This window comes from Pseudomonas sp. 14P5.3.2 (assembly GCF_057799175.1).
Genome location: NZ_JBYOKU010000023.1, coordinates 1 through 56,560, shown reverse-complemented (window position 1 = coordinate 56,560; position 56,560 = coordinate 1). Strand labels below are relative to the sequence as shown.

Annotated in this window: 53 protein-coding genes and 1 pseudogene (1 of these 54 cut by a window edge); 24 read left to right on the top strand and 30 right to left on the bottom strand. The window is 61.6% G+C overall.

The genetic code is table 11. The annotated features are described in order from the left end of the window. On the bottom strand, nt 1–2,146 hold the 5' portion of the coding sequence (ppk1, locus tag AC27VU_RS18785; protein ID WP_003229347.1) for a polyphosphate kinase 1. It extends 80 nt beyond the left edge of the window; 2,146 of the gene's 2,226 nt are visible here — the first part of the coding sequence; its start codon is at nt 2,144–2,146; the stop codon falls past the left edge of the window. 18 nt (nt 2,147–2,164) lie between these two features. Continuing rightward, entirely contained in the window at nt 2,165–3,178 is a 1,014-nt protein-coding gene (gene hemB / locus AC27VU_RS18780; protein ID WP_003229349.1) for a porphobilinogen synthase, read from the bottom strand. A gap of 207 nt (nt 3,179–3,385) precedes the next feature. Between hemB and AC27VU_RS18775 the strand changes: the two genes are divergently transcribed. Continuing rightward, nucleotides 3,386–4,036, top strand: a complete 651-nt coding sequence (locus AC27VU_RS18775) for a DedA family protein (RefSeq protein ID WP_003229351.1) — start codon at nt 3,386–3,388, stop codon at nt 4,034–4,036. On the opposite strand, the gene AC27VU_RS18770 is transcribed toward AC27VU_RS18775, so the two are convergent. After that, the gene (locus tag AC27VU_RS18770; RefSeq protein WP_488724638.1) at nt 4,017–5,252 is read right to left on the bottom strand and encodes a sterol desaturase family protein; all 1,236 of its coding nucleotides are present in this window, start codon (nt 5,250–5,252) and stop codon (nt 4,017–4,019) included. The two genes, AC27VU_RS18775 and AC27VU_RS18770, sit on opposite strands and share 20 nt — an antisense overlap. 114 nt (nt 5,253–5,366) lie before the next feature. Between AC27VU_RS18770 and elbB the strand changes: the two genes are divergently transcribed. Then, nucleotides 5,367–6,035, top strand: a complete 669-nt coding sequence (gene elbB / locus AC27VU_RS18765) for an isoprenoid biosynthesis glyoxalase ElbB (protein ID WP_201136275.1) — start codon at nt 5,367–5,369, stop codon at nt 6,033–6,035. Nucleotides 6,036–6,165: 130 nt separating this feature from the next. Here elbB and AC27VU_RS18760 read toward each other — a convergent pair whose 3' ends face one another. From AC27VU_RS18760 to AC27VU_RS18750, 3 genes are all read right to left on the bottom strand, one after another. Beyond that, a complete protein-coding gene (locus AC27VU_RS18760) occupies nt 6,166–6,621 on the bottom strand; it encodes a YaiI/YqxD family protein (protein WP_103483661.1) in 456 nt (151 codons plus the stop codon). 110 nt (nt 6,622–6,731) lie between these two features. After that, nucleotides 6,732–8,630 carry an FTR1 family protein gene (locus tag AC27VU_RS18755; protein WP_488724637.1) on the bottom strand — a complete coding sequence of 633 codons (1,899 nt, stop codon included), beginning with the start codon at nt 8,628–8,630 and terminating at the stop codon, nt 6,732–6,734. Nucleotides 8,631–8,716: 86 nt separating this feature from the next. Then, the gene (locus tag AC27VU_RS18750; RefSeq protein ID WP_488724636.1) at nt 8,717–9,616 is read right to left on the bottom strand and encodes a LysR family transcriptional regulator; all 900 of its coding nucleotides are present in this window, start codon (nt 9,614–9,616) and stop codon (nt 8,717–8,719) included. Nucleotides 9,617–9,808: 192 nt separating this feature from the next. Between AC27VU_RS18750 and AC27VU_RS18745 the strand changes: the two genes are divergently transcribed. The 5 genes from AC27VU_RS18745 to AC27VU_RS18725 all read left to right on the top strand — a co-directional run bounded on the left by AC27VU_RS18745 (nt 9,809) and on the right by AC27VU_RS18725 (nt 14,573). Further along, on the top strand, nt 9,809–11,203 hold the full coding sequence (locus tag AC27VU_RS18745; RefSeq protein WP_488724635.1) for a COG3014 family protein: 1,395 nt from the start codon (nt 9,809–9,811) through the stop codon (nt 11,201–11,203). Nucleotides 11,204–11,417: 214 nt separating this feature from the next. Beyond that, a complete protein-coding gene (locus AC27VU_RS18740; RefSeq protein ID WP_201136271.1) occupies nt 11,418–12,812 on the top strand; it encodes a COG3014 family protein in 1,395 nt (464 codons plus the stop codon). A gap of 15 nt (nt 12,813–12,827) precedes the next feature. Further along, nucleotides 12,828–13,202, top strand: coding sequence for a YcfL family putative periplasmic lipoprotein (locus AC27VU_RS18735; protein ID WP_488724634.1), 375 nt, complete (start codon nt 12,828–12,830; stop codon nt 13,200–13,202). A 36-nt stretch (nt 13,203–13,238) separates the two neighbouring features. Further along, nucleotides 13,239–13,826: a penicillin-binding protein activator LpoB gene (gene lpoB / locus AC27VU_RS18730; protein WP_003229365.1), complete on the top strand. Its 588-nt coding sequence runs from the start codon at nt 13,239–13,241 to the stop codon at nt 13,824–13,826. Nucleotides 13,827–13,829: 3 nt separating this feature from the next. Beyond that, entirely contained in the window at nt 13,830–14,573 is a 744-nt protein-coding gene (locus AC27VU_RS18725) for a hypothetical protein (protein WP_003229366.1), read from the top strand. A gap of 189 nt (nt 14,574–14,762) precedes the next feature. Here AC27VU_RS18725 and rhtB read toward each other — a convergent pair whose 3' ends face one another. From rhtB to AC27VU_RS18710, 3 genes are all read right to left on the bottom strand, one after another. Further along, nucleotides 14,763–15,395, bottom strand: coding sequence for a homoserine/homoserine lactone efflux protein (gene rhtB / locus AC27VU_RS18720; RefSeq protein WP_003229368.1), 633 nt, complete (start codon nt 15,393–15,395; stop codon nt 14,763–14,765). Nucleotides 15,396–15,597: 202 nt separating this feature from the next. Next, nucleotides 15,598–16,179 carry a mechanosensitive ion channel family protein gene (locus tag AC27VU_RS18715; protein WP_003229371.1) on the bottom strand — a complete coding sequence of 194 codons (582 nt, stop codon included), beginning with the start codon at nt 16,177–16,179 and terminating at the stop codon, nt 15,598–15,600. Then, complete coding sequence (locus AC27VU_RS18710) at nt 16,179–18,089, bottom strand: ATP-binding cassette domain-containing protein (protein ID WP_003229372.1); 1,911 nt, start codon at nt 18,087–18,089, stop codon at nt 16,179–16,181. The genes AC27VU_RS18715 and AC27VU_RS18710 overlap by 1 nt, the downstream gene beginning before the upstream one ends. Before the next feature lie 50 nt (nt 18,090–18,139). On the opposite strand from AC27VU_RS18710, the gene AC27VU_RS18705 reads away from it, so the two are divergent. Beyond that, nucleotides 18,140–18,604 (top strand): TIGR02444 family protein, encoded by a 465-nt coding sequence (locus tag AC27VU_RS18705; protein ID WP_488724633.1) that lies wholly within the window; start codon nt 18,140–18,142, stop codon nt 18,602–18,604. On the opposite strand, the gene AC27VU_RS18700 is transcribed toward AC27VU_RS18705, so the two are convergent. Continuing rightward, nucleotides 18,601–19,746, bottom strand: a complete 1,146-nt coding sequence (locus AC27VU_RS18700; RefSeq protein ID WP_488724632.1) for an AlgP family protein — start codon at nt 19,744–19,746, stop codon at nt 18,601–18,603. The two genes, AC27VU_RS18705 and AC27VU_RS18700, sit on opposite strands and share 4 nt — an antisense overlap. 192 nt (nt 19,747–19,938) lie before the next feature. Here AC27VU_RS18700 and AC27VU_RS18695 point away from each other — a divergent pair, with 192 nt between their 5' ends. Continuing rightward, nucleotides 19,939–20,604 (top strand): FKBP-type peptidyl-prolyl cis-trans isomerase, encoded by a 666-nt coding sequence (locus AC27VU_RS18695; protein ID WP_003229378.1) that lies wholly within the window; start codon nt 19,939–19,941, stop codon nt 20,602–20,604. Between the two features lie 77 nt (nt 20,605–20,681). On the opposite strand, the gene AC27VU_RS18690 is transcribed toward AC27VU_RS18695, so the two are convergent. The 8 genes and pseudogenes from AC27VU_RS18690 to AC27VU_RS18655 all read right to left on the bottom strand — a co-directional run. Continuing rightward, on the bottom strand, nt 20,682–21,140 hold the full coding sequence (locus tag AC27VU_RS18690; RefSeq protein WP_003229379.1) for an Rsd/AlgQ family anti-sigma factor: 459 nt from the start codon (nt 21,138–21,140) through the stop codon (nt 20,682–20,684). A gap of 186 nt (nt 21,141–21,326) precedes the next feature. After that, nucleotides 21,327–21,878 carry a disulfide bond formation protein B gene (locus AC27VU_RS18685; RefSeq protein WP_488724631.1) on the bottom strand — a complete coding sequence of 184 codons (552 nt, stop codon included), beginning with the start codon at nt 21,876–21,878 and terminating at the stop codon, nt 21,327–21,329. A 218-nt stretch (nt 21,879–22,096) separates the two neighbouring features. Then, nucleotides 22,097–23,335, bottom strand: coding sequence for a heme biosynthesis protein HemY (locus tag AC27VU_RS18680; protein ID WP_201136265.1), 1,239 nt, complete (start codon nt 23,333–23,335; stop codon nt 22,097–22,099). After that, nucleotides 23,332–24,474 carry a uroporphyrinogen-III C-methyltransferase gene (locus tag AC27VU_RS18675; RefSeq protein WP_473018420.1) on the bottom strand — a complete coding sequence of 381 codons (1,143 nt, stop codon included), beginning with the start codon at nt 24,472–24,474 and terminating at the stop codon, nt 23,332–23,334. The genes AC27VU_RS18680 and AC27VU_RS18675 overlap by 4 nt, the downstream gene beginning before the upstream one ends. A 16-nt stretch (nt 24,475–24,490) precedes the next feature. After that, nucleotides 24,491–25,258 carry a uroporphyrinogen-III synthase gene (locus AC27VU_RS18670; RefSeq protein WP_262142424.1) on the bottom strand — a complete coding sequence of 256 codons (768 nt, stop codon included), beginning with the start codon at nt 25,256–25,258 and terminating at the stop codon, nt 24,491–24,493. Beyond that, on the bottom strand, nt 25,255–26,196 hold the full coding sequence (gene hemC / locus AC27VU_RS18665; protein ID WP_003229384.1) for a hydroxymethylbilane synthase: 942 nt from the start codon (nt 26,194–26,196) through the stop codon (nt 25,255–25,257). The genes AC27VU_RS18670 and hemC overlap by 4 nt, the downstream gene beginning before the upstream one ends. 137 nt (nt 26,197–26,333) lie before the next feature. Next, nucleotides 26,334–27,080: a LytR/AlgR family response regulator transcription factor gene (locus tag AC27VU_RS18660; RefSeq protein ID WP_003229385.1), complete on the bottom strand. Its 747-nt coding sequence runs from the start codon at nt 27,078–27,080 to the stop codon at nt 26,334–26,336. Continuing rightward, nucleotides 27,077–27,217 (bottom strand): annotated as a pseudogene (locus AC27VU_RS18655) (sensor histidine kinase); the annotation flags it as partial. The pseudogene AC27VU_RS18655 and the gene AC27VU_RS18660, both read right to left, overlap by 4 nt. A gap of 327 nt (nt 27,218–27,544) precedes the next feature. Here AC27VU_RS18655 and argH point away from each other — a divergent pair. Then, the gene (gene argH, locus AC27VU_RS18650; protein WP_103368168.1) at nt 27,545–28,939 is read left to right on the top strand and encodes an argininosuccinate lyase; all 1,395 of its coding nucleotides are present in this window, start codon (nt 27,545–27,547) and stop codon (nt 28,937–28,939) included. Between the two features lie 110 nt (nt 28,940–29,049). Here argH and AC27VU_RS18645 read toward each other — a convergent pair whose 3' ends face one another. Next, nucleotides 29,050–29,709 (bottom strand): glutathione S-transferase family protein, encoded by a 660-nt coding sequence (locus tag AC27VU_RS18645; protein WP_400497871.1) that lies wholly within the window; start codon nt 29,707–29,709, stop codon nt 29,050–29,052. 123 nt (nt 29,710–29,832) lie between these two features. Between AC27VU_RS18645 and AC27VU_RS18640 the strand changes: the two genes are divergently transcribed. From AC27VU_RS18640 to AC27VU_RS18630, 3 genes are all read left to right on the top strand, one after another. Then, on the top strand, nt 29,833–30,117 hold the full coding sequence (locus tag AC27VU_RS18640) for a hypothetical protein (RefSeq protein ID WP_488724630.1): 285 nt from the start codon (nt 29,833–29,835) through the stop codon (nt 30,115–30,117). Nucleotides 30,118–30,372: 255 nt separating this feature from the next. Next, a complete protein-coding gene (locus tag AC27VU_RS18635; RefSeq protein ID WP_003229392.1) occupies nt 30,373–30,618 on the top strand; it encodes a TIGR02647 family protein in 246 nt (81 codons plus the stop codon). A 183-nt stretch (nt 30,619–30,801) separates the two neighbouring features. Next, nucleotides 30,802–33,642: a class I adenylate cyclase gene (locus AC27VU_RS18630; protein WP_488724629.1), complete on the top strand. Its 2,841-nt coding sequence runs from the start codon at nt 30,802–30,804 to the stop codon at nt 33,640–33,642. A 7-nt stretch (nt 33,643–33,649) separates the two neighbouring features. Here AC27VU_RS18630 and rnk read toward each other — a convergent pair whose 3' ends face one another. The 3 genes from rnk to cyaY form a co-directional block, all read right to left on the bottom strand. Continuing rightward, on the bottom strand, nt 33,650–34,060 hold the full coding sequence (gene rnk / locus AC27VU_RS18625; protein ID WP_226500820.1) for a nucleoside diphosphate kinase regulator: 411 nt from the start codon (nt 34,058–34,060) through the stop codon (nt 33,650–33,652). A gap of 256 nt (nt 34,061–34,316) precedes the next feature. After that, nucleotides 34,317–34,535: a DUF1289 domain-containing protein gene (locus AC27VU_RS18620; RefSeq protein ID WP_080593277.1), complete on the bottom strand. Its 219-nt coding sequence runs from the start codon at nt 34,533–34,535 to the stop codon at nt 34,317–34,319. A gap of 4 nt (nt 34,536–34,539) precedes the next feature. Beyond that, on the bottom strand, nt 34,540–34,872 hold the full coding sequence (gene cyaY / locus AC27VU_RS18615) for an iron donor protein CyaY (protein WP_003229398.1): 333 nt from the start codon (nt 34,870–34,872) through the stop codon (nt 34,540–34,542). Between the two features lie 315 nt (nt 34,873–35,187). On the opposite strand from cyaY, the gene lptM reads away from it, so the two are divergent. The 6 genes from lptM to AC27VU_RS18585 are packed head-to-tail and all read left to right on the top strand — an operon-like array spanning nt 35,188 to nt 39,800. Then, a complete protein-coding gene (gene lptM / locus AC27VU_RS18610) occupies nt 35,188–35,364 on the top strand; it encodes an LPS translocon maturation chaperone LptM (RefSeq protein ID WP_003229400.1) in 177 nt (58 codons plus the stop codon). A 9-nt stretch (nt 35,365–35,373) separates the two neighbouring features. Beyond that, complete coding sequence (gene lysA / locus AC27VU_RS18605; RefSeq protein WP_003229402.1) at nt 35,374–36,621, top strand: diaminopimelate decarboxylase; 1,248 nt, start codon at nt 35,374–35,376, stop codon at nt 36,619–36,621. 3 nt (nt 36,622–36,624) lie between these two features. After that, nucleotides 36,625–37,455 carry a diaminopimelate epimerase gene (dapF, locus tag AC27VU_RS18600; RefSeq protein WP_488724628.1) on the top strand — a complete coding sequence of 277 codons (831 nt, stop codon included), beginning with the start codon at nt 36,625–36,627 and terminating at the stop codon, nt 37,453–37,455. Nucleotides 37,456–37,468: 13 nt separating this feature from the next. Next, a complete protein-coding gene (locus AC27VU_RS18595; protein WP_003229406.1) occupies nt 37,469–38,194 on the top strand; it encodes a DUF484 family protein in 726 nt (241 codons plus the stop codon). Nucleotides 38,195–38,196: 2 nt separating this feature from the next. Continuing rightward, nucleotides 38,197–39,096 (top strand): tyrosine recombinase XerC, encoded by a 900-nt coding sequence (xerC, locus tag AC27VU_RS18590; RefSeq protein WP_003229409.1) that lies wholly within the window; start codon nt 38,197–38,199, stop codon nt 39,094–39,096. After that, complete coding sequence (locus tag AC27VU_RS18585; RefSeq protein ID WP_488724627.1) at nt 39,093–39,800, top strand: HAD family hydrolase; 708 nt, start codon at nt 39,093–39,095, stop codon at nt 39,798–39,800. The genes xerC and AC27VU_RS18585 overlap by 4 nt, the downstream gene beginning before the upstream one ends. 188 nt (nt 39,801–39,988) lie before the next feature. Here AC27VU_RS18585 and sutA read toward each other — a convergent pair whose 3' ends face one another. From sutA to glnK, 4 genes are all read right to left on the bottom strand, one after another. After that, complete coding sequence (sutA, locus tag AC27VU_RS18580; protein WP_003229413.1) at nt 39,989–40,315, bottom strand: transcriptional regulator SutA; 327 nt, start codon at nt 40,313–40,315, stop codon at nt 39,989–39,991. 102 nt (nt 40,316–40,417) lie between these two features. Beyond that, a complete protein-coding gene (locus tag AC27VU_RS18575) occupies nt 40,418–40,843 on the bottom strand; it encodes a secondary thiamine-phosphate synthase enzyme YjbQ (RefSeq protein WP_003229414.1) in 426 nt (141 codons plus the stop codon). 216 nt (nt 40,844–41,059) lie between these two features. Next, nucleotides 41,060–42,397: an ammonium transporter gene (locus tag AC27VU_RS18570; protein WP_103483682.1), complete on the bottom strand. Its 1,338-nt coding sequence runs from the start codon at nt 42,395–42,397 to the stop codon at nt 41,060–41,062. 37 nt (nt 42,398–42,434) lie between these two features. After that, a complete protein-coding gene (glnK, locus tag AC27VU_RS18565; RefSeq protein ID WP_002555808.1) occupies nt 42,435–42,773 on the bottom strand; it encodes a P-II family nitrogen regulator in 339 nt (112 codons plus the stop codon). A gap of 413 nt (nt 42,774–43,186) precedes the next feature. Between glnK and AC27VU_RS18560 the strand changes: the two genes are divergently transcribed. After that, nucleotides 43,187–43,447, top strand: a complete 261-nt coding sequence (locus AC27VU_RS18560; protein ID WP_007920416.1) for an accessory factor UbiK family protein — start codon at nt 43,187–43,189, stop codon at nt 43,445–43,447. A gap of 758 nt (nt 43,448–44,205) precedes the next feature. After that, entirely contained in the window at nt 44,206–45,699 is a 1,494-nt protein-coding gene (locus AC27VU_RS18555) for a YifB family Mg chelatase-like AAA ATPase (RefSeq protein WP_262141661.1), read from the top strand. On the opposite strand, the gene AC27VU_RS18550 is transcribed toward AC27VU_RS18555, so the two are convergent. The 3 genes from AC27VU_RS18550 to AC27VU_RS18540 form a co-directional block, all read right to left on the bottom strand. Then, the gene (locus AC27VU_RS18550) at nt 45,696–46,910 is read right to left on the bottom strand and encodes an aldose 1-epimerase family protein (RefSeq protein WP_262141660.1); all 1,215 of its coding nucleotides are present in this window, start codon (nt 46,908–46,910) and stop codon (nt 45,696–45,698) included. The genes AC27VU_RS18555 and AC27VU_RS18550 overlap by 4 nt on opposite strands. Before the next feature lie 219 nt (nt 46,911–47,129). Further along, on the bottom strand, nt 47,130–49,106 hold the full coding sequence (locus AC27VU_RS18545; protein ID WP_488724626.1) for a methyl-accepting chemotaxis protein: 1,977 nt from the start codon (nt 49,104–49,106) through the stop codon (nt 47,130–47,132). Between the two features lie 189 nt (nt 49,107–49,295). Further along, nucleotides 49,296–50,216: a LysR substrate-binding domain-containing protein gene (locus AC27VU_RS18540; RefSeq protein WP_338800320.1), complete on the bottom strand. Its 921-nt coding sequence runs from the start codon at nt 50,214–50,216 to the stop codon at nt 49,296–49,298. Between the two features lie 158 nt (nt 50,217–50,374). On the opposite strand from AC27VU_RS18540, the gene AC27VU_RS18535 reads away from it, so the two are divergent. Next, on the top strand, nt 50,375–51,772 hold the full coding sequence (locus tag AC27VU_RS18535) for a NorM family multidrug efflux MATE transporter (protein ID WP_488724653.1): 1,398 nt from the start codon (nt 50,375–50,377) through the stop codon (nt 51,770–51,772). Between the two features lie 127 nt (nt 51,773–51,899). On the opposite strand, the gene AC27VU_RS18530 is transcribed toward AC27VU_RS18535, so the two are convergent. Further along, nucleotides 51,900–53,573: a putative bifunctional diguanylate cyclase/phosphodiesterase gene (locus AC27VU_RS18530; protein ID WP_003229436.1), complete on the bottom strand. Its 1,674-nt coding sequence runs from the start codon at nt 53,571–53,573 to the stop codon at nt 51,900–51,902. 262 nt (nt 53,574–53,835) lie between these two features. On the opposite strand from AC27VU_RS18530, the gene rep reads away from it, so the two are divergent. Beyond that, complete coding sequence (gene rep / locus AC27VU_RS18525; protein WP_027610430.1) at nt 53,836–55,845, top strand: DNA helicase Rep; 2,010 nt, start codon at nt 53,836–53,838, stop codon at nt 55,843–55,845. 55 nt (nt 55,846–55,900) lie between these two features. Further along, nucleotides 55,901–56,473 (top strand): xanthine phosphoribosyltransferase, encoded by a 573-nt coding sequence (locus AC27VU_RS18520; RefSeq protein WP_003229440.1) that lies wholly within the window; start codon nt 55,901–55,903, stop codon nt 56,471–56,473. The last annotated feature ends 87 nt before the right edge of the window (nt 56,474–56,560 follow it).

Below are 56,560 nucleotides of genomic sequence, written 5' to 3'. Positions count from 1 at the left end.
TTGGCGTGTTGCGGATGTAACGGCCATCCGACTGCAGGCTCCAGCTGTGGGTGTTGTCGGTCAGGTACAGCTCCAGCTCTTTCTTGACGCGGGTCAGCAGCTTCTTGCCTTCCACCGGGAAGCAAGTCTCGACGCGCTTGTCGAGGTTGCGCTCCATCCAGTCGGCGCTGGAGAGGAACATCTGCTCCTCGCCGCCGTTGAGGAAGTAGAACACCCGGGTGTGCTCGAGGAAGCGACCGATGATCGAGCGCACATGGATGTTGTGCGAAACCCCGGCAATGCCCGGACGCAGGCAGCACATGCCACGCACCACCAGATCGATGCGCACGCCGGACTGGCTGGCCTTGTACAGCGCGCGGATGATCTTCGGATCGGTCAGCGAGTTGAACTTGGCAATGATGTGCGCCGGTTTGCCATCGAGGGCGAACTGGGTCTCCCGGGCAATCATGTCGAGCATGCCCTTCTTCAGGGTGAACGGCGCATGCAGCAGCTTCTTCATGCGCAGGGTTTTACCCATGCCGATCAACTGGCTGAACAGTTTGCCGACGTCTTCGCAAAGCGCGTCATCGGAGGTCAACAGGCTGTAGTCGGTGTACAGACGGGCGTTGCCGGCGTGGTAGTTACCGGTGCCGAGGTGCGCGTAACGCACGATCTCGCCGGCCTCGCGACGCAGGATCAGCATCATCTTGGCGTGGGTCTTGAAGCCGACCACGCCGTAAATCACCACCGCACCGGCCGCTTGCAGACGGCTGGCCAGCTGCAGGTTGGACTCTTCGTCGAAGCGTGCGCGCAGTTCGATCACCGCGGTCACTTCCTTGCCGTTACGCGCGGCGTCCACTAGCGCATCGACGATTTCCGAGTTGGCGCCGGAACGGTACAGGGTCTGGCGCACGGCCAATACATGCGGATCTTTGGCGGCTTGGCGCAACAGGTCGACCACCGGGGTGAACGACTCGAACGGGTGCAGCAACAGAATGTCCTGTTTGCTCACCACGCTGAAAATGTTCTCGCTGTTCTGCAGCAGTTTCGGGATCTGCGGGGTGAACGGCGTGTATTGCAGCTCCGGATGGCTGTCCAGACCGGTGATGCTGAACAGACGGGTCAGGTTGACCGGGCCGTTGACCTGATACAGCTCGGTCTCGCTCAGGTTGAACTGCTTGAGCAGATAGTCCGACAGGTGTTTCGGGCAGGTGTCGGCGACTTCCAGACGCACCGCATCACCGTAGCGCCGCGAGAACAGCTCGCCACGCAGGGCGCGCGCCAGGTCTTCGACGTCTTCGGAGTCGAGCGCCAGGTCGGCGTTTCGGGTCAGGCGGAACTGATAGCAGCCCTTGACCTTCATGCCCTGGAACAGGTCATCGGCGTGGGCGTGGATCATCGACGACAGGAACACATAGTTGTCGCCCGGGCCGCCGACTTCCTCCGGAACCTTGATGATCCGTGGCAGCAGACGCGGTGCCGGGATGATCGCCAGACCGGAATCGCGACCGAAGGCGTCGATGCCTTCCAGTTCGACGATGAAGTTCAGGCTCTTGTTCACCAGCAACGGGAACGGGTGCGTCGGGTCGAGGCCGATCGGGGTGATGATCGGTGCGATCTCGTCGCGGAAATAACGGCGCACCCAGGTCTTGATCTTGGTCGTCCAGTGACGGCGACGGATGAAGCGCACCTGATGCTTTTCCAGCTCCGGCAGCAGGATATCGTTGAGAATCGCGTACTGGCGGTCAACGTGACCGTGCACCAGCTCGCTGATCCGCGCCAGCGCCTGATGCGGTTGCAGACCGTCGGCACCGGCCTGTTCGCGGGCGAAGGTGATCTGTTTCTTCAGGCCGGCGACGCGGATCTCGAAGAATTCGTCGAGGTTGCTGGAGAAGATCAGCAGGAACTTCAGCCGCTCCAGCAACGGATAGGACTCGTCCAGCGCCTGTTCCAGCACGCGGATGTTGAACTGCAGTTGCGAGAGCTCGCGGTGGATGTACAGGCTGCTGTCATCCAGCCCCGGGATCGCAATCACTGGCGCCGCCGCGACGGGTTCGGTGACCGGCGCGGGTGGCGCAGGCTCCAGTTCCGGCGGGGTTTCGGTGATTTGCTCCACCACCGGTTGAGCTTCTTTTACTGCAGTTTCAGTGAGTCCTTCGGTATTCATCGAATGTTCCTGGGAGGGCTATTTCTGCTCTCGTAACAATTGAGCGGCACGGACAGCAAAGTAAGTCAGGATGCCATCAGCGCCGGCACGTTTAAAGGCGGTCAGTGATTCGACAATCACCGCCTCGCTCAACCAGCCATTCTGGATCGCCGCCATGTGCATGGCGTATTCGCCGCTAACCTGATAGACGAAGGTCGGCACCTTGAAGGCATCTTTTACCCGGAAAAGAATGTCCAGGTACGGCATGCCGGGTTTGACCATGACCATGTCCGCGCCTTCAGACAAGTCCGCACCGACTTCGTGCAGCGCTTCGTCGCTGTTGGCCGGGTCCATCTGATAGGAGGCCTTGTTGGCCTTGCCCAGATTCGCTGCCGATCCCACCGCATCACGGAACGGCCCGTAATAGGCGCTGGCGTACTTGGCCGAGTAGGCCATGATCCGCACGTTGACGTGACCGGCCAGCTCCAGCGCCTCGCGGATCGCCTGGATGCGACCGTCCATCATGTCCGATGGGGCCACGACCTGAGCGCCGGCTTCGGCGTGGGACAAAGCCTGTTTGACCAGTGCGTCGACGGTGATGTCGTTCTGCACGTAGCCGTCTTCGTCGAGAATGCCGTCCTGACCGTGGGTGGTGAACGGATCGAGCGCGACGTCGGTGATCACTCCCAATTCCGGGAAACGCTCACGCAAGGCGCGGGTGGCGCGCTGGGCAATGCCCTGCGGATTCCAGGCTTCGGCAGCGTCGAGGGATTTCAATTCGGTTGGCGTGACCGGGAACAGCGCCAGCGCCGGGATCCCCAGTTCGACCCATTGCGCCGCCTCTTCAAGCAGCAGATCGATGGTCAGACGTTCGACACCGGGCATCGAGGCCACGGCTTCGCGACGGTTTTCACCCTCAAGCACGAACACCGGCAGGATCAGGTCATCGACCGTCAGCACGTTTTCCCGTACCAGCCGGCGTGAAAAATCATCACGACGGTTGCGGCGCAAACGCGTGGCTGGGAACAAACGGTTGGCAGGGGTAAAGCTCACGGCAGACTCCTGAGCCCGCGCAAACGGGCGAGCGTGACAGTTATAAGCGGCCATTATGACCAACAGATTACAGTTGTGCGCACCCCGTGACATGTAGCCGCATTCCATTGTCAGCGTAGGAATTGTTCACGTCGAGACACATTTCGACACTTTCCTGAATGTGTCCGAAGGGTTAGGCTGCGCGTTCATTTCGCCAGCACCCAGACAATGCTCCAACAATTTCTGCATGACTTCGGCTACTTTGCCTTGTTCCTCGGCACGTTCTTCGAAGGCGAAACCATCCTGGTGCTCGCAGGCTTCCTCGCGTTCCGTGGATACATGGACATCAACCTGGTGGTGGTCGTGGCGTTCTTCGGCAGCTATGCCGGCGATCAGCTGTGGTACTTCCTGGGGCGCAAGCACGGGCGCAAATTGCTGGCGCGCAAACCGCGCTGGCAGATGATGGGCGACCGAGCGCTGGAACACATCCGCAAGCACCCGGACATCTGGGTCCTGAGCTTCCGCTTCGTTTATGGCCTGCGCACGGTGATGCCGGTGGCGATTGGTCTGTCGGGGTATCCGCCGGGACGTTATCTGCTGCTCAACGGCATCGGTGCGGCAATCTGGGCCACCGCCCTCGCGGCCGCTGCCTACCACTTCGGCGCGGTGCTCGAAGGCATGCTCGGCAGCATCAAGAAGTACGAACTGTGGGTGCTCGGCGCGCTGTTGGTACTGGGTGTCGGCCTGTGGCTGCGTCGCCGCTTCAAGAATGCGCGTCTGGCCAAGCAGGTTTACGCCGACGAGCAAGCCGCAAAAGCGGCGCACCTGCTCCAAGCGGAGCAAACCAAACCCGCCGAACCTAAGACGCCAGCCGAGTAACGCGCTGGCGACAGCCATACAGCCCGATGCCGCTGAGCAGGCTGTAACCGAGCAGACCAGCCCAGGCCAACGGGCTGGCCGGCCATAGCCCGAGCAGCGGCGCCAGCCACACCAGCGGCAAGTTCGAGCCCAGCCGCAGCAGCTCGACCTTCAACGCCCACGGGCGATTCTCCAGGGCCACCCCCAGCGCAAACAAACCCCACGCGACCGCGCCCCAACCGAGCAGCAGCGCAGGGGTCGGCAGTTGCTGCGCCTGACCCATCAGGTAACTGCCCAGCGCGATATAGACGCAGAACTGCAACGCCACGTAGCTTTTTCGACGACTGTCGAGCGGCACTTCGAATTTGCGGAAACGGCTCAGGTCCGGTTTGTTCAGCGGGTACTTCGCCGCGACGTCCGCCGGACGCCAGCCAGTGCGCATGAACCAGATTCGCAGCTTGTCCCACGGGCTTGCGGCGCGACGTGCGTCGTCCCACAACTGCGCATAAAACTGCACATTGGCCCACAGCGGATTCCAGCTCGCCAGCGGCGTGGTCACACCGAATATCACTGGCTCGTTGTCGTCCTCTTCCTGGAACGTGCCGAACAGCCGATCCCAAAGAATGAACACCCCGCCGTAGTTGCGATCCATGTAGAGAGCGTTCTGTGCATGGTGGGCCCGATGATTGGATGGCGTAACGAAGAACCACTCGAACCAGCCGAGCTTGGGAATGTGCCGGGTGTGCACCCAGAACTGATACAGCAGATTCATCGCCGCGACGCTGACAAATACCAGCAGCGGCACGCCGAGCACGGCCATCGGCAAATAGAAGAACCAGCCCAGCAGAAACCCGGTACTGGTCTGGCGCAACGCCGTGGAGAGGTTGTACTCCTCGCTCTGGTGATGCACCGAGTGCGCGGCCCAGAGAATGTTGCGCTCATGGCCCAACCGGTGCAGCCAGTAATAGCAGAAGTCATAGAAGACGAAGGCAAACATCCAGACCCAGAGGCTGTCGGCCGACAACCTGATCAGCGCCAGATGATCCAGGGCAAACGCATACGTCAGCAGCCCAACCCCCTTGGTCAGCAGGCCGGTGGTGGTCGACAACACCCCGGCGCTGAGGCTGTTGACCGAGTCCGCGAGGCGATAGTGGCTGGTCCCGCGCCAGCGATCGGCAAGCAGCTCGGCGGCCATCAGCACGAAGAAAAACGGCACTGCATACAGAATGAAGTCCATGGCGCGCCCCGGTCGGATTCTATGGACAGATCCTAGGTGTAGCCGCCCTTTCCCCCTATGGCAACGCGCGACAATTTAGTGGACATTTAGCGCCATGAATCTGGAGAGAAACCCATGAGCAAAAAAGTTGCAGTGATCCTGTCCGGCAGCGGCGTGTACGACGGCGCCGAGATCCACGAGAGCGTCATCACCCTGCTACGCCTGGATCAACGTGGCGCGCAGGTGCAATGCTTCGCCCCGAACATCGCGCAATTGCATGTAATCAATCACCTGACCGGTGAAGAAATGCCCGAGACGCGCAATGTGCTGGTGGAGTCGGCGCGCATTGCCCGCGGCAACATCAAGGACATCCGCGAGGCCAACGTCGATGACTTCGACGCGCTGATCGTGCCTGGCGGTTTTGGTGCGGCGAAGAACCTCTCGAATTTCGCCGTCGAAGGCGCCGGCTGCAGCGTGCAGCCGCAAGTGCTGGAACTGGCCGAAGCGTTTGCCGAAGCGGGTAAACCGGTAGGCCTGATGTGCATCTCGCCGGCACTGGCGGCAAAGATCTACGGCCCGGGCGTGACCTGCACCATCGGCAACGATACCGACACCGCCACCGCGATGAACAAGATGGGCGCCACCCACGAAGACTGCGCGGTGACCGACATCATCGAAGACAAGGCACGCAAACTGGTGACGACCCCGGCTTACATGCTGGCGCAGAACATCAGTGAAGCGGCTTCGGGGATCAACAAACTGGTCGATCGGGTGCTCGAACTAACCCACGAGAACGATGTTTGATCTCTGACTGCATGCAGAGCGAAATGTGGGAGCGGGCTTGCTCGCGAAAGCGGTGTGTCATTCCAATCAATGTTGTCTGATACGACGCCTTCGCGAGCAAGCCCGCTCCCACATGGGGTTTGTGTTTGGCTCAGGGTTTGCGGATCAGCCGGGTGAGGATGCGGTCCAGCGCATTGGCAAACGCCTGCTTCTCGCGCTCGCCGAACGGTGCCGGGCCGCCGCTGATCTGGCCCTGTTCGCGCAGGTCGGTGAACAGGTTGCGCACCGCCAGGCGCTCGCCCATGTTCTGTGCGTCGAACTCCTTGCCGCGCGGATCCAGCGCCGCCACGCCTTTCTTGACCAGACGATCGGCCAGCGGAATATCGCTGCAGATCACCAGCTCTCCGGGCACGGCGTGCTCGACCAGATAATCGTCCGCCGCATCCGGGCCGCTGGGCACCACGATCAGTTTGACGATGGCCAGCCCCGGTTTGGTCTGCGGCTGCCCGGCCACCAGCACCACTTCGAACTGGCGCTTCAGGGCGAACTTCACCACCAGATCCTTGGCGGCCCGGGGGCAGGCGTCGGCATCGATCCATACACGCATCTTGATAACCTCTTAAAAGCAAAAGATCGCAGCCTGCGGCAGCTCCTACAGGTATACACCGAACCCCTGTAGGAGCTGCCGAAGGCTGCGATCTTTTAACGATAACTCGATCAGGCAGTCGTGACCCGCTTCTTCTCGGCGATCCGGCTGCGCCCATACAACACAACAATCGCCAGAATCGCCACGGCCTGCGCTGTCAGTGAATAGGCATCGGCGTGAATCCCCAGCCAGTCGAATTCAAAGAACGCCACTGGCCGCGTGCCAAAGATCCCGGCTTCCTGCAGCGCTTTCACACCATGCCCGGCAAACACCACCGACAACGCACAGAGCAGACCGGCGTTGATGCTGAAGAACAGCGTCAGCGGCAGTTTCGCCGAGCCACGCAGGATCACCCAGGCCAGACCGATCAGCAGCACCAGCGCCGTCGCACCACCGACCAGCACCGCGTCGTGCCCGGCGGGGCCGGCCTGTAGCCACAGGGTTTCGTAGAACAGGATCACTTCGAACAACTCGCGGTACACCGAGAAGAACGCGAGGATCGCGAAGCCGAAACGCCCGCCGCCGCCCACCAGACTCTGCTTGATGTAATCCTGCCAGGCCGCCGCGTGCCGCCGGTCGTGCATCCATACGCCGAGCCACAGCACCATGACGCTGGCGAACAGCGCCGTAGCGCCCTCAAGCAGTTCACGCTGCGAGCCGCTGACGTCGATCACATACGCCGCCAGCGCCCAGGTACCAAGCCCGGCGAGCAGCGCCAGGCCCCAACCGATGTTGACGCTGCGCACCGCCGACTGCTGGCCGGTATTGCGCAGGAACGCGAGGATCGCCGCCAGCACCAGAATCGCTTCGAGGCCTTCACGCAGCAGAATCAGCAGGCCGGAAATGAAGCTCAGCGACCAGCTCAGGCCATCGCTGCCGAGCAGTTCGGCGGACTCTTTCAATTTGCCCTTGGCCGCGTCCAGACGCTGTTCGGCCTGCGCCACCGGCAAGCCGTCCTGCAACGATTGACGGTAGGCCATCAGCGATTTTTCGGTGTCCTTGCGCACGTTGGCGTCGACGTTATCCAGCGAGCTTTCGACCAGTTCGAAACCTTCCAGATACGCCGCCACCGACAGGTCGTAAGCCTGATCGTGATCACCGGCGCGATACGCCGTCAGGCTCTTGTCCAGCGTGGCGGCGGTGTAATCGAGCAACTGCGCCGGGCCGCGTTTGACCTGTGGTGGCTGGGCGCGCTGAGCACGGAAGGTCGCCGCCGCTTGCGGGCCTTCGGCGGCCTGCACCTCGGCCGGGGTCTGGCGCGCCAGATCGGCGATGTTGAAGGTCTTGTCGGACTTGGCTGCGGCCGGGTCGGCACTGAAACCGGCAATGTAGGTCGCCAGATCCCAACGCTGACGGTCGTCCAGTTGATCGGCGAACGCCGGCATGTCCGTGCCTTCGACGCCTTGGCCGAGGGTGCTGTAGATCGCGTACAGGCTCAGGTGATCGATGCGTGCGGCATCGCGCAGATTGGCCGGCGGCGGCGTCATGCCGAGGCCCGCCGGGCCGTCGCCGGCACCGCTGGCGCCGTGGCACACCGAGCAGTTCTGGGCGTACAGCGGCGCGCCGCGGGTCGGATCGGGAGTGATGATCGGCGCCTGGCTGACTTCATACGCCACCGCCAGTTGCGCCCCCAGTTGCCGGGCCTGACGCGCGACTTCAGCGCCGTCCTGCTTCGCGGTGATAGCCGCATGCAAAGCCTCGACGCCCTGCTCCAGCGCCGCTTTCTCCGGTTTGGCCGGCAGGCCGCCGATCAACCCCTGCAACACCTGGGTGAATTCCAGTTGCTCACGGTACTCGCCGTCGTCGACGACCTTGCCCGCCTCGACCGTCGGCGGGTAGTCGGCGCTGATGTAATCGAGCAGGTGCAGCGCCTGCGGGGCGCCTTCCACGGTGTCGGCCAGCAGGCTGGAACTGCTCAGGGCCAACAGCGGGAACACCAGCCAGGCCAGAAATCGGGACGCGGCAGTCATGAATGAGTCTCAAATGGAAATGCGAAGTTACATATTGTTCACTTCGAACGCTTTTCACTCAAGCTCTGTCGATGTCTCGTGGCGTTTTAACGCAGCGCGACGGGTGTGTTGCGGTAATGCTCCAGCATGAATTCGACGAACACCTGCACCTTCAGCGCGACATGCCGGGCATGCGGATAGAGCGCGTAATAGTGGCGCTGCCCCAGGTTGTAGTTGGGCAGGATCTGCACCAGCCGACCACTGAGCAGATCCTCCTGCACCGTGGCCCGGGTGAACGCGGCGATACCGACCCCGGCCAGCGCGGCAGCATGCAACGCACTGATCGAATCGGCCTTGAAGCGGCCCTGTGCGCGCGCGCTGCTGGTGAGCCCGCGCGCATCGGTCAGCGTCCAGTCGCTGCCACCGGCAAACGCCAGCAACTGATGCTCGGCGAGTTCGCGCACCAGACGCACCAGACCATTGCGTGCCACGTAAGCCGGCGAAGCCACCAGCAACATGTCCGAGACGGTCAGCAACCGCGCCACCATGGATGAATCGGCCAGGGGCCCGCAGATGCGCAGGGCTACATCGAAGCCCTCGGCGATCAGATCGACGAAACGGTCATCGCAGGACAGGTCCACCTCAATCTCGGGATAGCGCTGCTGGAATGCCGGCAGCCAGCTCGCCAGTTCCAGCGTACCGATCACCATCGGTGCACTGATGCGCAGCACACCGCTGGGGCTTTCATGGGCCTGACCGACCGCCAGCGCGGCTTGATCGAGGCGTTCGAGAATGTCCACGCACGCCGCGTAATACTGCTGCCCCGCCGTGGTCAGGTTGAACCCACGAGTGTTGCGATTGATCAGCCGCGTGCCGAGTTCGCTTTCCAGCTGCTGCAACTGTCGGGAGATCGTCGAGTGAGTGGTGTCGAGGCGCTCGGCAGCGGCGCTGAACCCGCGACACTCGACGATGCAACGAAACGCGCGCATGGCTTGCAGTTGATTCATTGAAGTCCCGCAATGGTTAAGCATCAGGCCAGCAAGGCTAGCCCAAACCCCGCATCCATCCCACCGGTAAATCCGCCGCGTGATCCGAATGATCTGTGCAATCAGCAAACAAAAACCACGCATCACTTGGCCACTATTGCCGCCTATAATGCGCCACCTCGTCGCATTTCCCGCTCAAGGATGAACCCCCTCATGCGCCACCGCTTGCTGCTGCCCCTGTTGATCACCGCTGTTGTGCAACTGAGCGGATGCGCCGCATATCGCAACTACGACCTGGAACTGCAACAGACCACCGACCAGTTCAAGGCCGGCAATATCGACGGCGCCCTGGCGCTGATCGAAGCGCACAACCCGGATCCGGAAAAAGACCTGCTCTACTACTTCGAAAAGGGCGCCGTCCTCAGCGCCGGCGGCGCGCTGCCGCAGAGCCAGACAACCTGGCGCAGCGCCGAGCAGATGATCATCGAGCGCCAGGACACGATCGAGACCACCGGTGACAAGTTGCTCGCGGCGATGGGCGATCACTGGGGCGGCATCATCAATGACAAGCTGCGGCGCTACGATGGCTACGACTATGAAAAAGTCATGCTGACCACGCAAATGGCCCTCAACCAATTGGCGCTGAATGACTTCGACGGGGCCCGTGCCGACATCAAGAAAACCCACGAACGCGAAGCGCTGATCGCCCGGCAGCGGGAGCTGGAATACGAACGTATCGAAGATGCGGCCAAGGCCCAGGGCGCGCGCGTGCACTACAAGGACCTGCAGGGTTATCCGGTGGTGATGCTCGAATCCCCGGCAGTGATTGCCCTGAAAAACGGTTACCAGAGCGCGTTCAGTCACTACCTCGCCGGCTTCACCTATGAGGCGCTCGGCGAAAAAGACCTGGCGGCGCCCGGTTATCGTCAGGCCATCGAGCTGCGCCCGGACATGCCGTTTTTCCAACAGGCACTGCGCGACCTCGACAGCCCCGGACTCAAGGCCGACGAAAGCGATGTGCTGATCATCGTGCAAAGTGGTCTGGCACCGGCCCGCAGCTCGGTGCGCGTACCGTATCCGGTGCAGCTCAAGGACGGTCAGGTGATCGTCGCCAACATTTCCTTCCCGGTAATGGTGCCGGATAACTCCACCGCGCCGTTCAATCAGGTCCGCATCGACGGTCGCGAGAAAAAGCTGATCGCGGTCAACAGCATCACCGATATGTCTTTGCGCACACTGCGTGACGACATGCCCGGGATTATCCAGCGCACCACCTACCGGGCGTTCCTCGCGGCGGACGTTCAAGGTACCGACAATCGCCGCAATCCGGCCAAGGCCTCCTACGTCACCCAGTGGGATGGTTTCGAGCAGGCCGACACCCGCACCTGGCGCACCCTGCCCAACCTGACACAGGTCGTGCGCCTGCGTCTGAAAAAGGGCGAGCACCAGATCAGCCTGCCGAACACTTCAGGCGCTCCACTGAACATCCGCATCGACCAGAATCGCCAGATGATCGGCCTGCGCGTGCTGGGTGAGCGGATTTACGCAAACGGCAGCGCTTTTCAACCTGCAACGTCGGTGGGAAATCGCGTATCCGCCGTGAAATAAGTAATGGCACCAAACTAACAAGTGCGATTAAAAAGCTATTACATGGCCAGCATCGCCCGCTTATAATGCCGCGCCCGCGCTATAGCGACGCGGCATAAAAGCTCCTCTGGTTATGAGGAATTGGCAGGAGGCCAGCGCCACTGTCGATGGGTCACACCAGCCCGACCAGCACCGGCGGCTGATGCAGTTTCTAGCTCAGGGAAGAAGTACCCCCATGGCATTGCGCACTCCCACCTTGATCGCGCTCAGCGCTGTCACCCTGCTGTCCGGCTGTTCGGCGTTTCGCAACTACGATTCGGAACTGGCCCAGACCAACCAGCAACTGGCCACCGGCAACGTCGATGCCGCGCTGACCCTGCTGGAAAAAAACAACACCGGCCCCGACAAAGACCTGCTCTATTACTTCGAGAAAGGTGAGTTGCTGCGCGCCAAGGGCGACCTGTCCGGCAGTCAGAACGCCTGGACCAGTGCCGATCAGGTGGTCGGGCAGTGGGAAGATGCGGTCAAGCTCGACTCCGGCAAATACCTGGCGCAGTTCGGCAGCTTCATCGTTAACGACAAGGTCCGCCGCTACGAAGGCTACGACTACGAAAAAGTCATGCTGACCACGCAGATGGCCCTCAACCTGCTGGCGGTCAACGACTTCGACGGCGCCCGCACCGCGATCAAGAAGACTCACGAACGTGAAGCGGTGATCGCCGACCTGCGTGACAAGGAATACCTCAAGAGCGAGGAAGAGGCCGAAAAAGAAGGCATCAAGACTCAGTACAAGGATCTGCAGGGTTACCCGGTCGCCAGCCTCGATGCGCCAGAAGTGGTCAGCCTGAAAAACAGCTACCAGAGTGCGTTCAGCCATTACCTGGCCGGTTTCGTCTACGAAGCCCTGGGCGAGAAAGACCTGGCCGCGCCGGGCTACCGCAAAGCCGCCGAACTGCGTCCGAACACGCCGCTGCTGGAGCAGGCGCTGGTCAATCTGGACAAGCCGACCAAGAGCGAAGACAGCGACATCCTGATCGTGGTGCAAAGCGGTCTGGCGCCGGCGCGTGACTCGATCCGCGTGCCGCTGCCGTTGCCGATCTCCAACAACGTGGTGATCACCCCGCTGTCGTTCCCGATCATCAAGCCTGACACCTCTACCGCACCGTTCGCGCAGATTGGCGTCGATGGCCAGCAAGTCAACCTGACCGCCCTCAACAGCACCACCGCCATGTCCCGTCGCGCCCTGCGCGATGACATGCCGGGGATCATCGTCCGCACCACCGTGCGCGCGATCACCAAAGGTGTGGCGCAGAAGAAAATCAACGAAACCAACCCGCTGGCCGGTCTCGCCGTGGGTATTTCTTCAGCGGTGCTGGAAGGTGCCGATACCCGTACGTGGCGCACCCTGCCGGACAACACCCAAGTGGTGCGTCTGCGCTTGAAGAAAGGCGAACACCAAGTCAGTCTGCCGAGCGCCGTCGGTGGCTCGGTGGTCAAGGTCACCGTCGATCAGCGCTACCAGGTGATCAGCCTGCGCGCCGTGGGCAATCAGGTGTTCGCTGCGGGCCTCGCCGCCCACGTCATCCCGAGCGCCGGCGCGACCAACGTCGCCAGCCTCAAACAACCTTAAGAACGGAGTCTTTGCATGCGCTTCAAACTCATCGCCGTTGCCGCTCTCGCCGTCCTGGCCAGCGGCTGCGCCACCCCGCCACCACCGGAGCCGGGCAGCGCCGCGAGCAAGGTCGTGGCCATGGGTCCACAGAAGCACATCGCGGTCGGCGCCATGCGCGTCGCCCGTGAGAACGGCTTCATGACCGTCAATGTGCAGTTGACCAACACCCTCAACAGCAACAAGACGTTCTATTACCGTTTCGCCTGGCTGGGCCCGGAAGGTTTCCCGGTCGCCGAGGAAGAAGTCTGGAAAAGCCAGATGATGTACGGCGCGCAGACCAGCTTCATCCAGGGCATCGCCCCGACCCCGAAAGCCGTGGATTTCCGCCTGGAACTCAAGACGCCTTAAGTCCGCCACCCTATTCCTGTTTTAGAGAGCATTCCCATGTTTGCACGCTTTTCCTTGATCGCCGTCCTCGCCCTGCTGGCTTCCGGTTGCGCCAACACCTCGCCGACCCTGGGCAGCAAGAACATCAGCTACGGCGACACCAAAGCGGTTGAAACCGTGACCAACGAATTCGGCTCGACCGACCTGCAAATGATCGCCGAATCGATGACCCGCTCGCTGGCCCAGTCCGGCATCCTGCAGGGCCGCCCGGTGGTGCAGGTCTACGACGTGAAGAACAAGACCAGCGAGTACATCGATACCCGCGAAATCACCACCAGCATCAAGACTCAGCTGATGAAGTCCGGCACCGCCCGCTTCGCCAGCGACAACACCGCAATGCAGAGCCAGGTCGATCAGCTCAAGCTGCAAAACCAGAGCGGCCTGTACAAGAAGAGCACCGTGGCCAAGACCGGCAACATGATCGCTGCCAAATATCGCCTGGAAGGCTCGATCAGCTCGATCGTCAAGCGCAGCAGCGACTACAAGGACGTCTTCTACAAATTCAGCCTGCAACTGATCGACGTTGAAAGCGGTCTGGCCGAGTGGATGGACGAAAAAGAGATCCGCAAAACCACGGAGCGTTAATTGATGCGCACATGGATTGGCATGATGGCCCTGGCTTGCGCGTTCAGCGTGCAAGCGGCCCCGAAAGTCGCGGTAACGGATCTGGCGTATCAGGAACGGGTGGAGCAGTACATCCACATCGTTTCGGCGCAGAACAATTATCGCGAGGGTTATTACAGCTCCAGTGGTTCCTCGAACTACAACGAGCTGGAAGCGACCACCAGCTACATCGAACAAGGTGAGCTGCGTAAATTCACCGGCGACATCAAGGGTGAAATCCTCCGCACCGGGATGTTCCAGCTGGTGCAGGGCACGCCGTACACCGCGTCGTCCAAGGGTGACGTGTACGACGTGATCAAGCGGATCAAGGCCGGCAACTTCAAGGGCGCCGACTATGTGCTGTTCGGCACCGTGTCGGATATCGACTTCACCCAGGACATGAACGAGCTGGCGCACACCGACAGCTATTCGGCGGTTTTGGGCCTGACGCTGGTGGCCGATTTCAGCCTGATCAACACCAAGACCTACGAGATCACTTCGGCCTTCACGGCGATGGGCGAAGCACAGGACACCAAACTGGTGAACGGCCGCGACATCAAGATCTCGCTGAATCGCCCTCGGGTGGTGCGTGAGGTGTCCAAGGCTTTGGGTGAGGACGTTGCCGGGCAGCTGAGCCAGCAGCTCGGTGGCGGCGGGTACGAGCAGCCGCGCGAAGCGCCGCAGCGCAACAACTTGCCGCGTGATACCGCGCCGGTGATCTTGCGCTGACTCTTGGCTGAACGCGTTCTGTGGCGAGGGAGCTTGCTCCCGCTGGGCTGCGAAGCAGACCCAAAAGCTTGTGAGCGCTGCGCACTCAAGCGGGAGCAAGCTCCCTCGCCACAATTGAGCGTCACTCCAAAGTCTTGGCGGATAAAAAAAGGCGACCTCAAGAGGTCGCCTTTTTTGTGGCCGCGGGTTTTACACCACCGCTTTACGCAACGTCGCCATGAACGCCGCCGCGCCAATGAACAGCCCGGCAAACGTGCGGTTCATGCGTTTCTGCTGCTTCGGCGTGCGCAACAGGCGCAGCACCTTGGACGCCAGACCGGTGTAGCCGGCCATGACGATCAGATCGACGCAGATCATGGTCACGCCGATCACTAGGTACTGCATCAGCAGCGGTGCGTGCGGATTGATGAACTGCGGCAGCACCGCGAGCATGAACACCAGTGCCTTGGGGTTGCTGATGTTCACCAGAAAGCCGCGGAACACCAGCGCCAGCGGCTTGCCGATCGGGCGCACGGCGGAGTCATCGCTCATGTCCATGGGCAGCGCGCGCCATTGCTTGATCGCCAGATAGACCAGATAGGCCACGCCAAACCATTTGATCGCATAGAACGCGGTGGCCGAAGCGGTGAGGATCGCGCCGACCCCGGCGCCGACAATTGCAATCTGTACCGCCAGGCCGACTTGCAGGCCCAACGCGTTCCAGTAACCGCGCCAGAAACCGTATTGCAGACCGCTGGACATCGACGCAATGGCGCCCGCGCCCGGGGACAGACTGATCACCCAGCAGGCGGCAAAGAATGCCAGCCATGTTTGAAGCTCCATCGCACACCTCGACTGTGAATCGTGACAGACGTCAAAGCTAATGCGGTTTGGCGCGGATGACTACCGATTTTTGCTGGATGGTCCGGGCACGGCTGATGGCCTCTTCGCGAGCAAGCCCGCTCCCACATTGGATTTGTGTCGATCACAGATCCAATGTGGGAGCGGGCTTGCTCGCGAAGGCGTCTGATCAGACGCCCGAAGACTACTTCTCGAAACCGCTCGAAGGAAACACATCACTCCCGCGCCAGCGCCGCACCGAACGCTGGAAGAACAGGCTGTTCGGCACTTGCACCATGGCACTGCCAGTTCCCAGTTCCTCGGCTTCGATCAATGTGGTGTACAGCAGATTGATCGCCACCACCCGGCCCTTGACGCCGGGCTTGTCGGTGGTGTCCACCAGCTCGACCACATCGCCGAGGCGGAACGGGCCGACGGTGAAGATCAGAATTGCGCACAGCAGGTTCGACAGCACACTCCACATCGCGAAGAACGCCACCGCCGCCACCGCGACGAAACCCGACAGCGCCGTCCACAACACCGTGGCCGATACCCCGAGGCGTTCCAGCACAAAGATCAGCGCGCTGCCCATGATCAGCCAGCGCAGACCGCCACGCAGCGGCATCAGCAGCTGCGGCGGAAACGGGTAGCGCTCACCCAGACGGGTCAGGCCTTTGGCAACGAAGCGCTGAGCGAGATAACCCGCCAGCAGGATCAGCAGAATCTGCACGCCGAGCCAGATCGGCTCGACCCACACCGCCGGCAATGGCCACTTGAACGCGTCCATCAGGACAACGCCTCCAGCTCCGCCTGCATGCTTTCCAGGGTTTCCAGCGCTTCCATCCACGCTTCTTCGAGCTCGGCTTCGCGCACCTTCAATTTGGCCTGTTCGGCCAGCAGATCACGCAACTCGTTCTTGCGTGCCGGCTCGTAGATGTCGCTGTCGCCGAGGCTGGCATCGACCTTCGCCAGCTTCTCGTGGAGCTTGCCCAGTTCGGCTTCAAGCTTGTCGGCCTCGCGCTTGTGCGGTGCCAGTTGCTGACGCAATGCAGCAGCGGCCTGGCGCTGAGCCTTCTTGTCGGTCTTGTCCGGATTGACCGGAGTGTTGCTGACCGGCGCATTGCGCTGACGGTATTCCACCAGCCAGCGCGCGTAGTCTTCGAGGTCGCCATCGAACTCTTCGACCTTGCCATCGGCGACCAGGTAGAAGTTGTCGGTGGTGCTCTTGAGCAAGTGCCGATCGTGAGACACCACCAATACCGCGCCGCTGAATTCCTGCAGCGCCATGGTCAGCGCCAGGCGCATTTCCAGGTCGAGGTGGTTGGTCGGTTCGTCGAGCAGCAACAGGTTCGGTCGTTCCCAGGCGATCAATGCCAGCGCCAGACGCGCTTTCTCGCCACCGGAGAAATTCAGCACCGGCTCGTCGATGCGCGCGCCACGGAAGTCGAAACCACCGAGGAAGTCGCGCAGAGTCTGTTCACGCTCGGTCGGCGCCAGACGCTGCAAATGCAGCAGCGGGCTGGCCTTGGCATCCAGCGAGTCGAGCTGATGCTGGGCGAAGTAGCCGACGACGGTGTTCTCGCCACGGGTCAGACGCCCGGCCAGCGGTTCGAGCTCGCCGGCGAGGTTCTTGATGAGGGTCGATTTACCGGCGCCGTTCGGCCCGAGCAGACCGATCCGCGCACCCGGGGTCAGTTGCAGCTTGACCTTCTCCAGGATGGTTTTATCGCCGTAACCCAGACGCGCATCGGACAGGTCGATCAGCGGACTGGAGATCTTGGTCGATTCGCGGAACACGAAATCGAACGGCGAATCGACGTGGGCCGCCGACAGCTCTTCCATGCGCTCCAGGGCCTTGATCCGGCTCTGCGCCTGACGGGCCTTGGTGGCCTGGGCCTTGAAGCGGGCGATGTAGCTTTCCATGTGCGCACGTTGCGCCTGCTGCTTCTCGTAGGCCTGTTGCTGCTGGGCCAGGCGTTCGGCACGGGCGCGTTCGAACGCGGTGTAGCCACCACGGTAGAGGGTCAGTTTGCGCTGATCGACATGGGCCACGTGATCGACCACTTCATCGAGGAAGTCGCGGTCGTGGGAAATCAGCAGCAGGGTGCCCGGGTAGCTTTTCAGCCACTCTTCGAGCCAGATGATCGCGTCGAGATCCAGGTGGTTGGTCGGTTCGTCGAGCAACAACAAGTCCGACGGACACATCAAGGCCTGCGCCAGGTTCAGACGCATCCGCCAGCCACCGGAGAAATCTCCTACCTGACGATCCATCTGTTCATTGGTGAAACCGAGACCGGCCAGCAACTTGCGCGCCCGCGCATCGGCGGTATAGCCGTCGGCGCTGTCGAGTTCGGCGTGCAGACGGGCCAGAGCCGTGCCATCGTGGGCCGCTTCGGCGGCGGCGAGGTCACGTTGCACTTCGCGTAGACGCAGGTCGCCATCGAGCACATAGTCGACCGCCAGGCGTTCGAGCGTGTCGACCTCCTGGCGCATGTGCGCGATCCGCCAGTCGGCCGGCAGCAGGCAATCGCCCGAGTCCGGGTGCAACTCGCCGCGCAGCAAGGCAAACAGGCTGGATTTGCCGGCGCCGTTGGCGCCGATGAGGCCGGCTTTGTGGCCGGCGTGCAGGGTCAGCTCGGCGTCTTCTAGCAGACGTTGCGGGCCACGCTGTAAAGTCAGGTTCTGAAGTCGGATCATAATGGCGGCGGAGTCTACCAGCTTCGCTCACAACTGGCGCGAGTAGCACGATGTCCTCTGACCTGTGGAGCTTTTCCCTTGCCATCTACGCCCGACCGGGCGTGGAACCTGCTTGCCTGCAACTGCAAACGGCGGGGGCCAATGTCTGCCTGCTGCTGTGTGGTTTATGGCTGGAACAGCGCGGCGCGGCCTGCGACGAACAGCGCGTGCAGCAGCTGAAAATGCTGGTGGGGCCGTGGGATGTGGAGGTGGTGCAGCCACTGCGTGCGTTGCGTACTCAGTGGAAAACCCTGGCCGAGGAAGATCCGGTGCTCAAGGGGCTGCGAGAACAAATGAAAGCGCTGGAGCTGGAAGCCGAACGGCATCTGCTGTGGCAACTGGAACAGGTTGCGCAGGATTGGCCGCGCGATGACGCATCAGCGTCGGGGGAGTGGCTGGAAAGTCTGACGGGATCGGCCGCCAGCCCGAACCGCGACGCGCTGCACGTGCTGCGCGTCGCGGCAACCGGCGCTTAGGAAGCGCTGGTCGGGTTGCTGCTGACGCTCGACGCAGCGGCTGGCGTTGGCGCCGTCGTGGTGGTCGAGGTGGAAGCGGCTGGAGCAGGTGCGGCGGCCGGCGCTGGAGCGGCTGGCTTGGCGGCCGGTGCAGTCGCCGGTTTGGCGGCAGCGGGTTTGGCAGCGGCCGGTTTTTTCGCGGCAGGTTTGGCAGCTGGCTTGGCGGCTGGTTTAGCGGCTGGCTTTGCGGCTACTGGTTTGGCGGCAGGCTTGGCTGCAGCGGTCGCAGGTTTTGCTGCTGCAGGTTTGGCAGCGGTTTTAGCGGCAGGCTTGGCCGCTGGTTTGGCAGCAACCTTGGCAGCAGGTTTTGCCGCGACCGGTTTGGCCGCAGTCTTGGCTGCCGGTTTTGCAGCGGCGGTTTTCGCGGCAGGTTTGGCAGCCGGTTTTACCGCTACTTTGGCAGCTGGTTTAGCAGCAGCGGTTTTTGCCGGAGCGACTTTACGCGCAGCAGGTTTTGCTGCTGGCTTGGTAGCCGGTTTTGCCGCTGCAGGTTTGGCAGCGGCAGTACGTGCGGCCGGTTTCGCAGCGCTCGCCGCAGCCGGTTTTTTCACTGCGGTTTTTGCAGCAGGTTTGGCGGCGGTTTTAGCCGGTGCCTTGGCTGCTGGTTTGGCTGCCGGTTTTGCCGCAGCGGTTTTCGCCGGGGCTTTCGCCGCAGCAGGTTTGGCTGCCGCTTTTTTCGCAGGCGCTGCTGCTGGTTTGGCGGCGCGGGAGGACAGCGCTTTGCCGGCAGCCTCTTGCACACGGCCGACACCCTGGGCCAGTTTCAGGCTTTCCTGGGCATCACGCTTGAGTTGCAGAATGTAGCCGCGAGTGTCGGACTGACGCCCCTTCAGCGCGTCGAGCAAGTCTTCGAGTTCTTTGACGGCAGCCTTGGCCTTGTTCTGCGCCTTGGCTTTACCGGCAGTGGCCGCGTCCTGCAATTTGGTACGGGACTTGTGCAGTTTTTCTTGCGCCTTGCCGCGTTGCTTTTCCAGTTTGGCGAGCAGTTTTTCAGCATCAGCCAAGGCTTGGGAGCAAGCGTTTTCCAAATGCTCGAGCAGGCTGCCCGAGAGTTGTTGGAGTAGGTGCAACGGAGTGTTTACAGGCTTCTTGGTGGCCGACATGGTTTACCTCCTGGCTGACGTGAGTGCGGCTCATACTAGACCTCTGCAGTTACCGCCGCTAGGTCATCTTGACAGTATCGAAACCGTTGCGTTGCAACGAAGTGAAAATGTTCTGCACAAAGACAAAAGCAGTTCACCGTTGCAGACCTTCGCGCTGGCATAATCGCCCGCATCTCAGGACGGAGAGTGCCCATGTCGCGCTACCTTTTTTTATCCCTCTGGATGATTTTTTCCGCCGCCCACGCCGACGAAAAAACCACCGCGAACGATGCTCACGATCTGGCCTACAGCCTCGGTGCCAGCCTCGGTGAACGCTTGCGCCAAGAGGTGCCGCAATTGCAGATTCAGGCATTGGTCGAAGGTTTGCAGCAGGCCTATCAAGGCAAGCCGCTGGCCCTGAGCGAAGCGCGGATCGAGCAGATCCTGGCCGATCACGAATCGCAAAACGCCGAACACTCGTCGCTGCCTTCCAGTGATGCCGCGATGGAAAACGAGCAGCGTTTTCTCACCGCCGAAAAAGCCAAACCGGGTGTGAAGGAATTGGCCGACGGCATCCTGCTGACCGAGCTGAGCCCGGGCACTGGCCCCAAGGCCGGGCCGGATGGAAAAGTGCAGGTGCTGTATGTCGGTCGCCTGCCGGATGGCACCGTGTTCGATCAGAACACTCAGCCACAATGGTTCAGCCTCGACAGCGTGATTGCCGGGTGGCGTACGGCGTTGCAGAACATGCCGGTTGGCGCGAAGTGGCGACTGGTGATTCCATCGGATCAAGCCTACGGCGCCGACGGTGCGGGCGATCTGATCGCGCCGTTCACACCGCTGGTGTTTGAGGTCGAATTGCGCGGTGCAACGAGCTGACCGACGCCGACTCGCCTGCATAAAAAAACGCGGTGCGCTTTCGGCGCACCGCGTTTTTCATGTCGGCGAGAAACGAATCAGGCCTGAACCGGATCTTCCTGCTTGTGTGCGGTGTGCAGCACTTCAATCAGGCAATCTTCCAGTTCGAAGCGTTCGTGCAGCAGGCCACCCAGTTCCTTGAACTTCTCGGCAACGCATTTGCCTTCATCGCAAAGGTCGTTGAAGGCGAGGAGTTTTTCGGTGATGACGTCGATGCGCGGGTAGAGGGTTTCGGCGAGTTCGAGGCCGCGCGTGTCACCGAACGCCTTGGCTTCGCCGGTCAGCTGTTCGTAGATTTCGAAGTGCCCGGCCGAGACGTAATCGACCAGCACGCCGCAGAATTCAAGCAAGGGTTTACGGTTCTCGGACAGAGCCTGGGGTTTGTCACCCAACTTGTCGTAGGCACCGATCAGATCTTCACGCTCCTGCAACCAGCGGTCGATCAGCAGATGAACTCCACCCCAGCGTTCCTGAGCATTCTGACAACTTTCGAGCATGGCGATCTCTCTTCCCTTGTGGGTCATGCTGCTCTACACCCGCGCCCCTCTTCTGGCTTTTATCGCTTGGAGGCCGACCGGGCAGAGCGTCATCGAGCAACATAAATCCAATGACACGTGCGGGCCAGATTATGCCCGCACGCCTATGGCTTCAAGGTACGCAGGAGATAAAGTTCATACAAGTGTTTAATCCCCGACCAGCGCCCGGTGCGACGCTTCGCCGCTGAGCGGTCGTTGCAGCGCGCTCCAGACCAGACGCAGTAACTGGTAAACCGCAAGGATCGACATCGCCACAAAGAACAGCAGACTCCATTCCGGGATGCTCAAATCGAACAGCGTCCAGGAAATTTCCGCGCAATCGACACCGCCCTTGAACATCCGCAGCGTTGCGCACAACCACGGCAGGTTGCTGAACAGCGCTTCGGAATCGGGCGCGCAACTGGTCATTTGCACCAGCGGATCACTCTGCAACAACACCTGCCGCCAGGCCGCCGTGGTTCCGCCCAGGCTCAGGCCAAGCGCGGCCGCCCAATAGAGCGACAGGCCGACACGCCGTGGGCCGTGAATCGCCGCCAGCCCGCAACAGACCATCAGCAACGCCATGAAGAAGCGTTGCGCCAGGCACAGACTGCAGGGCATCAGCCCGACCGCATATTCGAGGTAATAGGAAGCTCCCAGGGCCAGTGCGCCTGCAGTGAAAGCCGTAAAAAACAAGGAGCGTGAACAGGCCAACGACATGGCTTTTCCGTAGCAGTGGAGACAGGCAGTTACGGTAGAGGAAAGCTTGTCAGCCTTTCAAGGCAGGTGCCTGGCGACAGTTCACCAGAAGTGTAGGGAAAACCCGACAGGCGCGAGAGGAATAGGTGTAGTCCGCTGTAGGACTTTGCCCAACACGCCCGCCAGAGGTAATTATTCGCTCACTGAACGTTGACGAGGGAGTGGCCTCCCTCGTGATTTCAGGCGCGAACCGGCACCGGTAACGGCGCGGCCAGCAGGCGTTCATCCAGCAGGCCGAGACCCTCCTGGAACAACTGGTTGCTACGCTCGGTATCACCCAGTTGCGCGAGCAGGCGCGCCAACTCGGCGCAGGCTTCCGGGTTACGCTGCACCCGCAGACTGCTTTCCAGATAATCCCGGGCCTTGCCCCACAAGCTGGTTTGCAGACAGAGACGACCGAGGGTCAGCAACAGGCTTGGATCAGCCGGATGCTCCTTGAGCCAGCCTTCGGCGGTCTGCAACTGACGCGCCGGATCGCTGCCGCGCACCAGGCCATAAAGACGTGCAAGGTGGCTGTCGTACTTGCGCTTGAGGGCGCTGCGCAGGACTTCTTCCGCCTCGACCTGAGCCCCCAGCTGACGCAGTTGTTCGGCGTATGCCAGCACCAGCGCCGGCTCCTGACGCTGCGCGGAAGTCAATTGCTCCCAGGCACGCGTGAGTGACTGCAGACCGACTTTGCCGTCCTCGTCACGATGCGCCGCCAGGGACAGGTTGTTGCCCCAGGCACGCCGTTCGAGTTCCGCCAGCTCGGCCGGCGGCAACACCTTGTCCTTGCGCAGTTCCGGCAACAGGCGAATGACCGCCGCCCAGTCGCCACGCTGCTGATGCAGACGCTGCAACTGTCGCAAGGTCTGTACGTTATGCGGATGCCGCTCATGCATCGCTTGCAGGGTCACCAAGGCGCCGTCAGTGTCACCACGATCGGTCTGCAACTGCGCGTGACTCAAGGCAATCGCCAGTTCGGCCTGAGGCTGGCGCTCCAGGGCACGCTCGAGCAACTGATCACACTCCTCGTACTTGCCTTGTTCGTTGGCCGCGCGTGCCGCGCCGAGGTAATACAACAGCGGCTGGCGCTCGGCCTCGGCGGCGCGAGCGAGGTGACGTTGCGCGCTGGCCCAGCGACCTTCGGCCAGATCCAGCTGACCGTGTTCGATGGCCACCTGCACCCGCCGGCTGCGGTTGCGCCGTGACCACGGATTGACCACGCCACCGGACGTCATGATCAGCTCGATCAGGGCCTTGATGCCCCAGATCAACAGCCACAACACCGCAATCAGCGCCAGCGTCGCCCACAGGCTCGATTCATAGCGAAAGCTCTTGTAGGCAACCAGCACGTAACCGGAATGCTCGGCAATCGCCAGGCCCAGCGCCGCCGTCGCGGCGATCACCAGAAACACGATCACATACAGGCGTTTCATGGCGTGGTCTCCTGCGCGGTGTTGGCGGCAGGTTTGGCGAACGGTTTGACCGATTCTTCAGCGTTGACGTTACGGCGTTCCAGGTAAGCCTGCACCGCGCTCAACGTGCCGGTCAGGTCCGGGGTCTTGACCGTCACAGGTTGCTGGCTCAGCTCGGCAACCTGTTCGAGCATGATTTTGCTCTGCGGATTATCCGGATTGAAATTGCCCTTGAGCACGTCCCGTGCTTCGGTCAGCGCCTGGCTGTAGACCGGCCCCTGGCCATTGAGCGCCGCCCATTGCGCCTGCTCCAGCGCCAGGCTCAGCGCCAGGCGTACCTGACTCAGACTTTGCCCGGCCAGCAGTGGCTTCACATTCTTGTCGGCATTGAAATCGATGCGGATGTAGCGCGACACCTTATCCCACCACTGCGCCCAGCGACTGGCACCATCGCCATCAGCGGTCAGGCCCAGCAGCGATTCGCCGCGATCCTTGTACTCCGGCGCCAGTTCGGTCAGTTGGATGACCTGATCACGCAAGGCCCCGATGCGCAGGAACAGCCCGGTGCGATCCGGCTGCTCGGTGCTGCGCAGGGCGACGAGGGTCTTGGCCACTTGCTCGCGGGCGGCGAACGAGCCGGGATCGTTCTGTTCACGGAGGATTTCGTCGGCCCCCTGCACCAGCGCCTGGGCGCTGCTGATGTCCTGCAGGGCCGAGAGGCGCAGGCTGGCCAGACGCAGCAGGTGCTCGGCCTCGGCCAGACGCCAGTCCTTGCGGCTGGCGCCGAGAACGGTTTCCAGGCGCTGGTTGAGGCGCTGCTGATCACCCTGCAGTTGCGTCACCAGACGCTGGCGCTCGGCGAGTTCATCGGCACCGGGCAGTTGCGCGAGGCGCTCGGTCAGGCGCTGTTCGTTGAGCTTGAGGCTCTGCGCCTGATCGTTCAACGCCTGCACCTGATCGGACTGTTGTGCGGTGTTGGTCTGCAGGTGACGCACCTGCCAGACACCCCAGCCACCGATCGCCACGCCGGCAGCGCCGAGCAACAGGGCGACAATGGCCAGTCCGTTGCCTCGGCGCGGCTCTTTGGCCGGCGGTGGAGTTTCAACCTGGGCATCGATCACAGGCTGGACATCATCTTTAGGCAAGGCTGTTTCGCTCACGTATCCATCCTTTGCATTAGAGAACGGGCACGGGATGCTCCCGTAACGCCGTCAGCAAAGCCGCGGCACTCGCGCCGCGGCAATCCACAACTGTTCGGGCCCCGGCGGCACGCGCCAGCTCGGCGACCCTTGGGCTCGGCACAAACAACGGCAACTGCGCAATTGAAGGCCAGGCATCGCCGGCCATCTGGCGCAAGTGCTCGAAACCCTGTCCACTGCTGACCACCAGCCCGTTCAAGCGTTCCGCTGCAATCCGCCGCGGCAGCTCTTGCGGCGGGTAGGCCGGCAGGTCACGCCGATACAACTCCAGATACTCGACACTAGCACCAAGCGCGCGCAGGCGCTCGGCGAGCAGCTCGCGGCCACCCTCGCCACGCAGGATCAGCACCTGCGCGCCGGGCTCGGTGACCGCCTCGCGCAGACGCGACAATTGCAGCAGGGCTTCACTGTCATCGCCGTCGGCGGGAAAGTGTACGTCGAGACCGTGATCGCGAAGAATCTGCGCAGTCGCCGCGCCGACGCTGAACCACGGCATCGACAACGACCGAGGTCCATAAGCGTCCAGCAGATCAAGCGCAATCCGCGCCGCCGGTTTGCTGACCACGATGACCGCGCTGCAACCCGAAAGCCGCGCCAGCGCCTGACGTATCTTGGCAGAGACCGGCAGCGGCGCTATGTCCAGAAGCGGCAGGCAGCTGCTGAAAACCCCCTGTCCGGCCAACACCGCGGCCAGCGCCGCAGAGTCATCCGCAGGGCGCGTCAGCAGCAGGCGCCAGCCAGTCACTCGTGACCTGCCTCGCCATACACCGCTTTGAGAATGTCGTCGGCACCCTGGCTGAGCAAGTCTTCGGCAACCTTCACCCCCAGCGTCTCGGCATCGGCACGCGGCGCGCGCGCCTCGGCGCTGAGCAGCTTGCCACCACTCGGCTCGCCCACCAGCCCACGCAACCACAACTGCTCACCTTCGAGCACGGCGTAGCAGGCAATCGGCACCTGGCAGCCGCCATTCAGATGTTTATTGAGCGCGCGTTCAGCGGTCACGCGCGAAGCGGTGTCGGCGTGATGCAACGGTGCGAGCAAGGCGTGGATTTGCGTGTCGGCGCTGCGGCACTCGATGCCAACGGCGCCCTGACCACCGGCCGGCAGGCTGTCGTCGACGCTGATGGCCGAGGTGATGCGGTCTTCGAAACCGAGACGGATCAGACCGGCCGCCGCGAGGATGATCGCGTCGTACTCGCCGGCATCGAGCTTGGCCAGACGAGTGTTGACGTTACCGCGCAGGAAGCGGATTTCCAGATCAGGACGACGGGTCAGCAACTGCGCCTGACGCCGCAGGCTGGAGGTGCCGACGATGGCGCCGGCAGGCAGCGCATCCAGGCTGGCGTAGGTATTGGAAACGAAAGCATCGCGCGGGTCTTCGCGTTCGCAGATGCAGAACAGGCCAAGGCCTTCGGGGAAGTCCATCGGCACGTCTTTCATCGAGTGTACGGCGATGTCGGCTTCGTTTTCCAGCAGCGCGGTTTCCAGTTCCTTGACGAACAGGCCCTTGCCGCCGATTTTCGACAGCGGCGAGTCGAGCAGCTTGTCGCCGCGACTGACCATGGGCACCAGCGTCACCAGCAAACCCGGATGGGCCGCTTGCAGACGAGCTTTGACGTATTCGGCCTGCCAGAGGGCCAGCGCACTTTTACGGGTGGCGATGCGGATTTCGCGAGAGGACATGGATCAATCCGTACTGAATAGATACGGCGGATAATAACAGCTCAGCCAAATCCACTTTGACTTGAATCAGAAACGGCGTGGCCTCCCTGGCCTGCAATGCCCGGTAGAAGAAAGTGAAACCAAGCGCGAAGGCCGGGTCAGAGGCCCTGCATCATCTTGCGCACACCGGCCACATGTCGACGACTGACGATCAGCGCATCACCATTGAGGCCTTTGAGGAACAGCTGGAAATGCCCCAGCGGCGTGCGTTGCAGACGCTCGATGCGGTCACGGGCGACCAGCGCGTTGCGGTGGATACGCACAAAACGCTCGCCGAATTCGTCTTCGAGGGCTTTCAGCGGCTCGTCCAGCAGAACCTCGCCGCTTTCATGGCGCAGCGTCACGTATTTGTGATCGGCAATGAAATAGACCACCTGATCCAGCGGGATCAGCTCAATGCCTTTGCGGGTCCGGGCGCTGATATGGCTGCGCGGGCCGTTACCGCTTTCGGCGGCGGGACGGGTCAGGGCCGAGAGTTGGGCCCGGTTGGGACGTTCAGCCCGTTTCAGGGCGTCATGCAGATGTTCGGTTCGCACGGGTTTCACCACATAGCCCACGGCGCTGGCCTGCAGGGCTTCCACGGCAAATTCATCGGGGCCGGTGCAAAACACCACGGCCGGCGGCGTTTCGCGCTCGCACAGACGGGCAGCGACCTGCAGGCCATCGAGGCCCGGCATGCGGATATCGAGCAGCACGATATCCGGCTTGTGGCTGTCGATCAGCGCCAACGCCTCTTCGCCATTCGTGGCGCTGGGCTCCAGGACTGTATAACCCTCGAGCTCGCTTACCATTCGGCTTAGGCGCTCGCGAGCCAGTGGTTCGTCATCAACGATCAGGACATTCATATTGCGCTGGATTCCTGCGTGAGTCTCGCACAAGGATAGCGTAGACAGGTGAAGTGACGTCCGTCACCGCGATCCACGCTAAGACTAGCCCGAGCGCCAAAAAGTGCCGTACGTCGGCCAGCAATATTTGCCAGTGTCCGGGTCGTACTGCTCAAAGCCCGCTGTTTCCTGCGTTTTTCACGGGGTATGCCAAAGGACAAAACCACCCACCCCCTCTTCTTATAGTCGGCACTTGCGCGATCCGCAGTCGCGCCGACCCTTATGTCCAACTGTAGACGCTTGCCGGGCCGATATTGCTCAATCGAAAAATATCCTTGCGCAAATCCCCCGCAGACAGCGCCGACTATGAATGAGCAGATGAGAAAAAAACGTATCGACCGGTGTCAGCGACAGGATTGGCAACCCTGTTATTATCCGCGCCAGCGTTTCACGCCTTCTTTCTTCAAGCCGATACGAGCGAATTCATGAGCACTGACAAGACCAATCAGTCCTGGGGCGGCCGCTTCAGTGAACCCGTCGACGCCTTCGTCGCCCGCTTCACCGCCTCCGTCACCTTCGACCAGCGCCTGTATCGCCACGACATCATGGGCTCGATCGCCCACGCCACTATGCTGGCCAAGGTCGGCGTGCTGACCGATGCCGAGCGCGACAGCATCATCGACGGCCTGAAGACCATTCAGGGCGAAATCGAGGCCGGCCAGTTCGACTGGCGCGTCGACCTCGAAGACGTGCACATGAACATCGAAGCGCGCCTGACCGATCGCATCGGCATCACTGGCAAGAAACTGCACACCGGGCGCAGCCGTAATGACCAGGTCGCCACCGACATCCGGCTGTGGCTGCGCGACGAGATCGACCTGATCCTGGCCGAGATCACCCGCCTGCAGAAAGGTTTGCTGGAACAAGCCGAGCGCGAAGCCGCGAGCATCATGCCCGGCTTCACTCACCTGCAAACTGCCCAGCCAGTGACCTTCGGCCACCACATGCTGGCCTGGTTCGAAATGCTCAGCCGCGACTACGAGCGTCTGGTCGACTGCCGCAAGCGCACCAACCGCATGCCACTGGGCAGCGCCGCGCTGGCCGGCACCACCTACCCGATCGACCGCGAATACACCGCGCAACTGTTGGGCTTCGACGCCGTCGGCGGCAACTCGCTGGACAACGTTTCCGATCGCGACTTCGCCATCGAATTCTGCTCGGCCGCGAGCATCGCGATGATGCACCTGTCGCGTTTCTCCGAAGAGCTGGTGCTGTGGACCAGCGCGCAGTTCCAGTTCATTGATCTGCCGGATCGTTTCTGCACCGGCAGCTCGATCATGCCGCAAAAGAAAAACCCGGACGTGCCGGAACTGGTACGCGGCAAGACCGGCCGCGTGTTCGGTGCACTGATGGGCCTGCTGACCCTGATGAAAGGCCAGCCACTGGCCTACAACAAGGACAACCAGGAAGACAAAGAGCCGCTGTTCGACGCCGCCGACACCCTGCGCGATTCGCTGCGCGCCTTTGCCGACATGATCCCGGCGATCAAACCGAAACACGCGATCATGCGCGAAGCGGCGCTGCGCGGCTTCTCCACCGCGACCGACCTGGCGGACTACCTGGTGCGCCGTGGCCTGCCGTTCCGTGACTGCCACGAAATCGTCGGTCACGCGGTGAAGTACGGCGTCGACACCGGCAAGGATCTGGCCGAGATGAGCCTGGAAGAACTGCGTCAGTTCAGCGACCAGATCGAGCAGGACGTGTTCGCCGTGCTGACCCTGGAAGGCTCGGTGAATGCCCGTGACCATATCGGCGGCACTGCGCCGGCGCAGGTCAAGGCCGCCGTGGCTCGCGGTCAGGCCCTGATCGCCAGCCGCTAAAGGTCAAAAGCTTCGCGAGCAGGCTCGCTCCCACAGTCTGGATTTGTTAATACAGTCCAAATGTGGGAGCGGGCTTGCTCGCGAATGCTGACTTCAGAACACTGCAAGACCTACTTCTTCGCTGCGATCATCGCCAAAAACGCCGGCATCGCCAACTCTTTGTCCGTCGCAATCTTCTGCACATGCGGATTCTGCTCAAGCCGCTCCAACAGCGCCTTGGCCTTCGGCATCTCTGCCAGCAAATCGATCCCGAACAGTTTCTGCCCGACCGCACACGCCAGCGGCACGCTGTACAGGAAGTACACATCCGCGATGCTCAAACTGTCGCCCGCCACGTACGGGGCGAATTTGCCGTGTCGACCCAACGCCGCGAAACCCAGCAGCAACTCGGCTTTGGTTTTCTCCTTGATCGCCTCCGGCACCGGCGAGCCGAAGAACGCTTCGCCATAACAGGCGCGGCCCGGCAGCTCGATGTACAACTCGATTTCCTTGGCAATCGCCAGCACCTGCGCCCGCTCGAATGGATCGCTCGGCAGCAGCGGCGTGCCCTTCTGGGTCTGTTCGAGGTATTCGAGGATGATCGCGGTTTCGTTGATGAAACCCGCCTCGACGCCCAGCACCGGCACTTTGCCGCGTGGACTGATCGCCAATGATTCAGGCGTCGGCGTCGGGTAGAAGGTGACTTCTTCGAACGCCAGGCCCTTTTCCAGCAGCGCCAGCTTGACCATGTTGTAGTAGTTGCTGACAGCGAATCCGTAGAGCTTGAACATCACATAGCCTCCAGGCCGTGCGGGGTGGGCAGTCACTGTTTATAGATCGCCCGCCACGATCCTGCCAGCAGCATCACGCCGCTGAATGCGGGTAAACTGGCGCCTTTCCTTGAGGAGCCTGCCATGAGCGAGCCGACAGACATCGACAACGACGAAGAAGAGTTCACCGAGGCGACGTTGATCGAAGCCATCGAGAACCAGATCGAAAGCGACAACCCGCCAGCGGCCAAGGCGACCTACAACAAGCTGACCCTGGTGGGCGTCGAGCGCGAGGAGATCCTCAATTTGATGGCTCATGTGCTGGCCTACGAGATTGACGCAATGCTCGACGAAGACCGCGCGTTCAATACCGAGTGGTATGAAACTGCGCTGCGTGCGCTGCCAGAGCTGCCACCGGAAAAGCAGTAAACCCCGATCCTGTAGGAGTGAGCCTGCTCGCGATTGCGTTCTTTCAGCAAAAAATCAGCTGACTGACACGGCGCAATCGCGAGCAGGCTCACTCCTACAATGTTTGTTACGTATCTGCCGCACCATCTCCAGGCCCCTGACTACACTGCACTCCACCTCGAAAGGAAAAACCCGGCCACTGGCACTGGACATGCCGCAAAAGCGGGTTCACCTTAGGGGCGCTGTCGTCCAATTCCTAGAAAGTCTGGAGTCCTTATGTCGCTTACCCCTGAGCTGGTTGCCGAACTGGAAGTCCTCGCACTCTTCAACCTGGACAGTTCCCAGGAAGGTTTGAAAATTCATCAGACCGCTGCCCCGAAACATATCGCCGCCGCCAAACGCCTCTTCGAGAAAGAACTCACCGACCAGCCTGATGGCGGGTATCTGACCAGCTTGGGTCGCGATGCCGCGCAAAATGTGCAAACCGTGCTGACCATTCTGAGAGAGCAGGAAACCGCCTGATTCCCCCCGTCTTTGCCCACGGGAACTCCTGCCACGGGATTTCCGCGGGCCTACCCGGCACCCCGCGCTAAAAATCTGACGTCAAAAAACAAATTCAGCTTAAAAGTCCCGCTGCGCAAAGGCTAAACTGCCTCCCATTCCGAGACCCTCTTCGTCCGAGCCTGCGAGCCGGTTTGAGCTGACATGACGCGCACCCATGAAATCCGCCCCGACCTGGACGAAGGCATCGACCGCAAGGTGCTCAGCCAGCTGCGCGCGCGTTTTCTCAAACTCAATGATGGCCGGCTTGGCCGGGCACTTGAAGGCCTGTCGAGCCGCCAGCAAGGCGTACTGACCCTGCTGCCACTGTTCTTCCACGTCAATCACCCGCTGTTGCCGGGCTATGTTTCCGGCAGCACCCCCGCCGGGCTGTCCAACTATGAGCCGGACGCCAACGCCCTCGCCGAAGCGCAGCGCCTGACCCGCTCGTTCTCCTACAAGCCGCGCCATGGCAGCAACCCGCCTCGGCCGATTCACGGTTTGTTCCTGATGGGCAGCCTCGGCACCCTGGCTCAGGCCGATCAGAGCGACATGGACGTGTGGGTTTGCCACGCACCGGATCTGAGCGAAAACGAACTCGCCGAACTGCGCAAAAAATGCCAGCTCCTCGAAGCCTGGGCCGCGACCCAAGGCGCCGAGGCGCACTTCTTCCTGATCGATCCGGTGCGCTTCGTCAAAGGCGAACGCGACACCCAGCTCAGCTCCGAAAACTGCGGCAGCACTCAGCACTATCTGTTGCTGGACGAGTTTTATCGCACCGCGATCTGGCTGGCCGGGCGCACACCGATCTGGTGGCTGGTGCCGGTCTACGAAGAAACCGCTTACGACCAGTACACCCACACCTTGCTGTCCAAGCGCTTCATTCGCGCCGACGAGACGCTTGATCTCGGGCATCTGGCGACGATTCCGCCGGGCGAGTTCATCGGCGCCGGCCTGTGGCAATTGTTCAAGGGCATCGAGTCGCCCTACAAGTCGGTGCTCAAGCTGCTGCTGACCGAGGTCTACGCCAGCGAACACCCGAACGTGCGGTGCCTGAGCCTGCGGTACAAGCAGGCCGTGTTCGCCAATCAGCTGGATCTGGATGAGCTGGATCCGTACATGGTGGTGTACCGACGCATCGAGGAATACCTCAGCGCCCGCAACGAACCGGAGCGGTTGGAACTGGTGCGGCGCGCGCTTTATCTCAAGGTCAACCGCAAGCTTACTGGCAACAGCCGCACCCAGAGCTGGCAGCGCTCGCTGCTGGAACGCCTGGCCCACGAGTGGCATTGGGATCAGCGGCAACTGGCCTTGCTCGACAGCCGCAGCCAGTGGAAAGTCCGCCAGGTCAGTGCCGAACGCCGCGCCCTGGTCAATGAACTGAACTACAGTTATCGCTTCCTGACCCAGTTCGCCCGCAGCGAACAGACCGTCAGCCTGATCAACAAGCGCGACCTCAATGTGCTCGGCCGCCGCTTGTACGCCGCGTTCGAACGCAAGGCCGACAAGGTCGAGTTCATCAATCCCGGCATCGCCCCGGATCTGGCCGAAGACACCTTGACCCTGGTGCAGTCGCCGAACAAAAAAGAGCCCGGGCAAACCCAGTGGGGCCTGTACAACGGCAGCCTGACCGCGCTGGAGTGGGAGCACTTCGCGCCGATCAAGCGCAGCCGTGAGTTGCTCGAACTGCTGACCTGGTGCCACCGCAACGGCGTGATCGACAGCAGCACCCGTCTGGCCCTGCACCCCGGCACCAGCGACTTGAGCGAGTTCGAACTGTTCAACCTGCTCGGCAGCCTGCAGCAGTGCATCGCCCTGCCCTTGCCGACCGTCGCCGAAGAACCGCTGCTGCGCGCCGCGGTGCCGAGCGAAGTGCTGATCCTGGTCAACGTCGGTGTCGATCCGCTCAAGCATCACCGCGACCTGAACATCCTGATGACCACCGAACGCACCGACTCGCTGAGTTACGCCGGGGTGCGCGAAAACCTTGTGCTGACCCTCGATCAGGTCACGCTCAACAGTTGGAACGAAGTGCTGGTCAACCGTTTCGACGGCCCCCACGCGCTGCTCGATTGCCTGCGCGACTACCTCAATAATCTGCCGCGCGGCCCGCAGCAGCCGACATTGAAAGTGCGCTGCTTCTGCCACAACCGCGCGCAGTTCATTGCCCGGCGCGTCGAAGAAGTCATCGACACCGCGCAGACCCTGCTGCTCAGCGAGCTCAATCACCGCTACCTGATTCAGGTGCAACAGCACTATCACGTGCTGGAGCTGGTGCCGGGCCAGGTCAACCATGTCGCGCTCGCTACCTTGCCGGCGCTGTTGGATTACCTCGGCGAAGAACAGCCGCGCTACAGCCCGCTGCACCTGGACCCGATGGCGCTGGAGGATCACGATCTCGCACTGATCCTGCCGATGGGCCAGCCGGAATCGATTCAGGTGTTCTACCGGATCACTGAACAACAGGCCGAACTGTACGTGCTGGATGAGTTCAACGCGCTGTGGCAACAGCATCTGCCGTATCACGACGAACAGAGCCTGCTGGTGCCGCTGCAGCGTTTTCTGCAATCGATCCAGTACCGCCGTGAAGCGCTGCTGCCAATGGATGCCAGCCCGGCGGTTCTCGATATTTTGTATTACCAGCTGTTGCCCTCGGGCCCGGGCAGGGCTCGACGGGTCGAGGCTCGGCCAACGCCGCAGACACCGGTCAACAAACCTTTCTACGACGTACAGGCGATTGTCGGCAAAGCCGCACCCGGAGAGGTGCAGGTCACGCTGTATTGCAATCAGCGGGAATTCAGCGAGCTGGAACATGGCGACCAATTGTTCCGCGTGGTCGCCCGGGAGATCGTCGAGCAACGCCGCGAGACCGAGCGCTATCGCTGCTACATCACCGACCTGGACCTCTCGGGCCTGCTCGGTGATGGTCAGAGTTCAAGCAATTTGTATCTGCGCTACAAGGCCGACCTGGAGCGCGCCCTGAACGAGGCGCTCGAACAGGTCTGAGGCGGGATTACTCGCGGAAATCGCCGCCGTTGGCCGGCTGCGACTCAACTTCCAGCAAGGTCAGTTTCAGGGTCTTGCCACCCGGTGCCGGCCAATCGATGTGCTGACCGACCTTCAGGCCGAGCAGCGCGCTGCCGACCGGCGCCAGGATCGAAATCTTGCCTTCGTCGGCGTTGGCGTCATTGGGATAGACCAGCGTCAGGTGATAGTCCTTGCCGCTGCCTTCTTCGCGGCAGTGCACGCGGGAATTCATCGTCACGACATCAGCGGGCACTTCATCGTGGCCGACCAGTGTATCGGCGCGGTCCAGTTCGGTTTGCAGCGCGATCACGCCCGGCAGCGTGTCATCCAGGCTGTCGATCAGGCGCTCCAGACGTTGTACGTCCAGACGGGTAAGGGTGATGGAAGGTGCGGTCATGATCCGGGCAGACTCCTTTCTTCTGCACACAAAAAAAGCAAAACCCCGCCAAAAAAGACGGGGTTTTCACCAGGCCTCGATGGGTTGAGGCGTGTTCGGACACTATCACAGCTCAAAAAATATACAAGCCACCCTCCAGACCGGAGGAGACCCTTGTGGCGAGGGAGCTTGCTCCCGCTGGGGCGCGTAGCGGCCCTGAAATGCCTACGACTGCTGCGCAGTCGAGCGGGAGCAAGCTCCCTCGCCACAGATCGGATCAGGCTTGGGATTTTCGTGCGGCAGCCTGCTGGCAGATGATCCGACGGCGCTCATCATCGGCCGAGCGCCATTCGCGAATATCCTCGACATGGCGGAAGCAGCCGAGACAAACCTTCTGTTCATCCAGCCGGCACACGCCGCTGCACGGCGAAGGCACGGCCGGGCTGATGTTGCTGTAAAGCGGCTTTGGCGGACGAACAGGTGCGGTGTCAGTCACGAAATCACAGACCTTCGAAATCGAATTCGACACCAGCTTGCTGCTTGACGATGCGCTCGAGCATCTCGCCCAGTTGCTCTTCGCTCTTGTCGCACATCCAGCGCTCGCTCTCTTCGTCGTAGTCGAAGTGGAAACCGCCGGAGACCGCCGCCAACCACAGCTGACGCAACGGCTCCTGACGACTGAAGATCAGCTGCGTGCCGTTTTCAAACTTCACAGTCAGTACACCGGCCGAGCTTTCCAGGTCGATATCCAGGTCGCTTTCGTCAAAGATGTCCTCCAGTTTTTCCTGGGTTTCATCGACCAGATCGTGGAAACGCGCTTCGGACAAACTCATTGTGGCAACCTCAAAAAATGTCTGATCAGGCTCAAGCGCCGCAAGATACGGACGCTGCCGGCCGATTGCAAAGGATAACGACCAAGGGCCTGCCGGCCCATCAACACCAAACCCTGTGGGAGCGAGCTTGCTCGCGAAAGCGGTGTGTCTGGCAGCAGACATATCGGATGTGCCGGCCTCTTCGCGAGCAGGCTCGCTCCCACAAGGCTCCAGGTGTATCCAGCAGCCCCGCCGGACGGGAACCCCCTCGCATAGGCAAGCTGCCGGGTGGCCGGTATACTCCGGCGCAATTAACGCATTTTCAAGGATTTCGCCATGAAGCGCCTGATCTCTTCCCTTGCTGCGCTCGTCGCGGTTGCCTGCCTCGTTTCCGCCTGTGGTCAAAAAGGCCCGCTGTACCTGCCGGATGACGATCAGGACCCGGCCGAGCAAGCCAAGTCGTCGCAACAACAACCTGCCTCCAAGGCGCACAAGCACGACGTTTACCAATAAGGGATCGCCATGGACGCTTTTAACTACCGTGGCGGGGAGCTGTTCGCGGAAGGTGTGGCCCTGTCCGCCATCGCCGACCGCTTCGGCACGCCCACTTATGTCTACTCGCGTGCGCACATCGAAGCCCAATATCTGGCCTACGCCGATGCGCTGGCCGGCATGCCGCACCTGGTCTGCTACGCAGTCAAGGCCAACTCCAACCTCGGCGTGCTGAATGTCCTGGCCCGGCTCGGCGCCGGTTTCGACATCGTTTCCCGTGGCGAGCTGGAACGTGTGCTGGCCGCTGGCGGCAGCGCCGACAAGATCGTGTTCTCCGGCGTCGGCAAGACCCGTGACGACATGCGTCGCGCGTTGGAAGTCGGCGTGCACTGCTTCAACGTCGAATCCACCGACGAGCTCGAGCGCCTGCAAGTCGTGGCTGCCGAGCTGGGTGTTCGCGCACCGGTTTCGCTGCGCGTGAACCCGGACGTCGACGCCGGCACCCACCCGTACATTTCCACCGGTCTCAAAGAGAACAAGTTCGGCATCGCCATTGCCGACGCCGAAGACGTGTACGTGCGTGCCGCGCACCTGCCGAACCTGGAAGTGATCGGTGTCGACTGCCACATCGGCTCGCAACTGACCACCCTGCCACCGTTCCTCGATGCCCTCGACCGTCTGCTGGATCTGGTCGACCGCCTCGGCGATTGCGGCATTCACCTGCGCCACATCGATCTCGGTGGTGGCCTGGGCGTGCGTTATCGCGATGAGGAGCCGCCACTGGCCGGCGACTACATCAAGGCCGTACGCGAGCGTCTGAACGGCCGTGACCTGGCACTGGTGTTCGAACCTGGCCGCTTCATCGTCGCCAACGCTGGCGTGCTGCTGACTCAGGTCGAGTACCTCAAGCACACCGAACACAAGGATTTCGCCATCGTCGACGCGGCGATGAACGACCTGATCCGCCCGGCGCTGTATCAGGCCTGGATGGACATCACCGCGGTCAAGCCGCGCGACAGCGCCGCACGCCAGTACGACGTGGTCGGCCCGATCTGTGAAACCGGCGACTTCCTCGCCAAGGATCGTGAGCTGGCGCTGGAAGAAGGCGACCTGCTGGCCGTGCATTCGGCCGGTGCCTACGGCTTCGTGATGAGTTCCAACTACAACACCCGTGGCCGTGCCGCTGAAGTGTTGGTAGACGGTGATCAGGTTTTTGAAGTGCGCCGCCGCGAAACCGTGGCCGAGCTGTTTGCCGGCGAAAGCCTGCTGCCGGAGTAACCCATGCTGCTGCGTTTTACCAAAATGCACGGCCTGGGCAATGACTTCATGGTTCTCGACCTGGTCAGCCAGCACGCGCATATTCAGCCCAAGCACGCCAAGCAATGGGGCGACCGGCACACCGGTATCGGTTTCGACCAGTTGCTGATCGTCGAAGCGCCGAGCAACCCGGACGTGGATTTCCGTTACCGGATCTTCAACTCCGATGGCTCGGAAGTGGAACAGTGCGGCAACGGTGCACGCTGCTTCGCGCGCTTCGTTCTGGACAAGCGCCTGACGGCCAAACGGCAGATTCGCGTCGAGACCAAGGGCGGCATCATCGAGCTGGACGTGCGTAACGACGGCCAGATCGGGGTCAACATGGGCGCGCCGCGCCTGGTGCCGGCGGACATTCCGTTCGAAGCGCCGGCGCAGGCTACCAGCTATCAACTGGAGGTCGACGGCACCACGGTCGAGCTGGCCGCCGTTTCGATGGGCAATCCCCATGCGGTGCTGCGCGTACAGGACATCAACAACGCACCGGTGCATGAACTGGGGCCGAAAATCGAACACCACCCGCGCTTCCCGGCGCGGGTCAATGTCGGTTTCATCCAGGTCATCGACCGCAACCGTGCGCAGTTGCGCGTCTGGGAACGCGGCGCCGGGGAAACTCAGGCCTGTGGCACCGGCGCCTGCGCCGCCGCTGTAGCTGCAATCAGTCAGGGGTGGATGGATTCGCCGCTGATGATCGACCTGCCCGGCGGGCGTCTGTCCATTGAATGGGCAGGCCCTGGCCAACCGGTGCTGATGACCGGCCCGGCAGTGCGTGTATACGAAGGACAAGTGCGTCTTTGAGTGAGCAGAAGCCATGACCGATAAGCCTCAGGTACCCGCCCGACAGTCCGACGAATCAGCGTCCGAGAGCCTGGAGGCGGCAGCGGTTGCCGCATACCTCGAGGCTCATCCGGACTTCTTCGTCGAGCACGAAGAACTGCTGCCCGCCCTGCGCATTCCGCATCAGCGCGGTGACACCGTATCGCTGGTCGAACGGCAGATGAGCATCCTGCGCGACCGCAACATCGAGATGCGGCATCGCCTCTCGCAGTTGATGGACGTCGCCCGCGACAACGACCGCCTGTTCGACAAGACCCGCCGCCTGATCCTGTCTCTGATGGATGCCGCCAGCCTCGAAGACGTGGTGATCAGCGTCGAAGACAGCCTGCGTCAGGATTTCCAGGTGCCTTTTGTCAGCCTGATCTTGCTCGGCGACAACCCGGCGCCGGTTGGCCGCTGGGTGACCCATGCCGACGCGCAGACCGCCATCGGCGGTCTGCTCACCGAAGGCAAGAGCGTCAGCGGCACCCTGCGTGAACATGAGCTGGACTTCCTGTTCGGCGAAGAACAGCGTAAGCAGATCGGCTCCACAGCGGTGGTCGCGGTCAGTCATCAAGGCATCCACGGCATTCTGGCAATCGCCAGCCGTGATCCGCAGCACTACAAGAGTTCGGTGGGCACGCTGTTCCTCAGCTACATCGCCGAAGTCATGGGCCGCGTGCTGCCACGGGTCAACAGTTCCCTGCGCTCGGTACGCTGAGCATGGAACGACAACTGGACGCTTACTGCGAACACCTGCGCAGTGAGCGACAGGTGTCGCCGCACACCCTGTCGGCCTATCGCCGCGACCTCGATAAAGTCCTCGGCTGGTGCCTCAAGCAGAACATCGGCAGTTGGGCGGCGCTGGATATTCAGCGTCTGCGCAGCCTGATCGCCCGCCTGCATGCCCAGGGGCAGTCGTCGCGCAGCCTCGCCCGATTACTTTCAGCGGTGCGCGGGCTCTATCACTATCTGAATCGCGAAGGCCTGTGCGACCACGACCCGGCGACCGGTCTGGCGCCGCCGAAAGGCGAGCGGCGCCTGCCAAAAACCCTCGACACCGACCGTGCGTTGCAACTGCTTGAAGGTGCGGTCGAGGACGATTTTCTCGCCCGTCGTGATCAGGCGATTCTCGAACTGTTCTATTCCTCGGGCCTGCGCCTGTCCGAGCTGACCGGGCTCAATCTCGATCAGCTGGATCTGGCCGACGGCATGGTTCAGGTGCTCGGCAAGGGCAGCAAGACCCGTCTGCTGCCGGTCGGCAAAAAGGCTCGCGAAGCACTCGAGCAATGGCTGCCGCTGCGGGCCATGACCAACCCGGCCGACGACGCCGTGTTCGTCAGTCAGCAAGGCCGGCGCCTCGGCCCGCGGGCGATTCAGGTGCGAGTGAAACTGGCCGGCGAGCGCGAACTGGGGCAGAACCTGCACCCGCACATGCTGCGGCACTCCTTCGCCAGCCACTTGCTGGAATCCTCGCAGGATCTGCGCGCGGTGCAGGAACTGCTCGGCCACTCGGACATCAAGACCACGCAGATCTACACCCACCTGGACTTCCAGCACCTGGCGGCGGTCTACGACAGCGCCCATCCACGGGCCAAACGCAGCAAAGGCGACGATTCATGAACATCCAGTTGATCACCTTCGACCTCGACGACACCCTGTGGGACACCGCCCCGGTGATCGTCAGCGCCGAAGCGGTATTGCGCCAGTGGTTGAGCGAACACGCACCCAATCTGGGCGCGGTGCCGGTGGAGCATCTGTGGGCGATTCGCGAGCGGGTGCTGGCTAGCGAACCGGGCCTCAAACATCGCATCAGCGCGTTGCGTCGGCGCGTGCTGTTCCACGCGCTGGAAGAAGCCGGGTACGCCCACGGCGAAGCTTCCGATCTGGCCGACAAGAGTTTTGAAGTGTTCCTGCACGCGCGGCACCAGATCACGGTATTTCCCGAGGTCGAACCGACTCTGGAAATCCTCGCCAACCACTACGCCCTCGGCGTGGTCACCAACGGCAATGCCGACGTGCGTCGATTGGGCCTGGCGGATTACTTCAAGTTTGCGTTGTGCGCGGAAGACATCGGCATCGCCAAGCCGGATGTGCGGCTGTTTCACGAGGCGTTGCAGCGTGGTGGTGTGAGCGCTGACCTGGCGGTACACATTGGTGATCATCCCGGCGATGACATTGCCGGGGCGCAGCAGGCAGGCATGCGCGCGATCTGGTTCAACCCGGCGGGCAAGGTCTGGGAAGCCGAGCGCCTGCCGGACGCCGAGATCCGTAGCCTGACTGATTTGCCGGCGGTACTGGCGCGCTGGAATGCCCTCTCGAACTGATCCACTATCCCCTGTGGGAGCGGGCTTGCTCGCGAAGAGGCCGTGTCAGCCGACATATAATTTGAATGACACACCGCCTTCGCGAGCAAGCCCGCTCCCACAGGGGATTGCCTGCATCCATGACTTTATTTCAGGCATGAAAAAGCCCGCAGCGACGGCGGGCTTTTTCAGCAAGCAAGCGGCACGCCTCAGATAGGGCGGCTGCCGTACTTGTTGTCCGGCTTCTTGGGCGGATCGGCGACCACGTTGGCCTCTACTTCCTGCACCTTGCCGCCGCGCGCAAGGAATTCTTCCATGGCCTTGGCCAGGGCGTCGCGCTCCTTGTTCTTGGCTTCGATGCTCGGCAATTCGTCGATCGACACCGCAGCCTTGGCTTTGCCTTTGGCAGCCGGGGCCGGCGTATCGTCACCGCCATCGTCGTCAGCAACGTCTTCCGCTGCTGCTTCCAGGCCTTCCTCGGCCTCGTCTTCGTCGCCTACTTCGAGGTCGTCGTTTTCCAGATCATCGTCGCTCATGTTCTACCTCATGACTTGCGAAAAGCAGATTAGTTATAGACCAGCTTTGGCGACTGTCGAAAGTCGCCGTAAAAAAATCGGTAACCGCTGGTGACCAACGGTTTACGCCCCTTCACCGTGCAGGGTGGCGAGGACTTTACGGGCACCGCCATGATCACGGTGCTCGCCCAGATAAACGCCTTGCCAGGTGCCCAGAGCCAGTCGCCCTGCCGAAACCGGCAGACTGATCTGGCAGCCAAGTACGCTGGCCTTGAAGTGCGCCGGGAGGTCGTCCAGGCCTTCGTCGTTATGCTCATAGCCGTCTGTTCCTTGTGGGATCAGACGATTGAAAAATCGTTCGAAGTCGCGACGGACCGCCGGATCGGCGTTCTCGTTGATGGTCAACGACGCCGAGGTATGCTGCAGCCACAAATGCAACAGACCGACCCGGCACGCCTTGAGTTCAGGCAGGCCGGCGAGTAACTCGTCCGTTACCAGATGAAAGCCCCGGGGCCGTGCCCGCAGGGTTATCAGAGTCTGTTGCCACATACAGTTCTCCGCACGTTCGGGGCGCATTCTAGCGCGCTCTGGGAAAAAACAAAGGCCCTAATATTCCTGCAATGATGTAAGCCATTGGCCGCAGAAAAACGCTTGTCGTAAACACGACCAAAGCCGTACGAAAAATCCTTTCAGCCACTACCTGAATGACAAATTCCAGACAAAAAAATGCCCGGCAAGCCGGGCAAGTTTTTTCGATGCGCGTACTTACAGGTTGTAGCCGCGTTCGTTGTGTTGTGCCAGGTCCAGACCCACTGCCTCTTCTTCCTCGGTGGCACGCAGGCCCATGACCACGTCCAGTACCTTGAGGATGATGAAGGTGACGATCGCGGTGTAGATCACCGTGAAGCCGACGCCTTTGCACTGAATCCACACTTGCGAAGCGATGTCGGTCACGGTGCCGAAGCCACCCAGCGCCGGCGCGGCGAACACGCCGGTGAGAATCGCGCCGAGGATGCCGCCGATACCGTGCACGCCGAAGGCATCCAGGGAGTCGTCGTAACCGAGTTTGCGTTTCAGCGTGGTCGCGCAGAAGAAGCACACCACACCGGCCGCCAGACCGATGATCAGCGAGCCCATCGGGCCCACGGTACCGGCTGCCGGCGTGATTGCCACCAGACCTGCAACCACACCCGAGGCAATGCCCAGTGCGCTAGGTTTGCCGTGGGTGATCCACTCGGCGAACATCCAGCCCAATGCTGCAGCAGCGGTAGCGATCTGAGTCACCAGCATCGCCATGCCGGCAGTGCCGTTGGCGGCCGCGGCGGAACCGGCGTTGAAGCCGAACCAGCCGACCCACAGCATCGCCGCGCCCATCAGGGTGTAACCAAGGTTGTGCGGTGCCATCGGGGTGGTCGGGAAGCCTTTGCGCTTGCCCAGCACCAGGCACGCCACCAGACCGGCGATACCGGCGTTGATGTGAACCACGGTGCCGCCGGCGAAATCGAGCACGCCCCAGTCGCCCAGCAGCGAACCCGGACCGCTCCAGACCATGTGCGCGATCGGCGCATACACCAGAGTGAACCAGACGCCCATGAACACCAGCATCGCGGAGAACTTCATGCGCTCGGCGAAGGCACCGACGATCAGCGCCGGGGTGATGATGGCGAAGGTCATTTGATAAGTGACGAACACCGCTTCAGGGAACAGTGCTGCCGGGCCGGTAATGCTGGCAGGCGTGATGCCCGCGAGGAAGGCCTTGGCAAAGCTGCCGACGAAGGAGTTCAGGTTGACGACGTTGGCTTCCATCCCGGTGGTGTCGAACGCCATGCTGTAGCCATAAAGGAACCACAGGATGGTGACCAGGCCGGTAATGGCGAAGCACTGCATCATCACCGAAAGAATGTTTTTTGACCGCACCATGCCGCCGTAGAACAGCGCGAGGCCCGGAATGGTCATGAACAGCACGAGGGCTGTGGAGGTCAGCATCCAGGCGGTGTCGCCGGAATTGAGGACTGGAGGCGCCACCGGATCTGCCGCCATAGCCAGGCCGGGCATTACGATGGACAACAGGGCGCCTAGCCCTGCGAATTTACGCAGAGTCATATTGTTTTCTCCTGGGGCGTTGGGTTTGTGGCGGCGTTTAGATCGCGTCGGTATCGGTTTCGCCGGTACGGATGCGGATCGCCTGTTCCAGATTGACCACGAAGATCTTGCCGTCACCGATCTTGCCGGTGTTGGCAGCCTTGGTGATCGCCTCGATCACCCGATCCAGATCCTTGTCGTCGATGGCAACGTCGATTTTCACCTTGGGCAGAAAATCGACCACATACTCCGCGCCGCGATACAGCTCGGTGTGACCCTTCTGCCGGCCGAAGCCTTTGACTTCAGTGACGGTAATGCCCTGCACGCCGATTTCGGACAGCGACTCGCGCACGTCGTCCAACTTGAACGGCTTGATGATGGCAGTGACTAGCTTCATGAAACTCTCTCCCGAATTGGTGGACTTGCCCCAGGAAAACAAACCCGACTCAAGTCTAAGCGCAGTGCCTGGCTTTGTAACGCATCGTCGGCCTTACCTGCCCGACTGACGCCAGCTAACCGCTGCCGGCGAAACTCCCCGTCCCGCCTGCCGCACTGCATTCGTCACAGCGACTGCATCAGTGCATGGGTCACTACCGACTAAGCAGAAAGCTTGCCATCTCGCCAAATTCCCCTGATTTCAATCCCTTGGCCGCAGCCGCAGGCGCTCGCGCACAAAACCCGCGATGGATACGCACAACAACGGTGCGCTGCCGTCCGTCCGCTTGCGCGAAAAGCGTGCATCCATGCCTGCGCAAATGACTATAGACACTGCGTGATACACTGCCCGCCATTGTTTACAGGACATCCACCATGCTCGCGCCCAAAGACTTCCTCGACGCCCTGAGCGGCACTGCCTCCCGCCTGTTCAGCGGTGACACCCCGCTGCCGAAAGCCGAAATCGAAAGCCAGTTCAAGATGCTGTTGCAAAGTGCATTCAGCAAACTGGATCTGGTGAGCCGGGAAGAGTTTGACAGTCAGATGGTCGTACTGGCCCGTACCCGCGCTCGCCTCGAGAGCCTCGAAGCGAAAGTTGCCGAGATGGAAGCGAAGCTGACGCCGCCTGCGGAATAACAATCCCGAGTAGAAATGCCTTCAAGTTTGCGAAGAGAAGTTAAACCGCTCCTGCCAAAGCAGGAGCGGTTTCCGTCAGATCAATCCTTACAACGAATTATTCCAACGGTCTCGCAGAAACTCGTACAGGCGAAAAGCCCATAACGCGATTCTGACGAGGCGCCACATATGTTTAAGAAACTTAGACATATTTTGGCCCTCCTTGCGTGGGGCCAAACCTCCGATGCACTTTCCGGCGTACGAACACCTTCGGGACTACACGTGAGTGTGTCCGCCAAGGCGGCCGGGTGTGAGTCCCCCAAAAAAAGCACCGGCACGGGTCTCACACCGCGTCGAGGAACATGAAGTCTTTGCGCTCCCGGCCACACTTCGCGAATACTCCATGAGTGGGCATCGTCATTGCGGATTTTATGAGCGCCCTTAGAAAAGCGATTTAAACAACTTGTATCAAGTCGTTAGGCAAGTGCTGACAACATTACCGTTGCGCCCGTTCAAGCCCTTTTGATACTTGCGCCAATGAGCAAACATGCATAACCTGATTTCACGTGAGTGTGTCCGCAAAGGATACGCAGGCCTTGGCCTCACCGAAGCCTGCAAACTGAAAACCGTCTCCTCAAGGCGGTTTTTTTTCGCCTCGAGATTGGTTGACCACTTTCCCGCAACATCCAGTGAAAGTTCGCCCCCGCCTGATCGCCCTTCCCCAACTACCCTTCAAAAACCCGCAGGAAGCGGTCCCCGATTCAGCTCAAGGAACGACCATGTCCCTCTCCATCGTCCACAGTCGCGCCCAGATTGGCGTCGATGCCCCCGCCGTCACCGTCGAAGTCCATCTCGCTAACGGTCTGCCCTCGCTGACCATGGTCGGCCTGCCGGAAGCGGCGGTGAAGGAGAGCAAGGACCGGGTGCGCAGCGCGATCATCAATTCCGGGCTGCAGTTTCCGGCGCGGCGGATCACCTTGAATCTGGCGCCGGCGGATTTGCCCAAGGATGGCGGACGGTTTGATCTGGCGATTGCCTTGGGGATTCTATCGGCGAGTGTGCAGGTGCCGTGTCTGACACTCGATGATGTGGAATGCCTCGGTGAGCTGGCGTTGTCCGGCGCGGTAAGGCCGGTGCGCGGGGTGTTGCCGGCGGCACTGGCGGCGCGCAAGGCCGGGCGGGCACTGGTGGTACCGCGGGCGAATGCCGAGGAGGCGTGCCTGGCTTCGGGCCTGAAGGTGTTTGCGGTGGACCATCTGCTGGAGGCGGTGGCGCATTTCAATGGGCACACGCCAGTCGAGCCTTATGTATCGGACGGGCTGATCCATGCCGCCAAACCTTATCCCGACCTCAATGAAGTGCAAGGTCAGATGGCCGCGAAACGGGCGCTGCTGATTGCGGCGGCGGGCGCGCACAACCTGTTGTTCAGCGGGCCACCGGGGACGGGCAAGACCTTGCTGGCGAGTCGCTTGCCGGGGCTGCTGCCGCCACTATCCGAATGCGAAGCCCTGGAAGTGGCAGCGATTCAATCGGTCGCCAGCGGCGTGCCGCTGACCCATTGGCCGCAGCGACCGTTTCGCCAGCCGCACCACTCGGCATCCGGTCCGGCGCTGGTCGGTGGCAGCTCCAAACCGCAACCCGGCGAGATCACCCTCGCACATCACGGTGTGCTGTTTCTCGATGAATTGCCGGAGTTTGATCGCAAGGTGCTGGAGGTGCTGCGCGAGCCGATGGAGTCCGGACATATCGTGATCGCCCGAGCCAAGGATCGCGTGCGCTTTCCGGCGCGATTTCAGTTAGTGGCGGCCATGAATCCGTGTCCCTGTGGATATCTTGGCGAGCCGAGTGGCAAGTGTTCGTGCACGCCGGACATGGTTCAGCGCTACCGCAACAAGCTGTCGGGGCCATTACTGGATCGGATCGACTTGCACCTGACGGTGGCGCGGGAGGCGACAGCGTTGAATCCTACGGTGAAGCCGGGCGAAGACAGTGCCACTGCCGCGGAACGTGTCGCCGAGGCGCGGGAACGGCAGCTGAAACGCCAGTCCTGCGCCAATGCCTTTCTTGATCTGCCGGGGCTGAAACGCCACTGCAGGTTATCCACAGCCGATGAGACCTGGCTGGAATCGGCCTGCGAACGGTTGATCTTGTCACTGCGCTCGGCACATCGGTTGCTCAAAGTCGCCAGAACCCTGGCCGACCTTGAGCAAGTCGATGCAATCCGCCGTGAGCATCTGGCCGAGGCGCTGCAGTATCGGCCGGCGACGCCTTAATGCTCGGTCAGATCAACCAGCGGCGTCTGCCGCACTTCGGTTTCACGCCCGGCCTGAATTTCGGTCACGTGCTTCAACGCATTATCCACAGCGCCTTTGTCCGCCAGCAGGCTGTAGCTGATCTGGAACTGTTGACTGGCCTTTGGCGCAATGGTCGGCACCAGATTCAACGGACGCTGATAGCGGCGGTTGTAGGAAAAACTGGTACCCGGCTCAAGGCCCGTTACATAGCCCTGCCCTTGAGTGTCGGTGTTTTTCCACAGGGAAAATACCGGCAGTTGCTGCGTATTGAAGCCAACAGAGACACCGAGGCTGCCAGCCTTGTTATGCAACACAGCCAGGGTTTCGCCCTTAGCGTCCGCATAAGGCACGACGTTGTAGACGGTTTCGTCGTAATCCCTGGTCGGCCCGCGATACGTCTGCCAATCCGCCAACTCGGCCTTGGCCTTGTCGTTGAAGGGCGAGACCTGCTTCACCGGCGCCGCGAACCGGGCGCCCTGTTCAAGGAACGGCGTACTGAAGTTGCTGTGATACAGCGCCTGGTATTCCTTCGGATAATCGCCGTTGTTGGTCAGCGTATCGTTGAGGGCGAAACGCACGCTACCGGGCTCGGTGACCAGTTCGGTGACGACCGAGAAGTCGACTTTCTTGAACGCCTGCTCTTTCAGTTCGCCGCGCAGACTGATGGCGTAGGGTGGTTTTTCGTCAATGTGCAGGGTGACGCTGCTGGCCGGGATGTTGGCGGCGCGCCCGTGCAGAGTCAGCAACTCACCATTGTCCATGCCGGGATGGCCGACCCATTCATAACCGCAGCGGGCCACCAGCTCGTTGAAGCCTTCCAGCCAACCCAGGCCACCGCGTCCGTTGAGTTCGATGAAAGCCGGGTTGACCACTTCCTTGACCGGCGAATCCCAGCCCATGCGCACACTACCAACAGAGGCTTGCAGGACATTCATGCCACGGGTCGGTACCACCGAGAGTTTCATCGTGCCGTTATCGATATCGACGATGCTGACACCTTCCTGTCGCCCGCCGTGCAATGTGCGCAGACTCACGGAGAAAGGCTTGTCGGTTTTCACCCCGAGCTGCTCACTGGTGATGCTCCAGTTTTGCGCGGGTTTGTTGGTGTCGAGAAGTACGTAATCCCAAGCCATGGCATGGGAAGCAGCGGACAGTGCGCCGAGGGCGACGGAAAGTTTGAGCGGGGTCATGGCAGCAGCCTTTATTGGAGTTGTGCCATTTTTATAGCGCTGCGGAAACGTTTCAGCAAGAAAAGATGAGAGACATATAGGGTGATTTGCCATGGAACGGCGGCGTTACATTCGCGAGCAGGCTCGCTCCCACAGAGTATTCGGGTGCTCAAACGATTTATGAGCTACCCCGAAAACTGTGGGAGCGAGCCTGCTCGCGAAAGCTATATCAAGGCTGTATCAACGGAAGCGATCAACCTCGGAACGCAAATCCGCCGCCAGCTTCTCCAGCTCTTTGGCGGTGACCGCAAGGTTGGAAACCACTTCACGCTGCTCGCTGTTGGCCAGCGCAATGCTCTGCAGATTGCTGCTCAGCAAAGTAGCCGTGCTGCTCTGCTCCTGCGTCGCCGTGGTAATCGCCGCGAACTGCTGGCCGGCAGAACGGCTCTGTTCATCAATCCGCGCCAGCGCCGATGCCACATTGGCGTTGCGCGACAGGCCTTCCTGCATCAACAGGTTGCCCTGCTCCATGGTGCTGATGGCGTTGCCGGTTTCCTGCTGGATGCTGTGAATCATCCCGGAAATTTCGTCAGTCGCCTGACGGGTGCGCGACGCCAGGTTGCGCACCTCATCGGCCACCACGGCGAAGCCACGACCCTGTTCACCGGCACGCGCAGCTTCGATGGCCGCGTTGAGCGCCAACAGGTTGGTCTGTTCGGCAATCGAGGTGATAACGCTGACGATGCCGCCGATTTCCTGGGAGCGCTGACCGAGGGTGTTGATCACCGTGGCCGTGGTGTTCAGCGCGCCGGCAATTTGCTCCAGCGAGGACGACGCCTCTTGCATCGAGGTGCGACCGATCTGGGTCTGCTGGGCATTTTCCTGAGCCAGACGCTGGGTGTTGCCCATGTTGTCGGCGATGTTCAGCGAGGTGGCGCTGAACTCTTCCACGGCGCCGGCCATGCTGGTGATTTCGCCCGACTGCTGCTCCATGCCTTCATAAGCACCACCGGACAAACCGGACAGCGCCTGGGCCCGGCTGTTGACCTCTTCCGAGGAGCGGCGGATATGCTCGACCATGGTCGACAACGCCTGGCTCATCTGGTTGAACGCGCGGGCCAATTGACCGATTTCATCGTGGCTCGACACATTCAGGCGCACGCTCAGATCACCGGCGCCCAAGGCTTCGGCCTGACGCACCAGGTCGCCCAGCGGTTGCAGCTTGCTGCGCAGCAGCCACATCGCCGCGCCCACCGCGATCAGCATCGCCAGCAGACTGCCAATGGCCAGTTGGATGCCGACACTCCAGGTCACCGCGCGAATCTCGGACTTCGGCATGCTCGCCACCACCGACCACGGGCCGCCCTCGAACGGCACCGCAATGCTGTAGAAATCTTCGCCGCTGTCGCTCCAGAACTGACCCTTGCCCGGGGTCTTGGCCAGGCCGTTGATCACCGGCACCGCTTGATCCAGCGCCTGCACCCCCGCCGGCGCCACCAGCCATTTGTTTTGCTCATCCAGCAACGCCAGCGAACCGTTCTGACCGATACGGAAGCGCTTGAGATTGGCGAACTGGGCGTTCTGCGCATCGGTGTAGTCGAAACCGACGAACAACACCGCAATCACCTTGCCGCTGCCATCGCGCACCGGGGTGTACTGAGTCATGTAGGAGCGATCGAACAGCAAGGCGCGACCGACGTAACCCTGCCCCGCCATCAACTTCGCGTAAGCCGGGTGCGCGTGATCGAGCAAGGTGCCGATGGCGCGGGTGCCGTCCTGTTTGGTCAGGGAGGTGCTGACCCGCACGAAGTCTTCGCCGCTACGCACGAACAGCGTGGCGACGCCGGCAGTCATCTGCTTGAACTCGTCAACTTCCTTGAAGTTGTTGTTCAACACTTCGCTGCCCAGGTGCAGGCCCGGGGTTTGAGTGCCTGCAACCGTCACCGGCTCTTCCGGGTGAATGCTCAGGCCCGCGCTGAAGCGCTTCTCGAACAGCCCGCTCAGGCGCTGGGTGCTTTCGCGCAGCGTGCCGTGGAAGGTGCTCAGTTGGTCGGCCAGCAGCCGCGCCTCACTGGCGAGGTGCTCTTCACGGGTGGCGAGGTTGGCGGTATCCAGCGAACGCAGGGCAAACACCGTACTGCCGCTGATGACAATCGCCAGTATCACAGCGAGCGCAAGGCCCAGCTGCGAGGCGATCCGGGCGCGAGGTTGAGACATGGACAGCTCCTGGCCGAGCCACCGGATCCTCCTTGATCGCAGCACTTGCTCGGAAAATTCTAATAATGGGGGTGAAATCGTGGCGACCGGCACGACGGTTCCACATGCTCATTTTCGGCGGTGAAACCGAATACTTGAGTAAATAGCGGGGTTATGGCGCAAGGCCGGCATTGTGCGGGCTCGAACGTTTCAGCTCAAGCGCTTGACCAGCGGCAACGCCATAGCGCGCACTTCGCCTTGCAGGAAGTCGCTGAGGCGGCGCAAACGTTCACCTCCCGGACGGGTTTTCGGCCACACCAGGTAATAATTCAGTCCGCTGGCGACCGCGGTCGGCCATGGCAGGCTCAGTCTGCCTTGCGCCACATCTTCGGCGACCATCAGCAAATCGCCCATCGACACCCCGTAGCCTCGGGCTGCGGCGATCATCCCCAGTTCCAGGGTATCGAACACCTGTCCGCCCTTGAGCGAGATCTGATCGGACAGACCCATGTGCTCCAGCCAACTGCGCCAGTCGCGCCGATCCGGAGTCGGGTGCAACAGTTCGGTGGACGCCAGACGCGCAACATCCCACGGCTGGTCGTTCAGCAGATTGGGCGCGCCCACCGGTATCAGCTCTTCCGGGAATAGCAGGCTGGCTTCCCAGTCCGGCGGGAAATGCCCATCACTGAGCAGCACAGCGCAGTCGAACGGCTCGTTGTTGAAGTCCACCGAATCCACGTCCATCCAGGCGCTGGTCAGTTGCACCTCGTTACCCGGTTGCAGATGGCGGAAGCGGCTGAGGCGCGCCAGCAGCCAGCGCATGGTCAGGGTAGACGGCGCTTTCATGCGCAGGATGTCGTCTTCGGCGCGCAAGGTGTTGCAGGCGCGCTCAAGGGCCGCGAAGCCGTCGCGGATTCCGGGCAACAGCATCCGCGCCGATTCCGTCAGTTGCAGGTTGCGCCCGCTGCGATGAAACAGCTTGCAGGCGAAATGCTCTTCCAGTGTCTTGATGTGCCGGCTGACTGCACTCTGGGTGATCGACAACTCCTCGGCCGCGCGGGTGAACGAGCTGTGCCGCGCCGCCGCTTCGAATGCGCGCAGGGCATACAACGGAGGAAGACGACGGGACATTCGCAGAGCTCCTATAGCGGGTTACGGCCAACCCGGCAGAATCTTCTCATGATGAGTTTTAATCATGCTAACCATCCTTTTTATCCCTTTGTGCAAACCTTGCCAAGCGCCGAGAATCGTCGGCTCTCTGTTCCCTCTTTGAATGAGTGGTGATGACCATGCAGCATCCCGTGCGTACCGAACTCTGGGCCATCCTGCGGCTGGCCGGGCCGCTGATTGCCTCGCAGTTGGCGCACATGCTGATGGTGCTGACCGACACCTTGATGATGGCGCGCCTCAGTCCCGAAGCCCTGGCCGGGGGCGGACTGGGGGCGGCGAGTTATTCGTTCGTGTCGATCTTCTGCATCGGTGTGATTGCAGCGGTCGGCACGCTGGTGGCGATCCGTAAGGGCGCGGGCGACATCATCGGCGCGGCCCGCCTGACCCAGGCCGGGTTGTGGCTGGCATGGCTGATGGCGCTCGGCGCCGCACTGCTGCTGTGGAACCTGAAACCGGTGTTGCTGCTGTTCGGCCAGACCGAAACCAACGTCCATGCCGCCGGGCAATTCCTCATTGCCCTGCCCTTCGCCCTGCCCGGCTACCTGAGCTTCATGGCCCTGCGCGGCTTCACCAGTGCGATTGGCCGGGCGACCCCGGTGATGGTCATCAGCCTCGGCGGCACCGTCGCCAACTTCCTGCTCAATTACGCACTGATCACCGGGATGTTCGGCCTGCCGAATCTGGGGCTGACCGGCATCGGTCTGGTCACGGCAATCGTTGCCAACTGCATGGCGCTGGCGCTCGCGTGGCACATCCGCCGGCATCCGGCCTACGACGCCTACCCGTTGCGCGCCGGTCTGTCGCGACCCAATCGTCAATATCTGCAAGAGCTGTGGCGCCTCGGCCTGCCGATTGGCGGCACCTATGCCGTGGAAGTCGGCTTGTTCGCCTTCGCCGCGCTGTGCATGGGCACCATGGGCAGCACGCAACTGGGCGCCCATCAAATCGCCCTGCAGATCGTTTCGGTGGCGTTCATGGTGCCGGCGGGGATGTCCTATGCGATCACCATGCGCGTCGGCCAGCATTATGGCGCCGGGCAACTGAGCGATGCGCGAATGTCCGGACGGGTCGGCATTGTTTTCGGTGCGGTGGTGATGCTGGGTTTTGCCATGGTGTTCTGGCTGCTGCCGAATCAACTGGTCGGGTTGTTCCTCGATCACAACAATCCGGCGTTTGCCGAGGTGATTCGCCTGGCGGTGAGTCTGTTGGCGGTGGCGGCGTGGTTCGAGCTGTTCGACGGCACGCAGACGATTGCCATGGGCTGTATCCGCGGGCTCAAGGACGCGAAAACCACGTTCCTGGTCGGGCTCGGTTGCTATTGGCTGATTGGCGCACCGGCGGCGTGGTGGATGGCGTTCCACCTGAACTGGGGGCCGACGGGCGTGTGGTGGGGTCTGGCGCTGGGCCTGGCCTGTGCGGCAGTGAGCCTGACCCTGGCGTTTGAATGGAAGATGAAGCGGATGATTCGGTTGGAGCCTGCATCAGCAGATCAGTACACAATCGCTCAGGCAGACTGAGATTCCCTTGTGGGAGCGGGCTTGCTCGCGAAAGCGCTGGGTCAGACAGCACATGCCTGGACTGACACGGCGCCTTCGCGAGCAAGCCCGCTCCCACAGGGGTCATGCATTCACCCGGAAATGGTGTTCAGCTCACAAATTCCAGTGATGACTGCTGGCTGGCCCCAAACGTCAGGTACTCAACCAACTCCGCCAATGGCAACGGCCGGCTGATCAGATAACCCTGCACCTGATCACAGCCAAACCCGCGCAGCAGATCCAGCTGCTCCGGCGTCTCCACTCCCTCGGCCACCACTTCCAGGTGCAGGTTGTGCGCGAGGTTGATCATCGCATGCACCAGTTTGCGGTTCTCTTCGCGTTGCTCCATACCGCCGACAAAGCTCTTGTCGATCTTCAGCAGCGTGATCGGCAGGCTGTTGAGGTGCACGAACGAGGAGAACCCGGTGCCGAAGTCATCCAGCGAGAAACGCACGCCGAGGCGGCCGAGGGCGTCCATGGTCTGCTTGACCAGGTCGCTGCGGCGCATCACGGCGGTTTCGGTGAGTTCAAATTCCAGCCACTGCGCCTCGACCCCGCGCTCGGCAATCAGCCGGCTGAGCGTCGGCAGCAACTGGCTGTCCTGAAACTGGCGGAACGACAGGTTGATCGCCATATGCAGCGCCGGCAGCCCGCGCTCGCGCAGTGCCTGCATGTCGCGCAACGCGCGGGAAATCACCCAGTAGCCCAGCGGCACGATCAAACCACTCTGCTCGGCCAGCGGCACGAATTCGCTCGGTGGCAGCAGCCCGCGCTCGCCATGGCGCCAGCGCACCAAGGCTTCGAGGCCGACGATCTGCCCGTCTGCAAGATTCAGTCGCGGCTGGTAATGCAGCTCCAGCTCATCGCGACGCAACGCCCGGCGCAGCTCGCTTTCGAGGTCGGCCATGCTCCGGGCGTTGCGATTGATGCGTTCGTTGAAGATATGGAAGGTGCAGCCCTGCGTGCTCTTGGCCTGCTGCATGGCGATGTGCGCGTGCCACATCAGCGGGTCGGCACCACCTTGTGCGCGGGCATGGGCGATACCGAGACTGGAACCGATCAACAGGCTTTCGCCGTCGACCCAATAGGGTTCGGACAAGGCTTCTGTGATGCGTTCGGCCATCCACTCCGCGCGTTGCGGCGCGCGGCGGGTGTCGATCAGCAGGGCAAATTCGTCGCTGCCCAGGCGCGCCAGTTGATCACCGGCCTCCAGCTGACTTTTCAGCCGGGCGACGACTTGCAGGATCAGCCGGTCGCCGGCCTGATGCCCGAGGGCGTCGTTGGCATGACGAAAGTTGTCGAGATCGAGATGTCCGAGGGCCAGACCGCGCCCGTCGTTTTCTGCCAGCCGCGCGGTGAGCAGGGTCTGAAAGCCCTGGCGATTGGCGATGCCGGTCAGCGGATCCTGTTCAGCGAGGCGTTGCAGAGTGTTTTCGAGAACGCCGCGCTCTCGCACATGACGCAGGCAACGGCGCAGCATGCCGGCATCGAGGGCGTCGAACACCAGCCAGTCGCTGACGCCAACGGGCGCAGTGGCCGGTTCGTGTTCCAGCAGCAACACGGTCGGCAGGCTGCAACGGCCCGGGGCCGGCTGCAACGCGGGAACGGTCAACAACACCGCATGACGGTTGTCTTCGAACAGACTGCTGACCGACTCCCAGCTCGGCGCGCTGATCAGCACCGCCGCGCTCCCCATCGGAGCCAGACACTCGCGCAATAACGCTGTCCACGCTGGCTCTTCGGCCAGTAGCAGCAAACGCAAGGGTTCGACAGGCGTAGACAAGCTAGCTCCCTAGACTCTGCAATGATGTGGGCGGGGCATTATGCCGTTGCGATGATCAATGACCAAATGACAACGGTTATCAAACCGTTATTTTGTGTCATGAATGAGTACATTAGCCGCAAAATCACCGCGCATCCTGCGTGAAAGTAACAAAACCGGCAAATTTGAATCGCGTGGTGCGTCACAAGTCGGACAGAGCAGCACAAATCGCTGAGCCTGTTAAAATGCCGGCCCATTTCGTCAACGACTCCCGAATTTTCGTATGTCCCGACTCAATCCCCGGCAGCAAGAAGCCGTGAACTACGTCGGCGGCCCTCTATTGGTGCTCGCCGGCGCTGGCTCCGGCAAGACCAGCGTGATCACCCGTAAGATCGCGCACCTGATCCAGAACTGTGGCATCCGCGCCCAGTACATCGTCGCCATGACCTTTACCAACAAGGCCGCGCGCGAGATGAAGGAGCGGGTCGGCACCCTGCTGCGTGCCGGCGAAGGTCGCGGCCTGACGGTCTGCACCTTCCACAACCTGGGCCTGAACATCATCCGCAAGGAGCATGCGCGGCTGGGCTACAAACCCGGTTTCTCGATCTTCGACGAGACCGACGTCAAAGCCCTGATGACCGACATCATGCAGAAGGAATACGCAGGCGACGACGGCGTCGACGAGATCAAGAACATGATCGGCGCCTGGAAAAACGACCTGATCCTGCCGGCCCAGGCGCTGGAAAACGCGCGCAATCCGAAAGAACAGACTGCCGCCATCGTCTACACCCACTATCAGCGCACGCTCAAGGCGTTCAACGCGGTGGACTTCGACGACCTGATCCTGCTGCCGGTGAAACTCTTCGAAGAGCACGCCGACATCCTCGAAAAGTGGCAGAACAAGGTGCGTTACCTGCTGGTCGACGAATACCAGGACACCAACGCCAGCCAGTACCTGCTGGTGAAGATGCTGATCGGCAAGCGTAACCAGTTCACCGTGGTGGGCGACGACGACCAGTCGATCTATGCCTGGCGTGGTGCACGGCCGGAAAACCTGATGCTGCTCAAGGATGACTACCCGTCGCTGAAAGTGGTGATGCTCGAGCAGAACTACCGCTCCACCAGCCGCATCCTGCGCTGCGCCAACGTGCTGATCTCGAACAACCCGCACGAATTCGAAAAACAGCTGTGGAGCGAGATGGGCCACGGCGACGAGATCCGCGTGATCCGCTGCCGCAACGAGGACGCCGAAGCCGAGCGCGTGGCCATGGAAATCCTCAGCCTGCACTTGCGCACCGACCGCCCGTACAGCGATTTCGCGATCCTCTATCGCGGCAACTACCAGGCCAAGCTGATCGAACTGAAGTTGCAGCACCACCAGGTGCCGTACCGCCTGAGCGGCGGCAACAGCTTCTTTGGGCGTCAGGAAGTGAAGGACTTGATGGCCTACTTCCGCCTGATCGTGAACCCGGACGACGACAACGCCTTCCTGCGCGTGATCAACGTGCCGCGCCGGGAAATCGGCTCGACCACCCTGGAAAAACTCGGCAACTACGCCACCGAACGCAAGATCTCGATGTACGCCGCCACCGATGAAATCGGTCTGGGCGAGCATCTGGACAGCCGCTTCACTGATCGCCTGTCGCGCTTCAAGCGCTTCATGGACAAAGTGCGCGAGCAGTGTGCCGGCGAAGATCCGATCTCGGCGCTGCGCAGCATGGTCATGGACATCGACTACGAGAACTGGCTGCGCACCAACAGTTCCAGCGACAAGGCTGCGGACTACCGGATGAGCAACGTCTGGTTCCTGATCGAAGCCTTGAAGAACACCCTGGAAAAAGACGAAGACGGCGAGATGACCGTCGAGGACGCCATCGGCAAACTGGTCCTGCGCGACATGCTCGAGCGGCAGCAGGAAGAAGAGGACGGCGCCGAAGGCGTGCAGATGATGACCCTGCATGCGTCCAAGGGCCTGGAATTCCCTTACGTGTTCATCATGGGCATGGAAGAGGAAATCCTCCCGCACCGCTCCAGCATCGAAGCCGACACCATCGAAGAGGAACGCCGCCTGGCCTACGTGGGCATCACCCGCGCGCGTCAGACCCTGGCGTTCACCTTCGCCGCCAAGCGCAAGCAGTACGGCGAGATCATCGACTGCGCGCCAAGCCGCTTCCTCGATGAGCTGCCGCCGGACGACCTGGCGTGGGAAGGCAACGACGACACACCGACCGAAGTCAAAGCCGTGCGTGGCAATAGCGCATTGGCTGATATACGCGCGATGTTAAAGCGCTAGAATTGACCACTTTTTTAAAGCTTAGGGCGCACAGGCGCTGAACGAGGACAGCTTCATGGAAGCATTGCACCAGAAAATCCGCGAACAAGGCATCGTGCTTTCCGACCAGGTCCTGAAAGTCGACGCCTTTCTGAACCATCAGATCGACCCGGCCCTGATGAAGCTGATCGGCGACGAATTCGCCACGCTGTTCAAGGATTCGGGCATCACCAAGATCGTCACCATCGAAGCCTCGGGCATTGCCCCGGCGATCATGACCGGTCTGAACCTGGGCGTGCCGGTAATCTTCGCCCGCAAGCAACAGTCCCTGACCCTGACAGAAAACCTGCTGTCGGCGACCGTTTATTCGTTCACCAAAAAGACCGAAAGCACGGTGGCCATCTCGCCACGGCACCTGACCAGCAGCGACCGCGTGCTGATCATCGACGACTTCCTGGCCAACGGTAAGGCCTCGCAGGCGTTGATCTCGATCATCAAGCAGGCTGGCGCCACCGTTGCCGGTCTGGGCATCGTGATCGAGAAGTCGTTCCAGGGCGGCCGGGCCGAACTGGACTCGCAGGGCTACCGCGTTGAATCGCTGGCTCGCGTGAAATCGCTGAAGGATGGCGTCGTTACCTTCATCGAATAAGCCACACCGCATTACCCCCTGTGGGAGCGGGGGTGGGGGGGGGGGGGGGGGGGGGGGGGGGGGGGGAGGTGGGAGGGGGGGGGGGGG

Bases quoted from the DNA above. Each gene is read 5' to 3' on its own strand.
- rep (WP_027610430.1), top strand. From the start codon at position 53,836: ATGTCCCGACTCAATCCCCGGCAGCAAGAAGCCGTGAACTACGTCGGC.
- AC27VU_RS18755 (WP_488724637.1), bottom strand. From the start codon at position 8,630: ATGACTGCCGCGTCCCGATTTCTGGCCTGGCTGGTGTTCCCGCTGTTG.
- AC27VU_RS18690 (WP_003229379.1), bottom strand. From the start codon at position 21,140: ATGCTCGAAAGTTGTCAGAATGCTCAGGAACGCTGGGGTGGAGTTCAT.
- AC27VU_RS18695 (WP_003229378.1), top strand. From the start codon at position 19,939: ATGTCGCGCTACCTTTTTTTATCCCTCTGGATGATTTTTTCCGCCGCC.
- AC27VU_RS18770 (WP_488724638.1), bottom strand. From the start codon at position 5,252: ATGGACTTCATTCTGTATGCAGTGCCGTTTTTCTTCGTGCTGATGGCC.
- AC27VU_RS18540 (WP_338800320.1), bottom strand. From the start codon at position 50,216: ATGTCCCGTCGTCTTCCTCCGTTGTATGCCCTGCGCGCATTCGAAGCG.
- AC27VU_RS18750 (WP_488724636.1), bottom strand. From the start codon at position 9,616: ATGAATCAACTGCAAGCCATGCGCGCGTTTCGTTGCATCGTCGAGTGT.
- AC27VU_RS18700 (WP_488724632.1), bottom strand. From the start codon at position 19,746: ATGTCGGCCACCAAGAAGCCTGTAAACACTCCGTTGCACCTACTCCAA.
- AC27VU_RS18570 (WP_103483682.1), bottom strand. From the start codon at position 42,397: ATGACTCTGCGTAAATTCGCAGGGCTAGGCGCCCTGTTGTCCATCGTA.
- AC27VU_RS18740 (WP_201136271.1), top strand. From the start codon at position 11,418: ATGGCATTGCGCACTCCCACCTTGATCGCGCTCAGCGCTGTCACCCTG.
- lptM (WP_003229400.1), top strand. From the start codon at position 35,188: ATGAAGCGCCTGATCTCTTCCCTTGCTGCGCTCGTCGCGGTTGCCTGC.
- AC27VU_RS18635 (WP_003229392.1), top strand. From the start codon at position 30,373: ATGTCGCTTACCCCTGAGCTGGTTGCCGAACTGGAAGTCCTCGCACTC.
- glnK (WP_002555808.1), bottom strand. From the start codon at position 42,773: ATGAAGCTAGTCACTGCCATCATCAAGCCGTTCAAGTTGGACGACGTG.
- AC27VU_RS18685 (WP_488724631.1), bottom strand. From the start codon at position 21,878: ATGTCGTTGGCCTGTTCACGCTCCTTGTTTTTTACGGCTTTCACTGCA.
- AC27VU_RS18715 (WP_003229371.1), bottom strand. From the start codon at position 16,179: ATGGACGCGTTCAAGTGGCCATTGCCGGCGGTGTGGGTCGAGCCGATC.
- sutA (WP_003229413.1), bottom strand. From the start codon at position 40,315: ATGAGCGACGATGATCTGGAAAACGACGACCTCGAAGTAGGCGACGAA.
- AC27VU_RS18595 (WP_003229406.1), top strand. From the start codon at position 37,469: ATGACCGATAAGCCTCAGGTACCCGCCCGACAGTCCGACGAATCAGCG.
- elbB (WP_201136275.1), top strand. From the start codon at position 5,367: ATGAGCAAAAAAGTTGCAGTGATCCTGTCCGGCAGCGGCGTGTACGAC.
- AC27VU_RS18660 (WP_003229385.1), bottom strand. From the start codon at position 27,080: ATGAATGTCCTGATCGTTGATGACGAACCACTGGCTCGCGAGCGCCTA.
- AC27VU_RS18630 (WP_488724629.1), top strand. From the start codon at position 30,802: ATGACGCGCACCCATGAAATCCGCCCCGACCTGGACGAAGGCATCGAC.
- AC27VU_RS18725 (WP_003229366.1), top strand. From the start codon at position 13,830: ATGCGCACATGGATTGGCATGATGGCCCTGGCTTGCGCGTTCAGCGTG.
- AC27VU_RS18545 (WP_488724626.1), bottom strand. From the start codon at position 49,106: ATGTCTCAACCTCGCGCCCGGATCGCCTCGCAGCTGGGCCTTGCGCTC.
- AC27VU_RS18550 (WP_262141660.1), bottom strand. From the start codon at position 46,910: ATGACCCCGCTCAAACTTTCCGTCGCCCTCGGCGCACTGTCCGCTGCT.
- AC27VU_RS18535 (WP_488724653.1), top strand. From the start codon at position 50,375: ATGCAGCATCCCGTGCGTACCGAACTCTGGGCCATCCTGCGGCTGGCC.
- rnk (WP_226500820.1), bottom strand. From the start codon at position 34,060: ATGACCGCACCTTCCATCACCCTTACCCGTCTGGACGTACAACGTCTG.
- cyaY (WP_003229398.1), bottom strand. From the start codon at position 34,872: ATGAGTTTGTCCGAAGCGCGTTTCCACGATCTGGTCGATGAAACCCAG.
- AC27VU_RS18560 (WP_007920416.1), top strand. From the start codon at position 43,187: ATGCTCGCGCCCAAAGACTTCCTCGACGCCCTGAGCGGCACTGCCTCC.
- dapF (WP_488724628.1), top strand. From the start codon at position 36,625: ATGCTGCTGCGTTTTACCAAAATGCACGGCCTGGGCAATGACTTCATG.
- AC27VU_RS18640 (WP_488724630.1), top strand. From the start codon at position 29,833: ATGAGCGAGCCGACAGACATCGACAACGACGAAGAAGAGTTCACCGAG.
- hemC (WP_003229384.1), bottom strand. From the start codon at position 26,196: ATGTCCTCTCGCGAAATCCGCATCGCCACCCGTAAAAGTGCGCTGGCC.
- AC27VU_RS18645 (WP_400497871.1), bottom strand. From the start codon at position 29,709: ATGTTCAAGCTCTACGGATTCGCTGTCAGCAACTACTACAACATGGTC.
- AC27VU_RS18735 (WP_488724634.1), top strand. From the start codon at position 12,828: ATGCGCTTCAAACTCATCGCCGTTGCCGCTCTCGCCGTCCTGGCCAGC.
- AC27VU_RS18760 (WP_103483661.1), bottom strand. From the start codon at position 6,621: ATGCGTGTATGGATCGATGCCGACGCCTGCCCCCGGGCCGCCAAGGAT.
- xerC (WP_003229409.1), top strand. From the start codon at position 38,197: ATGGAACGACAACTGGACGCTTACTGCGAACACCTGCGCAGTGAGCGA.
- AC27VU_RS18680 (WP_201136265.1), bottom strand. From the start codon at position 23,335: ATGAAACGCCTGTATGTGATCGTGTTTCTGGTGATCGCCGCGACGGCG.
- AC27VU_RS18710 (WP_003229372.1), bottom strand. From the start codon at position 18,089: ATGATCCGACTTCAGAACCTGACTTTACAGCGTGGCCCGCAACGTCTG.
- rhtB (WP_003229368.1), bottom strand. From the start codon at position 15,395: ATGGAGCTTCAAACATGGCTGGCATTCTTTGCCGCCTGCTGGGTGATC.
- AC27VU_RS18745 (WP_488724635.1), top strand. From the start codon at position 9,809: ATGCGCCACCGCTTGCTGCTGCCCCTGTTGATCACCGCTGTTGTGCAA.
- lysA (WP_003229402.1), top strand. From the start codon at position 35,374: ATGGACGCTTTTAACTACCGTGGCGGGGAGCTGTTCGCGGAAGGTGTG.
- AC27VU_RS18520 (WP_003229440.1), top strand. From the start codon at position 55,901: ATGGAAGCATTGCACCAGAAAATCCGCGAACAAGGCATCGTGCTTTCC.
- AC27VU_RS18775 (WP_003229351.1), top strand. From the start codon at position 3,386: ATGCTCCAACAATTTCTGCATGACTTCGGCTACTTTGCCTTGTTCCTC.
- AC27VU_RS18575 (WP_003229414.1), bottom strand. From the start codon at position 40,843: ATGTGGCAACAGACTCTGATAACCCTGCGGGCACGGCCCCGGGGCTTT.
- lpoB (WP_003229365.1), top strand. From the start codon at position 13,239: ATGTTTGCACGCTTTTCCTTGATCGCCGTCCTCGCCCTGCTGGCTTCC.
- argH (WP_103368168.1), top strand. From the start codon at position 27,545: ATGAGCACTGACAAGACCAATCAGTCCTGGGGCGGCCGCTTCAGTGAA.
- AC27VU_RS18705 (WP_488724633.1), top strand. From the start codon at position 18,140: ATGTCCTCTGACCTGTGGAGCTTTTCCCTTGCCATCTACGCCCGACCG.
- AC27VU_RS18585 (WP_488724627.1), top strand. From the start codon at position 39,093: ATGAACATCCAGTTGATCACCTTCGACCTCGACGACACCCTGTGGGAC.
- AC27VU_RS18555 (WP_262141661.1), top strand. From the start codon at position 44,206: ATGTCCCTCTCCATCGTCCACAGTCGCGCCCAGATTGGCGTCGATGCC.